The organism is Mesorhizobium sp. WSM4849, from assembly GCF_055811385.1.
The window spans coordinates 159,466-213,015 of record NZ_JBVVPW010000009.1; the positions used below are offsets into that span (position 1 = coordinate 159,466).

Here is a 53,550-nt window from a genome sequence, read left to right on the forward strand (position 1 = left end):
ATTTCAGGTTCCGGAAAGCGCGTGGTTAGCGAAGTCCATCGCTGTCTTCAGACCCATTGTCCCTCCGGCCCGCCCGTGAACTTCTCGCCATGGATGTAGCTGTTGCGCACCCGGCACACGCCATTGATCACCAGTTGCGCGACGTTGGCCAATGGTGCCGGGTTTGGCGGCGACCGTTGCATATTGGCCAAAAGCCGCCGGGGTGGGTGGCCGATCAGAGTCTTCGCAATCTCTGTCGCCACAACATGCTCGAAAAATGCGCCACCCAGATCCTTGGCGAACAGATCCCAGTCCGCCTCCGCGACCTGTCTTTACGCAGGTAGCTCAATCGGCATTGTGGGTTTACATCGGCAGCCAAGCCCCTAGTTTTAGAGTTTCGCGCCGCGCACCTTAGTGCGTGGATGATCGAAAACGGGACCGTGAACTCTGGCCGGTCCCTCAAAAACTCCCAAAGGATGACTGCCATGACACAGGCCAAGAATGGCGACACCGTGCGCATCAATTATACTGGACGTCTAGCCGACGGCACTCAATTCGATTCTTCCGGCGGCGAGCCGTTGCAATTCAAGCTCGGTGAAGGGCAAGTGATCCCCGGCCTTGAAACCCATGTCGAGGGCATGGAGGTCGGCGCGAAAAGCACCGTCACCGTTCCCGCCGACGCCGCCTATGGCCCCCACCGCCCCGAAGCGATCATCACCGTCGACCGCGCCAGGGTGCCGGACAACATCAACGTCGATATCGGTACTCGATTGCAGGCCAGAACCCGCGAGGGGCGCCCCATGCAAGTGACGGTCGTCGGCGTCGACGACGCCAGCGTCAAGCTCGACGGCAATCATCCGTTGGCCGGAAAGGATCTGGTGTTCGACGTTGAACTGGTTGAGATCGTTCAGGCGGCGTAGGGTATCCATGTGGCCAAGGCCGTGGTGGCTATGATTTCGGGTGACGGACTTCCGCCGGAGGGTTTCGGCGGTGTGTCACCTGCCGCCCTGCTTTCCGCGCTTAGGCGATCGCCAAATCGTGCCGACATTCGTAAGGTTCGACACTGCATCTAATGCGACTTTCCGGCCACGAGTCGCTCAGTGGATGTCAGTGGCCAGCCTTCGAATTTCTCGTGCCCGGAATGCACAGGTAGCGCCAATTACTGACCTTCCGGCGCTTCTCCAGAGCCGCCCTTCGCGCTACAGCTTGAATCGGCCCTTTGCTGTCGTTCAGTTGCGAGCCTCGCATTACGCGATCTTATCTTTAGCGGCATTGCCGCCGCGCAGCGGCAATGCCCGGTCGGGTGTCTGCCAACTACTGGGCGCCGGGCGTCCATTCGGGCAGCGGCGCCAGGCTGCGGTTGAACTGCTTCCACCACATGGACTCATCTATCTCGCAGCAGGCGCGAAGCATGGCGTGCGCCTTCTCGAAAGCCTGGGTAGCGAGATCGTTGAACGTCATCTGCGCGTCGTACGGCACCGACACCACCAGTTCCTGACCGGTCTGTGTGCCGCCTTCGTCGACCTGAAGATAAAGCCAAACGACGAAATGCGCGCCGTGGCCGCTCGCGTCCGCATTGCCGATCTTGATGCGGTCGATACCTGCTGCGGTGACTTTCATGCGGGGACCCCTTCATTTCGAATTCACAGTGAATCCCGGAAGTCCGCAGCAATCAGAAAGGTTCCGTAACCGTCGTCCCTATGGTGAAGTATTGATAAAGAGCTGGTTGGGAACCCTCGACTTTCTTATGAACCTCGCATGGGTTGGTGAACCATCCAGAAACTAAACCAGGTCGCAAAGAGGTCTCCTTCGCGCCCAACAGCGGACGTTGTGTCGGCGGCCAAGTGAGGTATCGTCCAAATCCAACGTCCCGCAACACTGGAAATCGATACTTAGATCAATGCTTTCATTACGTCGCGTTTGCCGGTTTCTCATCTCTGTCGCGCTGACAATCGTGACCCAGATCGGTGGCCTTGCCTATCTTCTGGCTTTGCTCGCAACCCATGCTTTGGGCACGCGGCGCCTCGCGGCAAAATTTGGGATGTTCATCCGTTTCTACGCCGCTACAGCATTTGCAGCGAGTTTTGTTGCACCGATATTCGGGCGGGTTCCTCTGTCCTGCTTTCCGAACGAGAAGGTCCGTCTTGTCGTGAAGTCGCCGATCTATTGCTTGCTCAACCGTAACTACGTGGCGCCGCCCATGCATGATCTCGTCACGGCGCTTGCGGAAGATGTGGACCGCGAATTCCCTGGCACTGCCACAGTCGCACTGGATGGAAACTTTCCCTTTTGGGACGGTTTTCCGCTGCTTCCGCATCTTTCCCATGCCGATGGCAAGAAACTCGATCTCGCATTCTACTATAAGACCCCGCAAGGCAACTTCCTGAATGGCGCAGCGAGGTCCCCGATCGGGTATTTTGCCTTCGAGGAACCGGCGGCGGGCGACGAACAGCCCTGTGAAGGAAGGAACGACGTCATCACTGCGCGGTAGGATCTCGAGTGGCTGCAGCCATTCTTTCCCGCCTATCAAATCGAAAAGCGGCGCACGGCCTTCTCCCTCCATTGGCTTTCCACGAAAGGCGTCGAAAGGTTCGGCCTGGATAAGATCTTCCTGGAACCGCATATTAAGAATGCGCTGGGCACCACCGATAGCCAGATCCGGTTTCAGGGATGCCGCGCCGCCCGCCACGACGACCATATTCATATACAGATCAGGTAACCCCACAAGGTCATGCTGTGACGCAGAATCCATTCTGCGTCACGAGCAGACTTCGTCCGCTTCGGGCCGCAAGCGGCCTGACAGCTCACAGGACGAGGTCATTCAAAGCGGCCATTCCGCTTTCAATCTTTTGGAGGCCGTCCAACGCGGACCAACTGATCGACTGAGCCGGAACTCGTAGGCGAAGGCCTACGAGCTTGCGACGCCGATGAACCAGACCCCCAAGGCCGTCTCCTCACGACGGGGGCCGGCGATCCTGGGGAACGGGAACACCACGCCGGCGTTCGACGAGGCCCGCGCTCGTCATCCTTTTCCCGCTAGCCGTGGTGGAGTTTGTCTCGGAGACGCACACAAATGCCAGTGATGGTGTCAACCACCGAGCTGCGGCCATTGGCGGCAAGATAGTTGTCCGAACAGATAACCATGGTGAATTGGCTGAACGGCTCTGTAAGAAGGCGGTGTCCCTGTCCAGCGCCCACAAATGTGTCGGCACTCAAACCCGACCAGTGGAATAGCCGAGCCAGGTTTTCGACATCTGGCTTTTGTCCCTGCGCCATGAGGGTCAGTGTTGAAGCGCTGACTCCCGAAAGTTCAGCGACTTGCTTCCAGTTCAGTTTTCTATCCGACTTCTTTCGATCCAGCGCCTTCAAAAACGCCTGTGTGTTGAACTCAGATCGCGTCATCCAGTCCACTCTTTCAAACAAGGTATGAATTTATAACGACTTTCGAACTCGACGCACGAAGACGAGCCGTTTTGGAGAAAAGCACGCTCATACCGACCTAGGTCTCCCGTTCGGCTGTTCAACGTCGAGTAGCGGACCGCACTACATCTTCGTCCGTTCCGCCTTCGGATCATACATCGGCTTCAGCGATGCCTCGGCGGCAAAGCGCTCGCCGGCGATCTCGATCTCGTAGGATGAAGCCAGCACATCGGCCTCGCTCTCGCCCTGACAGGGCACATAGCCCAGCCCGATCGCGCCGCCGAGATAATGGCCGTAATTGCCTGAGGTGATCGGGCCGACGATCCTGCCGTCACGCAGGATCGCCTCATTGTGGAAGAGCAGGGGCTCGGGGTCCTTCAGGCGGAACTGGACCAGCCGGCGTGACAGGCCGGCTTCCTTTTTCTTGAAGACCGCGTCGCGGCCGATGAAGTCGCCCTTGGCTGTCTTCACTGCAAAACCGAGGCCGGCCTCCAGCACATTGTCCTCGTCGGTGATGTCGTGGCCGAAATGGCGAAAGGCTTTTTCGATGCGGCAGGAATCCTGCGTGTGCAGGCCACAGAGTTTGAGGCCGACATCGGCGCCGGCCTCGTCGATCGCCTCGAAGACATGGGCCGCCTGGTCGGTCGAGACATAGAGTTCCCAGCCGAGTTCGCCGACATAGGTGACGCGGTGGGCGCGGGCCAGCCCCATGCCGATCTCGATCTCCTGGAACGTGCCGAACGGGTTGGCTTCGTTGGAGAAATCGTTCGGGCTCAGCTTTTGAATCAGTTTCCGCGCGTCCGGCCCCATCAGGCAGAGCACGGCTTCGGCTGCCGTCACGTCGGTGACGACCACGAATTCATCGGTCAGATGCTTGCGCAGCCAGGCGAGGTCACGCTGCAACGTCGCGCCGGGCACGACGAGGAAGTAAGCCGTTTCGGACAAGCGCGACACCGTCAGGTCGCTTTCGATGCCGCCGCGCTGGTTGAGCATCTGGGCGTAGACGATCTTGCCCGGCCCCACGTCCATGTCGTTGGCGCAGAGCTTTTGCAGGAGGGCACAGGCGTCGCGGCCCTCGACACGGATCTTGCCGAACGAGGTCATGTCGAACAGGCCGACACCGTTCCGGACCGCCAGATGTTCGTCGCGCTGGTTGTCGAACCAGTTCTGCCGTTTCCAGGAATAGCGGTACTCGCGCTCCTGGCCGGGCCTAGCATACCAGTTGGCGCGCTCCCAGCCGGCGACTTCGCCGAACACCGCGCCGCGCGCCTTCAGATGTTCGTGGAGAGGGGAGCGCCTGATGTTCCGCGAGGTCGCCATCTGGCGGTACGGGAAATGGTCGGCGTAGAGCAGGCCGAGCGTCTCGGAGACACGCTCCTTCAAATAGCGGCGGTTCTTCTGGAACGGCTGAGCGCGGCGGATATCGACCTCCCACAGGTCGAACGGCGCCTCGCCATCATTGATCCATTGCGCCAGGGCCATGCCGGCGCCACCAGAGGAGACGATGCCGATCGAATTGTAGCCGGTCGCCATCCAGTAGCCGGAAAGCTCCGGCGCCTCGCCGAGATAGTAGCGATCGTCGGGCGTAAAACTCTCGGGACCGTTGAAGAAGGTGTGGATGCCGGCGCTGGCCAGCATCGGCATGCGGTTGACGCCCATTTCGAGGATCGGCTCGAAATGCTCGAAATCCTCCGGCAACTGGTCGAAGCAGAAATCCTCACGGATACCGTCCATGCCCCAGGGCTTGGCCACCGGCTCGAAGGCACCGAGCATCATCTTGCCGGCATCTTCCTTGTAGTAGGCGCATTCATCCGGCACGCGCAGCACCGGCAGGCGGCTCAAACCGGGGATCGGCTCGGTGACGAGATAGAAATGCTCGCAGGCGTGCAGCGGAATGGTGACGCCACTCTGGCGCCCGAGCTCGCGCGCCCACATGCCAGCGCAGTTCACGACGACGTCGGCCTCGACCATGCCTTGATCGTCGCCTTGCGCCCATGAAACGCCGGTGACGCGGCCATCCCTGGTATGGACCTTGGTGACCTTCACGTTCTCGACGACCGTCGCACCGCGCTGGCGCGCACCCTTGGCCAGCGCCATTGCGATGTTGGCCGGGTCGCATTGGCCGTCAAGCGGCAGATGCACGGCGCCGACCACATCGGAAATATTGAGATGCGGGTACATCTCCTTGACTTCGTTCGGTGAAATCTCGCGCACGTCGACATCGAAGGCGCGGGCGAGAGACGCCTGCCGGTAGATCTCGTGCTTGCGCTCCTCGGTCAGCGCCACGGTGATCGAGCCGACCTGGCGCATGCCGGTGCCGACATCGGTCTCGGCTTCCAGCTTGACGTAGAGATCGGCCGAATATTTCGCCAGCCGCGTCATGTTCTGCGAGCCGCGCAACTGGCCGATCAGGCCGGCGGCGTGCCATGTCGTGCCCGATGTCAGCTGCTTGCGCTCCAGCAGCACGATGTCGGTCCAGCCGAGCTTGGCCAAGTGATAGGCGACCGAACAGCCGGAGACGCCGCCACCAATGACCACGGCGCGAGCTTTGGACGGAATAATCAAGCGGTCTTACTCCCGTTACCAGACCAATCTATGTCGGATAAGCCGACGCCAGTACGAGCAACTACACCGGCCGCCGATGCACACTTCGGCCCACACGTCAGCCCGTTGTGCGACATTCGGGTCAGCGATCTCGTGACCATCCAATCCTGTAGACGCATCCTGTTTGCCTGCCTTCGACACTTTTGACGTAACCAAGCACCACGTCGTTCGTCGCGACGGCCTTCGAACCCCGGAAGTAAGGACCGTAGAGCGGAGAGGACTCCTCGAGCATAGTCGGACTTACCAGATTGATCCGACGATCTTCGCGAAGCTCAATTGCAGCACTTCGGACAAATCCCTCGAGCGCGCCATTGACCATCGCGGATGATGTTCCGAGCGATATCGGATCGTCGTTCGTTGGACCGGAGGTCAACGTGAACGATCCTTCCTCACGAAGGAATCTAAGCCCAAGTCTCACAAGGTTCACCTGCCCCATGAGTTTGCTTTGCAAGCCGATTGCGTATTGCTCGATGGTGAACTCCGCGAGCGGCGCGAAATGAACTTCGCCCGCTGTGCATATCAGAGCATCGAACTCGCCGATCTGGCTGAACATTCGACTTATGGACGAGGGATTGTCGATATCGACCTGGAAATCGCCGGTGCTTCGGCCGACAGCGATGACATCATGCCGCCTGCCGAGTTCGGCCGACACGGCTTTGCCGATCACGCCACTCGCACCAACATGAACGATTCTCACGAAGCCCTCGCCTTTCTTCGCCTTAGACGCCCAACGGTTCAAGCGAACGGCGAAGCTGCGCTTCCCGATCTGCCGATAGTTTTCTCAATGGGCTGCGAACATTTCCTGTTCCGTAGCCGCGCAGTTGCGCCGCTCGAAGTACTGACGGCGTATAGGGCGACCTCCAGATAAAGAGCAACGAGGGCAACATGCGCTGCCAGAGGGTTAGCGCCTGTTCGTATTCCTTGCGGTCCACCAATCTATATAGCTCGACCGCTTCAGAAGGCATGTAATTCGCACCACCCCATATGACGCCGCGTGCCCCGGCCATCAGTGCGTAAAGTGTGGTGGTGTCGCAGCCATTGAGGACCGTTCCGCTTGTCTGCAGGTATTCCTGATGGACAGTAAAGTCCCCTGCGCTGTCCTTGATGTAGTTAAAATTCTTCAACTGGCTCAGGCGCTCAAACAGCTGTGGTGAAACCGAAATGCCGGTGGCCTGTGGGATGTTGTAGCCGACCAGGTCGATACCTAATTCAGCATCGATTGCTTTGTAGAAGTCGAAGATTCCCTGCTCATCACTCGGACCCTCCAGGTAGGGTGGCAGTACCATCAATGCGTCGGCGCCGACGGACTCCGCGTGACGCGACCTTCTGATGACTTCGTCCATATTCAAAGCGGAGGTCTGGCAAATGACGTTGCAGCGACCAGCTATTCGCTTTGCGCCTACTTCGTAGAGGCGGTTGCACTCGGCCTCGGTAAGATAGGGGTGTTGCCCGGTCCCTGCGCCAAGCACCAGCCCTTGAACACCTGCCGCGACGTACTTCTCGATCAGATCCTCGAAAATCGAATAGTTGATCGCACCATTCTCATCGAACGGTGTTTGCATTGCCAGATTTATACCCTTCAGGTCCGCCATGATCTCTCTCGTTGTATCTAGACTTCAGCGCCGGCCTGTCGGAAACGGACCGCGGTTACGATGCGAACGCCCATCGCTGTGACAGGCCTGGGATAGGGCTTGCTGGGACTTGCTCGCGTCTTCAGGATGTCGACTACCGGCGATGATCGCCCTGACGCCAGATCCGCTACGGCCTTGCCGAAGGCAGCTCCTCGCGCCACGCCTGTTCCATTGCAGAAAGCGGCGCCGTAGACCTTCTCCGCCAACTCGCCGAAGACCATTCCGCCATTTTGCGCGAGGGTAAGAAGGCCACCCCAGCTGGCCTCGAAGCCGATCGAGGAGATCTCCGGCCACCGCCGATCGAACGCGATCTGCTGCTGCACCCGAGCCCTCATCACATCCTGCGTGGTGGTCTTGAAGTCCGTCGCATAGGAATAGACGTTGCGAAGGAAAAGCCGGTTGTCGATCGTGCGACGAACCGTCGTGCCGAAGCTGTTGGCTGGTATGAGTCCGTAGGCTCTCTTGTTCCCCACCCGCGAAAGCTCGCTCTCGGTGAGCTGTCGTGTCATGCTCGCAAACGTGTACAGCGGTATGGCGCGGTTGTCGAAGAAACCGAACCTCGTCAGATAGCCTGACGCGCAGATGATGACCTTCGAAGCTCTGATTGTTCCGGCGGGCGTCTCGCAGATGTGCTTCGGCGCCCCGAACTGCACCGCCACGATGGGGGTGTTTTCGTGAACGGTGACGTTCGCGGGCAGGCTTCTTGTCGCATTCTTGAGATACTTCGCAGGCTGGACCAAGACGGTGCCGGGATGATGCAAGGCTTTGATGTAGTGCTTGCTGCCGGTGATCGCCTGGATTTCGGGGGTCTCGACCCAGCTGTAGTTCTGCCCAAGCTTATCCAGCGCCTCCGAAAAGCGGTGCAGATCCTCCACACCGTGAACGGTGGCCGCGCTGTGGTATTTTCCCTGCGCGTCCCAGTCGCAATCGACCCCATGCTCTTCGACAGCGCTTCGGATGTAGGCGATGCCGTCCAGGTTAACGAACAGCTCTTCCTTGTTCCCCTTGATGTCTTCGACGAAATCGCGCTTCCGAGGATTGTGCGCGAGATCGATGACGAAACCCATGCACCGTCCGGATGCATTGTTCCCAATGCGGCCGGCGTCTACGAGGACAACCGAGGACTGCGGGTTGAGTTCGGCAAATCGACGGGCCGCGTGCAGCCCCATCCAGCCGCCGCCAATCACCAGGCAGTCACACGCAACGTCGCCTTCTTGCGGCACCAGCGCCAACTCCGGCCCTGCCGTAGTGTACCAGCCGGACATAGTCGGTTCGGGGTGGGGCGGCTGAACGACTTTGCGCGCTTTGGTCATTGTTTGGTTGAACGAATTCACTGCCAACTCGCTGAGTTAAGGCGGCCGGTGACGATGCTTGGCTACGATCCGCGGTCGCGTTGGTTTCCTGTTTGAATAGACCACTTGGCGGGTGTCTCGTAGACGGAAAAGATAGCGTCTGATATAGATCTGCTTCATGTCAAAGCTTCGCAGCCTGGTGCCCTCGACGCATTCGCTTTTTGTCTTCGAAGCGGCTGCCCGAACCCAAAGTTTCAAAAGCGCAGCCAGCGAGCTCAGTGTGACGCAACCGAGCGTCTCGCACTCGATCAAGATGTTCGAGAAGCATTGCAGGACCGCGCTCTTTGCCCGTGACAATCGAGGAGTGCAGCTAACGGAGGCAGGCAGGCAGCTCTACGATGAGGTGCGCACTTGCTTCCGCCGTCTGGAACAGCGGCTTGAGACCATTTCCGATCGCGGAACGAAGTACGTCACTTTTGCTGCGTCGACATCTCTCGCGGCACATTGGCTTGCGCCTCAGCTCTATCATTTCCAGGAAGAGCATCCGGACGTTAAGATCAAGGTTGTCGCCACCGATCGGGATATCGAGCCTGATCACGAAGTAGACGTCACCGTATGGGTGCGGCCACGGGATTTTGACCGGACCAACAGCTGGTTCGTATGCGACGAGATCATTTTCCCCGTCTGCTCCCCCGCATATCTTCTGGCGCACCCCGCTCCAAAGAGCGTCGATGAGTTGGTTCGACACCAGCTCATTCATTCGTCCGATGCCTTTCGCAAGCGAATGAGCTGGCCCGAATGGGTCGAGCTTGCAGGGGGAGATGCCAGCGAGACCAAACCGAACATTGTATTCAATGACTATCAACTGGCGCTCCAGGCAGCTCTTGCAGGCGAAGGAATCTCGCTGGGATGGTCCTTGACCGCCCAACACCTGCTTAACAACCGCCTGCTGGTTCGGCCCATCGCGACTGAGATCAAGACCGACCGCGCCTTCTTCCTCTTGTCCAATGATGACGCAGGCAAAAACAAGAGGTGCAAGGTTCTGGTGGACTGGTTCCTCGCTCAGTCGAAGGAATTACGCCCTTAGACTAGACGGCTACCGGTCAACGCTCCCTCGGTTCTCATACCCACCTCCGCGTCGCTTTTCGGGCTGTCTTTCCAGGTAACGAGTGCCTGCGCTGTCAACCCAGGCATAAACTGAGTTTAACACCAGCGAAACCTTTTGCGAATTCTCAGGATGATCGTGGGCCCCTATTATCACGTCAATGAGCAGGGCCGCGTTCCGTACGCGGACCGAAGAAAGTTCTGTTGACGGGGACCTTAGCGCCCCTCTGGGAAAACGCGATGATGGACTCTGATGCTCCCGTAATCCGGCGCCGCGGAGGACGCGCGTCGGTCGTAGCTGCCCGGGAATCCGAGAAGAGGCCTCGCGTCTCGACCATCAAGTACGGCATTCGGCCTGTGGAGGCCGTCACCGCTGAGCAGCTTGAGCGCATTCACCAGGCTTCGTTGGCGATCCTGCGCGAGATCGGAATCGAATTCCGTGATGAGACGGCGATCCGGCAATGGAAGGAGGCTGGCGCCGATGTCCAAGGCCAACGTGTGCGCCTCGATGGCGAGATGCTGATGCATCTCATCTCCAAGGCCCCATCCCGTTTTGAGATGACGTCTCGCGATCCGTCACAGCGTTTCGAAATCGCGCCAGACACAATGACCTTCGGCGCCATGCAAGGCGCGCCAAACGTCCGGGACCTTGAGGGTGTGCGACGCGCATCCACGATCGAGGATCTACGGAACATGAACCGGCTGACCCAGATGCTGCCGGGGTTCCATATCGCCGGCGGGTTCACCTGTGAGCCGACCGACATCGCTGTTCCATGGCGCCATCTGCACATCAACCATTCGAGCCTGGTGGAAACGAACATGCCCTTCTTCGGTCTGACGACCGGGAAGCAGCGAGCCGAGGACTCGATCGCCATGGGGCAGATCGTCCACGGCAAGGCCTTTATGGATCAGAACGCAGTGATGCTCGGTCACGTATCGGGAAACTCACCTCTGGTCTGGGATTCGACCATGCTGGAAGGGCTCCGCGCTTTCGTCGAGGCGAACCAGGTCGTCCTGCTGTCGCCTTTTGTGCTCGGCGCGGCAAACACTCCCGCCGACATCCCGGCCACAATCGCGCAGTTGAATGCCGAGGCACTCGCAGCGCTCGCCTACACCCAGTTGGTCAGGCCCGGCGCCAAAATGATCTATGGGCAATATTCAGTCTCGGTGTCGATGCGCAGCGGCGCCCCGATGTCCGGCATGCCCGAAGTCACTCTGATCAACGCCGTCATCGGCCAGATGGCAAGGCGGTATGGTTTGCCGTGGCGAACGACGGCATCCCAGTCGTCCGCAAAGACCTTCGATGCTCAGTCCGGATACGAATCGGCGATCGCCTACATGTCGGGAGCGAGTGCAGGCGCGAACCTGATGATGCATGCGGGCGGCTGGGATGAGGCCGGCCTCGTATGCTGCATGGCGAAGTTTGTCGCCGATGCCGAACAGAACCTGCTGATCGAAAAATACGCGCAGGGGATTTCGTTCGAGCATTTCGACGACGCTCTCGAAGCAGTGCGGCGCATCGGCCCCGGCGGCCACTATCTCGGAGATTCCTTCACGCTCAAGCGCTTCAAGGACGCATTCTTCGCGCCGGAGATCCTCGATTACCTCAGCTATGAGCAGTGGAAGGTCAAAGGCTCCAAGGACATGGCGCAGCGCTGCCGTGAGAAGGCGAAATCGATCATCGCGAGTTACGAGCAGCCGCCAATGGATCCAGCCGTGCGCGAGGAACTCGATGCATTCGTGGCGCAACGCCAGGAGGAAATCTCGCCAAGCCTTGCCTAGGCATCCGCCCAAGAGCCCATGCAATCAATATCCGGGAAACACTAACAAGGGAGAAGAAAATGGGACTGTTCAGAAGCAATGGGAATCACGTTCCGGCTGCCATCGAAAAGATGGCGAGCGACGTCAAAGCCGGACAAATGGACCGGCGCGAGTTTCTCGCGCTTGCGAGCACGTTCGGCGCCTCGGCGGCAATGGCCTACGGCTTGATTGGCGTAGCATTGCCCCAGCCCGCACGCGCCGCCGAGCCAAAGAAGGGCGGAACCCTGCGTGTGTCCATGCCCGTCAAGGCGCAAAAAGACCCACGTACCTATGACTGGGTTGAGCTTGCCAACATTTCTCGCTGCTGGCTTGAGCCGCTGGTTCGCTACACACACGAATTCACATTTGAACCTGTCCTGCTGGAAAGCTGGGAGGTCAATGACGATGCCACCGAATATGTCTTCCATGTCCGAAAGGGTGTTACCTGGAACAATGGCGACGCTTTCGATGCCGATGACGTAGTCCTCAACATCACCCGCTGGTGCGAGAAGGGCGTCTCCGGCAATTCGATGGCCGCGCGCGTCGGGGGACTGATTGACGCCAAGACCGGCAAGGCGAGAGATGGAGCTATCGTCAAGGTCGATGACCATACCGTCAAGCTCAAGCTTAGCGACCCGGACATCGCCATCATCGCGAATTTCACCGACTACCCCGGACTGATCGTCCATCGCAGTTTCGATGCCGGCGGCGCCGACCCGGTCGCAAAGCCGATCGGAACGGGGGCATTCGAACTGGTATCCTACGCGGTCGGCAGCAAGGCTGAAGTCAAACGCCGCGAGAATGGCAAATGGTGGGGCGGCGAAGCTCTGCTGGATGGCGTGCAATTCGTCGACTATGGAACCGACTTCCAGGCAACGGTGGCTGCCTTCGACTCCGGTGAGATCGACGTCAATATGGAGACGCCGGCTGACTTCATCGACATCCTGGACAAGATGGACGTGGTCAAATCGGAAGTCGCCACCGCAACGACGCTGGTGTGCCGCACCAACACGACCAACAAACCATATGACAACAAGAAGGTCCGTAACGCGCTGCAGATGGCGGTCGACAACAACACTGTCCTTCAACTCGGCTATGCAGGACGGGGAACGGTCGGCGAAAACCATCACGTCAGCCCGATCCACCCGGAATATTTTGCCCTGCCTAAGAAAAGCCGGGACGTCGAGGGCGCGAAGAAACTCATTGCTGAATCCGGAAATGCCGACTTCGAGCATGAGCTGATTTCGATCGACGAAGACTGGCAGAAGAACACCGGTGACGCCATTGCGGCGCAGCTTCGAGAGGCCGGCATCAAGGTCAAGCGCACGGTGCTTCCGGGTTCGACTTTCTGGAACGACTGGGCGAAGTATCCCTATTCGCTGACCGTTTGGTACATGCGACCGCTCGGGGTTCAGGTCCTAGCGCTGGCTTATCGCACTGGCGAGGCTTGGAATGAGACTGCTTACGCAAATCCCGACTTCGACGCCAAGCTCAAGAAGGCGTTCTCGGTCAGCGATGCCGCCAAGCGGAAGGAACTGATGCAGGACATCGAAGATGTGCTGCAGGATTCTGGGGTCATCATCCAGCCGTTCTGGCAAAGCCTCTTTGGTCACATGAACAAAAAAGTTCAGGACTATGCAATCCACCAGACTTTCCAGATGGATTTGCAGAAAGTCTGGCTGGCAGCCTAGCAGACTCCCAAGGCTCCAACCGGAAGCCTGGTCGGTGCCCCATCGAGCATGGGGTACCGACCGCCTTTGAACTATGCGTGAGGCGACCCGACATGTCCGACGACGAGATCATCCTTTCCGACCTTTCCGACGACGAGTTGGTGCAGCAGATGCACGACGATCTTTATGACGGGCTGAAGGACGAGATCGAGGAAGGCACACAGATCCTCCTCGAGCGCGGTTGGGCGCCCTACAAGGTGCTGACCGAGGCGCTGGTCGAAGGCATGCGCATCGTCGGCGAGGATTTCCGCGACGGCATCCTGTTCGTGCCGGAAGTGCTTTTGTCCGCCAACGCGATGAAGGCCGGCATGTTCATCCTGCGCCCGCTGCTCGCCGCCACCGGCGCGCCCAAGCAGGGCAAGATGGTCATCGGCACCGTCAAAGGCGACATCCACGACATCGGCAAGAATCTCGTCGGCATGATGATGGAAGGCGCCGGCTTCGACGTCATCGATCTCGGCATCAACAATGCCGTCGAAAAATACATGGCAGCGATTGAAGAGCATCAGCCCGACATCATCGGCATGTCGGCGCTTTTGACCACGACCATGCCCTACATGAAGGTCGTCATCGATACGATGAAGGAAAAAGGCATCCGCGACGACTATGTCGTGCTGGTCGGCGGCGCGCCGCTCAATGAGGAGTTCGGCAAGGCCGTCGGCGCCGATGCCTATTGCCGCGACGCCGCGGTGGCGGTCGAGACCGCCAAGGACTTCATGAAGCGCAAGCACAACGTCCGCGGCTGATGGCGGCGGTGTCCATCCTGCAAGACGCTGGTGCCAACGCCCCGCTCGATGTTGATGACCGTCAACGAGGATGTATGACCTTATGAATGCGCCATTTTCAGCGGGAGACCGTTCGCGGATTGTGGGATGGAATCCCAGCCGGCAGGTGATCGACATCCAAGACGTGTACCGACTGGTTATTCTTGCACTACCGGGATTTTCCCAGCTAGGCCTTTCATCCTTCGTGGATCCCCTTCGCCTTGCGAATTCCATCTCCGGCAGATCCTCCTTCGAGTGGACGATTGCGAGCCCGGATGGCCAGCCGGTTGAATGCGCCAGCGGGTTCATCCTTTCGGTCGGCAGCAATTTTTTAGGCACTGGAGAATGCATTCAGTCCGGCAAGGGACCAAGCATGGTCATCGTCTGCGCGGGCGAATGGGTCCAAAAACAGATGTCGACTTCCCTCACGAAAATTCTTCGGCTTTGCAAGCGGCACGGGGTTCCAATCGCGGCGTTGGGAACCGCGACATGGCTGCTGGCGGAAAGCGGGTTGCTCGACGATACGGCATGCACAATCCATTGGGACAAGCGCGCCGCCCTCTCTGAAAAGTTTGGCCGCCTCCAGGTTACCGACCAACTGTTCGTTCGCGATCCTCACCTTCTGACTTGCGCAGGAGAATTCGCGTCCTTCGACCTCGTTATGGAGCTGATCAGTGAGCGCCTTGGCAGAGACATCGCCTTAGCTGTCTGCCGACATACGACTGCCGGGCATTGGCGCCCTGCTTCGGACAGACAATGGACTGTCAATGCTGGTGAAACCGGCATCTGCAAGGCGCTAGCAGACGTCATTCGAATCATGGAGGAGCATATTGAGGACCCACTGCCGCTCCGCTACATCGCAAAATGCGTCGGCCGCTCACAGCGTCAGATCGAACGGCTTTTCCAGCGGCCGATCGCGTCGTCTCCCATGCGATTCTACCTGCATTTGAGACTTAGCCGCGCCAAGCGTCTCATTGAACAGACAGAATTGCCCGTGGTCGAGATCGCAATCGCATGCGGTTTCGCATCGGCATCGCATTTCTCGAAGTGCTTCCGGCAAGCGTTCGGCGCGAATCCGAGCGCTTGTCGATCCTGATCTTCGGCCGTGACAGTCAATTCGGCGGGACCACAGACACGCATATTCAGCAATTAGGAATCATCAATGTCTTCGTTTTCGATCGTGAATCATAAGATTGATCCTACGCGAGGCGCGACGGCACTGAAGGCGGACGGGACCATCGACAACAACGATCGCGTGGAAATCGGTCCTTCTGATGTAGCTTTTGCTGAATGGCAGCAGCTAGGACTCACTGCCCCTAATGTGGAACGGATGAGGAAAACCCGGCTAGACCGCATCGTGCAACAGCTGCGCCGACGGGATTACGCCGGCGTACTTTGTTTCGATCCGCTGAACATTCGATATGCGACCGACTCCTCGAACATGCATATCTGGACCATGCACAACCCGTCGCGAGCCGTGTTCGTGTCAGTGGATGGTTATGTCGTTCTTTGGGACTTTCACCGCTGCAGTCATCTTTCGACTTACCTACCGCTCATTAACGAGATCCGAGACGGTGGGGCGGGCTTCTACTATTTCGTTGCCGGCGATGCAGAGGAAGCAATCGCCAAACAATTCGCGGCGCAGGTCGATGAATTAATGCGACGCTGTGCCGGCAAAAACCGACGTCTTGCCGTCGACAAGATCGAAATTCCCGGCCTGCGCGCGATGGAAGCAGTCGGTATAGAGGTCTGCAACGGCATGCAACTCATGGAGCACGCGAGGGCCATCAAGGATGTCGACGAAATCAACGCAATGCGCTGCTCGCTAGCCACTTGCGAAATCGCTGTTGGAAAAATGCGCGATCGTTTGCGACCAGGCATAGCGGAAACTGAATTGTGGTCGGTTCTTCATGCCGAAAACATCGCCCGCGGCGGCGAGTGGATCGAAACGCGCATTTTGACTTCCGGCCCACGCACGAACCCGTGGATGCAAGAAGCCGGTCCTCGACGCATAATGCCAGGGGATCTGGTCGCCTTCGACACTGACATGGTCGGGCCCTATGGCATGTGTGCGGATTTTTCGCGCACTTGGTATTGCGGCGACGGTAGGCCAACCGACGAACAGCGAAGGCTACACGCCATCGCGTACGAGCACGTGATGACCAACATGACGATGCTCAAAGCTGGAGTATCATTCAACGAACTAACCGAGCGCGGCCACACGCTCCCTGCGGAGTTCGTCGATCAGCGATATGGCGTCATGATGCATGGCATCGGTCTATGCGACGAATATCCCGCCATCCTCTATCCTCAAGATTCTATCCCGGGAGCATTCGACTATGTCCTCGAGCCGGGGATGACGTTGTGCGTTGAGGCCTATATCGGTGCCGTTGGCGGCCGTGAAGGCGTGAAGCTTGAAGAACAGGTTTTGATCACGGACAGCGGTTGTGAAAACCTGACAAAATGCCCATTCGATCCGGCTTTGATGATCTAGGATTGTCCAGCTGTGCAACTGTTCGTCGATTAGCCGTGTCCGCTTTTGAGGCAATTGCGACCGTCTCTCGAGAATTTCCGCTCTTGGGCTTTGGCGTCAGTCGACAATAGGTCCGAAATTAGGCGCATTGCTGCCATTCGCAACGCGGACAATGAAGGTCACCGATGGGTCATGGGCGTGAATTCGGCCGTGGCGAACGAACTTCCGCCAAGGGGTCATCTTCCGCCATTCCGCACCGGTACTAAGTGTTAGATTTTTTCCACTAGGTCTTGCTCAGGAGAATTGGTGCGGGTCGGCACAGAAATAGGCGATGATCTGGCCAAGGTCCGGCTCGTTAACCATGCGCACCGCCTCGGCGGGGCTGACCCATTTGCGGGTGCGCGATCGCTTTTCCTTCCACCGCTCGGCGATCTTCTCGACCTGCAGTGGGAACACCAAAACTTCGCAAGGCACTTCCTCGCCGGAAGCCAATGCCTTGGCATAGAAGTAGCGGCCGGCCTCGTGGTGGGAGATCGTGCCGCGCAGTCCGGCTTCCTCGCCGGCCTCGCGCGCCGCCGCCTCGCAAAGCAGTTCTTTGGCCTCAGGCCAGCCCTTGGGAAGCACCCAGCGGCCGGTATCGCGGCTGGTGATCAGCATGATCTCGACGCCATGCCCGGTATCGCGCCACGGCAATGCTGCAACCTGCAGGCGGCACGGCGCTGTGCCGAAGAGCCGCTGGACCCTTTCGGCCAAATGGTTGTGCGTTGCTGGCGTCGTCAACATCGGAGAAGCTTGCCCCAGCCTCCAGAATCACTTGCCGTCTCGCGAATCTTACGGCTAATCATAAGCAATAAAAGTAAAAAACCTCATACGAACGGGTTAACCACACGACCAGGTGCCGATTCAGGAAATATCGTGCGCCGCGGCACTCTTTCAAGAAGTGCTCGCCGGCAAGAAGGGCGCGCCGGCATGTTCCGGGAGGAAAAGCAGTTGCCGCGAATCAGCCGGCGTGGTCGTCGGCGATCGGCTTCTGGTAGGTGAAGCCCATATCCCACGGAAAATAGATCCAGGTGTCCTGGCTGACTTCGGTGACGAAGGTGTCGACCAGCGGCCTGCCTTTCGGCTTGGCGTAGACGGTGGCGAAATGCGCCTTGGGCATCATGGCGCGCACGATGCCCGCGGTCTTGCCGGTGTCGGTGAGGTCGTCGATGATCAGCACGCCGGCGCCGTCATCGGCAAGCAGTGCCGGCGTGACCTCCTTCAGCACCTGCAGTTGCCCCTGGCTGGCGTAGTCGTGATAGGAGGCGACGCAGACCGTCTCGATGACCCGGATGCCGAGTTCACGCGAGATGATGGCGGCCGGAACCAGGCCGCCGCGCGTGATGCAGACGATCGCTTTCCATTGCCCTTTGTTGGCGCCGGCAAGCCGCCAGGCGAGCGCACGCGCGTCGCGGTGGAACTGATCCCAGGAGACGGGAAAGGCCTTTTCGGGAAGGGACATTTTTCTGCGCACTCCGCAGCGCGCGAAAAACCGCGCGCAGACACTTGAAGGAATGCGCGCGGAATTAACTGGAAAGCCTTGGCCTTGGCAAGGGCGGCGGCAAGGGATCCTTGTGGACTTAGCCCCTGTGGCTTACCCCTTTTGTGGACTTACCGCGACAGGAAAGCTGCCACGGGCAACGTGCGCAGCACCGTGCGCGTGACCCCGCCGAACAGCAGCTGGCGCAGCCAGGAATGGCTGTAGGCGCCAAGTACGAGCAGGTCGGCGCCGGTTTCGGCGACCCTGGTCTGGATCACCTCGTCGACCGAGTGGCCGCCCGATTGCAGCACCGAGACGCTGACCGTAGCGCCATGCCTGGACAGGGCGGCGGCGATTTCGGCGCCGGCCGCCTCCGGGGCCTCGTCGAGCGTATCCGGCGGGTCGATGACGACAATATCAGTCTTCTCGGCCTCGATGATGAAGGGCAGGGCGTCGAAGGCGGCGCGTGCGGCTTCCTTGCTGCCGTTCCAGGCGAGCAGCACGTGCTTGAAGCTGGTCACGAGCGGGCCCGAATGCGGCACGACCAGCACCGGCCGGCCGGCGTCGTAGACCAGCGTGTCGACATCGGCGCTCGGATCGCCGCCCGACTCGCGCTGCGCGGCGATGATCAGGTCCGCAGTGCGGACGGTTGGGATGCCGGTCAGCGCGCTGTCTCCGGAAAAGCTCTCGAGGCTGCGCCACTCGAAGGACAGGCCGGAATCCGCGACATGCCTGAGGAAAACCGCCCGCAATTTTTCAGCACGCTCCTTGTTCATGTCGGCCGAAACCTGCAGGAATTCGGTGTCGGGAAAGCCGGTCGCCGAGGTGTAGGGGACAGGAAGCGCTTCGGCATGAATGCCGATGAGATGGCTCTCGAACCTGTCGGCAAGCGGAATGGCGCATTCGAGCACGCGCTCCGCGTCCTGTTCGTTCTGCAGTATGGCGACGATGGTCTTGAATCGCATGGTAACCCCTCATTTTACGGCGATCGAAACTCGCCCGCGAGAAACGTTACAGCACACCGCTTGGTTCCGGCTAATGCATGTCGCCAAAGGCATGCCCTCGGGCTTGAACCGAGGGTGCGCAGCGGTTTTGGGATAACGACATGCATAAAAAAGAACCTAAAGCGCGTCGCATGAATCCTCTCAGACGCGACGCGCTTTAGATCAGCTGGCCGCGCTTGTGAGGCCTGCGACCATCGCCTCGACATCGGCGCGGGCGGCGTCCAGCGCTTCCTGGCTGCGGGCACGGACGACCAACTCGGTCCAGAACTTGCCGTCGCCATATTTCGGGTAGGAGCCGATGATCGTATCCGGATGCGCCTTCTGGATGTCGCCCAGCGGTCCGCCAACCAGGCCTTCGCCGAACGGACAGTGCACCGTGGCCGACAGCATTTTGGTGCCGGCCTTCAGCGTCGGCACAACATTGTCGAGCATCGCCTGGAAAATCGCCGGCACGCCGGCCATGACATGGACGTTGCCGATGCGGAAGCCCGGCGCGATGGACACCGGATTATCGATATGGTCGGCACCGCGCGGCATCCGCGCCATGCGCTTGCGCGCCTCGGTATATTCGATGCCGCGCGCGGCGTAGCTCGCTTCCAGCATGGCATGGGCCTTGGCGTCGTATTCGCAAGGCACGCCGAAGGCCTTGGCAATGGCATCCGCGGTGATGTCGTCATGCGTCGGACCGATGCCGCCGGTCGTGAAGACGTAGGTATAGCGGGCACGCAGGGCATTTACTGCGGCGACGATCTCGTCTTCCTCGTCGGGAACGATGCGCACCTCCTTCAGGTCGATGCCGATCACCGTCATGATATCGGCGAGGTGGCCGATATTCTTGTCCTTGGTGCGGCCGGACAGAATCTCGTCGCCGATGACCAGCATGGCGGCGGTGACGATTTCAGGCATGGGAGGCTCCGGCAAAAAGTCAGTTGAGGCAGACAAGGTCGCCCGAGATAACGCGGCGGATGGTTGGCGGCAATGCCCGTATTGATAACGCTGCTGCAGCAGAGCAATCGCATCAGGTCGGCTTCGCCCCTCATTGCCCTGCCGGGCATTTCTCCCCGTATAGTGACGGGGAGAAAGACGCCTTCGCAAAGGATTTCGCCAATCTCCAGGGTTGCAGTAGGGGGTGCCGAGATTGCGGCCAGCACCTTCTCCCCGTCACTATACGGGGAGAAGGTGCCGGCAGGCGGATGAGGGGCGGCGCCGACTTCGACAATTGGCCGAGCACCTGCTTTTGTCTGAAGAGATTGCGCTGGCTGCCGCAGCCTAGCAGGAACGCGTCAATGCCTTCAGGCGCATCGCCGACCGCGAGACTGTCACAGGCGCTATTCCTTCACCGCACCGGTCATCGAGGAAACGTAGTGCTCGACAAAGAACGAATAAAGCACGACCACCGGCAGCGAGCCGATCAGGGCTCCGGCCATCAGCGCTCCCCATTCATAGACGTCGGAGCGGACAAGCTCCGTGAGCACCCCGACCGGCACAGTCTTGTTTTCGGACGACTGGATGAACGTCAGGGCATAGATGAATTCGTTCCATGACAGGGTGAATGCGAATATGCCGGCGGAAATCAGGCCGGGCACCGACAGCGGCAGCACGATCTTGGTGAGGATCTGCCACCGGCTCGCCCCGTCAATGAGCGCGCATTCTTCCAGTTCGAACGGGATGGAGCGGAAGTAACCCATCAGCAGCCACGTGCAGAAGGGTACCAGGAAAGTCGGGTAAGTAAGAATGAGCGCGAAGGGTGTGTCGTAGAGCCCAAGGTTGAACACCATCACCGACAGCGGGATGAACAGGATCGACGGCGGCACGAGATAGGCGAGGAAGATCGCGAGCCCGACCTGCCGCGCCCCCGAAAACCTCAGCCGTTCGATCGCATAGGCCGCGAACACCGCAGCCAGCAGCGACAGGAAAGTGGCGGCAGTTGAGATGATGATCGTGTTGAGCAGCCAGCCCGGATAGGACGTGTCGAACAAGAGATAGCGGATGTGCTCGAATGTCGGATGCACGACCCATAACGGATTGAAATTGGCGTAGTCGGTCATCTCGAGATTGGGCTTAATCGCCGTGATCGTCATCCAGTAGAACGGGAACAACAGCACGATGACGAACACCAGTAACGGCAGATAGACCGTCACCACGCGCCGCGGCAGGCTCTGAAGGTAGCCCATGCCGCCTTCGTCGAGTTCCGGACGTTTCGTTTTTTTTATCGTGGCCATGTCAGTCTCCGCCGCCTTGCTGCCATTTGCGGCGTTGCAGGCCGAAATAGCTGAACAGGATCGCCGCAAGCAGGAACGGGATCATGGCGACCGCGATGGCGGCGCCCTCGCCAAGCTGGCCTCCCGAAATGCCGCGCTGAAACGACAATGTCGCCATCAAATGGGTGGCATTGACCGGTCCGCCGCGGGTCAGCACATAGATCAGCTGGAAATCGGTGAAGGTGAACAGCACCGAGAACGTCATGGTGATGGCGATGATCGGCGTCAGCAGCGGCAGCGTCACAAAACGGAACAGTTGCCAGCGGCTGGCGCCGTCGAGCGTGGCGGCCTCATAAAGCGACTGCGGAATCGTCTGCAAGCCGGCCAGCAGCGTGATCGCCACGAACGGGATGCCGCGCCAGATATTGGCGGCGATGACCGAAGCGCGCGCGTTCACCGGATCGCCGAGGAAATTGATCCGATGGTCGATCAGGCCCATTTCCATAAGCGCCCAGGACAGGATGGAGAACTGCGAATCGTATATCCACCAGAAGGCGATGGCCGACAGCACCGTCGGCACCACCCACGGCAGAAGGACGATCGCGCGGAAGAACGATTTGAAGGGAAGGTTCTGATTGAGGATAAGCGCCAGCCAGAGGCCGAGCGCGAACTTCAGGATCGAGGCGCTTATCGTGTAGAGCAAGGTGTTGAAGACGGAGAGCCAGAAGACCGCGTCATCCGACAAATATTGGTAGTTTTCGATGCCTATGAAGATACCGGGGCGGCCGATTCGGGCATCCGTGAAGCCGAGCCAGATGCCGAGCCCCAGCGGATAGGTGAGGAAGACCAGCAGCAGCGCTGCCGCCGGCAGCATGAAGCCGAAGCCAAGCGCGTTCCGGCTGTCGGCCAGGAGCGACAGGCTCCGCGACAGGATCGACGGACGCGGCTGAACGGCAGCGGACGACACGGCCATAGGACGGCTCCTCATAAGTCTGCTGGCATGGTGGCCTGAGTGGCCGCCACACGATTTCAGGAACCAGACCGGGCAGCGCGGTCGCGGCTGCCCGGCTCGGCTGTGATCAAACGCGATAGTACCGGTTGGCGCGTTTCTCCGCCTCTTCCATCGCCTCCTGCGCCGTCGCCTGGCCGGTCACCGCCTTGGCGAACATGTCGACCAGGACATAGTCGGCCATGGTCGCCGCCGAAGCGTAGCCGAGCGGCCCGGCATAACCGTTGGGACGCAGCGTCGCCGAGGCTTTGGCGTAAGCGGCGTTGTTCGGGTCGGCCGTCCACACAGGATTGTTCTCGAAGGCTTTGAGTGTCTGGCAGCAATAGCCGGCCGAGGAGGTGATCCACTCTGCCATTTGCTGTTCCTCGAACATGAACTGCAGATAGGCCTTGGCCGCGTTGGGGTAGGGCGTGTAGTCGAAGATCACGGCCGTGGTCACCTGGAACAGCTCGACGGATTTTCCGACAGGACCGATCGGCAGGCTGGTCGTGCGCATGTCCTTGGCGATTTCAGCCAGTTTCGGATCATTGTCCTTGTTGGTCTTGGCCGTGTTATACACGGAAATGCCGTTGGCGATGACGCTGAGTTCGCCGGCCAGGAAGGCGCGGTTGTTGTTCACGTCGAGCCAGCTTTCGGTGCCGGGGATAAAGGTCTTGTAGAGTTCCTGCGCGTATTCGATCGCCTTGAGCGTCTCGGGGCTGTTGATCGTCACCTTTCCGCTCTCGTCGACCATCTGGCCGCCATGGCTCCACAGCAGCCAGTGAGCATAGTTGTTGCCGTCGCCGACGCCATGGCCGTGCGTGAAACCGGCCGGATGGCCCTTCGCCTGCAACGCCTTGCAAAGCTCGAGGAAGCTCGCCGTGTCCTTCGGAAACTCCGAGAAGCCAGCCTCCTTCACCCAGCTTTCCCGATAGACGATGGCATTGCCGATGGTGGCCAGGGGCAGGCCGAGGAATTTCCCCTCCCGCGTCGCATATTGCTTTGGTCCGTCGTGCCAGCCGCCGTATTTCGTGCCGAGATACTCACCCAGTTCCGTCACGTCGTGCAGCTTGTCGGGGTACTGATGCGGGTCGTCGAACCAGACCAACATGAGATCTGGGCCGGAGCCGACATTGGCGGCGACCGCCGCCTTGGGGCGGATGTCCTCCCAGCTTTCCTTGTCGACGCGGACCTCGACGCCTGTCGCCTCGGTGAACCGCTTGGTGTTGGCCAGCCATTGATCCTCATCGCCCTGTACGAAGGGCGACCAGCGCAGCATCCGCAGCTTTGCGCCGTCCTCGGGCTTGTATGTCAACCCCTCCTGGGCAAAGGCGGAAGAGCCGACGAACCGGCTTCCCAAGGCTCCCGCCGCCACGCCGGCGGTCGTGCGGATCACGTCACGTCTGGTGAATTTCATGCTCGTCTCCTCCTGTTTATGTCCTTGCCGTGGTTCTTACTGCCGGGTGCGCATGTCGAAGCGCTGCCCGGTTTCGCCATGAAAGAGATGAATGAGGCCCGGCTCGGCCGTAAGCCAGACGGTTTCGCCCGGCGTGAAGGAATGGCGCTCGCGGAAATTGGCGACGATCTCTTCGCCGCCGGCCGTCCGGCCGATGAGCTGCACTTCCGATCCGGTCGGCTCGACCACCGCGACGGTGACTGGAATACCCTGGTCGTCGGACAGCTGCAGATGCTCGGGCCGTATCCCCAGCACCACCTGTTCGCCGCTGCCGATCGAAGGTACTGCGGCCAGCGGCAGGGAAATTCCGCCGGAGCCGCGAAAAGACGGTGAGCCGCCATCAGTTGCGATTTCGCCCCTCAGCATGTTCATGGCGGGCGAGCCGATAAAGCTGGCGACGAAGAGATTGTTCGGCCGGTCGTAGAGTTCCAATGGCGGCCCGATCTGCTCGACGAGGCCGTCATGCATGACCACGATCTTGTCGGCCATGGTCATCGCCTCGATCTGGTCGTGGGTGACATAGACCGTCGTGGTCTTCAGCCGCTGGTGCAGTTCCTTGATCTCGGCGCGCATCTGCACCCTGAGCTTGGCGTCGAGATTGGACAGCGGCTCGTCGAACAGGAAGACCGCCGGATCGCGCACGATCGCCCGGCCCATGGCGACGCGCTGGCGCTGGCCGCCGGAAAGCTGCCGGGGATAGCGCTCCAGCAATGGCACCAGCCCCAGGATTTCGGCGGCGCGCTTAACGCTGGCAGCGCTTTCGGCTTTCGACACACCCTTGAGCATGAGCGAGAACGCCATGTTCTCGGCGACGGTCATGTGCGGGTAGAGCGCGTAGTTCTGGAAGACCATGGCGACGTCGCGTTCTTTTGGCGCAACGTTGTTGACGACACGCTCGCCAATCGCGATCTGGCCGCGCGAAATCTTTTCCAGGCCGGCGATCATCCTGAGAAGGGTCGATTTTCCGCAGCCCGACGGCCCGACCAGCGTGACGAACTCGCCGTCGTCTATATCGACGCTGACACCGTGGAGAATCTCGACGGTCCCGAATGATTTGTAGACATCGCCAATCGCGACAGACGCCATCGATTTCCTCCCGAATGCTTCCTGCGACGTCTTCGAAGGAAACCGCTTTCCTAACTGGCCGCGGCAGCTCCCAAGCTCCTCCCTGGTCACGCGCGATGATGAAACGGTAGCGCTACCAAGGCTGCCTGTAAAGCGGCTGCGCCGCAAGCACTCTTCTTTGTTGCTCTTGATCGTGAGCGTTCCCAGCGGGACTGAAATTCGCCATGTCCGGGATCATAGCAGGCGGATGACTTGTCAAGCCCCAGCTCTTAAAACCAGAGATGCGAGAAGCCATCAGCAACGACACCTGCCTAGTCGGAAACTTCGGTTTGCGGCCGGTCCCGGCCGTCCGCGAGCTCGTCGTGCCATTTGCCGTCGGCGTCCTCGTACTGGATGCCGTCCGTGGTGCCGGCGACCTGCTGTTCGGCCGAAGCGATCCCGGCGGCGCGCAACGCGTCCTCGTGAGTGGGGAACGTCTCCGAAAATGTCTCGCCGACCTTGTAGGCCCAGCCCCCGTCATGCTCGACGATCTTGTAGGTCAGCTTCGCCATGAAATCCTCCAGTGGAAAAAGCTCCGTCTGCTCAATGCAGTTTGCCTTGGGGCAGTTTGCCTTGGGGCAATCTCTCGTCGGGAACCAGCACGTCCGATTCTTTCGCGGCCTCGACCAATGCCCGGCGCGCATCCGCTGTCGAACGATAACCTTCCAGCACTTTTAGGCAAGTGTCGAGAGCATCGCGATGCCGGGGACCACGATTGAGTGGCCAGACCGTCATCAGGCACTCCGCTGCTTCCTGGGTGCTGCGGATCTCACGGTATTTGCCGACATGGCCAAGTTCGACCACGACCGGCTTTTCAAAGGGCTTGTTGTCCATCATCGCCGCCAACGCGGAGCGGCCGATTTGGTTGCACGCCCCTTCGCGTAAAGGTCTCAAGGGTCGCGGGGTCGCGGTCATCGGCGCTGCAGCCATTGGAAATGGCCGCTCAGCCCGCCGCCTTCATCCAGTGCTGCATCGTCGTCACCGAGCGGGCAAGCTGCGGCGCCGGGTGGATCGTCTCGCCGAAGGTGGCCGCGGCGCGCCACGCCCAGCGCGGGTCAGCGAGGAAGGCGCGGGCCAGAGCCACCATGTCGGCACGGCCCTCGGCAACGATCGCCTCGGCCTGCTTCGGGTCGTCGATCAGGCCGACGGCCCGCGTCGGGATGCCGGCGCCGTTGCGCACGGCTTCCGCCAGATGCACCTGGTAGCCCCGGCCCGTCGGCAGCTTCTGCAGGGGCGAATTGCCGCCGCTCGAGCAGCAGAGATAGGCGACGCCCGCTGCCTTCAGCGCCTTGGCCACTTCGATCGCGTCCTCGACATCGAAGCCGTCATCGACCCATTCCTTGACCGACAGGCGCGCCCCAAGCATCAGCTTGGGCACTGCCTTCCTCACCGCCTTGGCGATCTCGATGACAAAACGCATGCGGTTTTCCAGCGAGCCGCCCCAGCGGTCGGTGCGCTGGTTGGAAAGCGGCGACAGGAACTGGAAGATCAGATAGCCGTGTGCCGCGTGCAATTCGATGAAATCGAAGCCGGCCCGCTCGGCCCGCCTTGCCGCCTCGGCGAAGCGTTCGATGATCTGCAGGATCTCCTCATCCTCCAGCGCCCGCGGCACCTGCCAGCCGGTGTCGTAGGCGATGGCCGAGGCAGACACGATCGGCCACGGGTCCTGATCGGCCTTCAGCGGCCCGCCGCCTTCCCAAGGTTTCTGGTTGGAGGCCTTGCGGCCGGCATGGGCAAGCTGCGTGCCGAACCTGGTGCCGGGCGCGGCGACGCGCTTGGCGGCATCCAGCGCACGCCGGGCGGCTGCCTCGTTGTCGTCGGAATAAAGGCCAAGGCAGCCATGCGAGATGCGGCCGCGCCGCTCGACGTCGGTCATCTCGACGGTGACCATGCTGGCGCCGGACATCGCCAGGTTCATCCAGTGGTACAGGTGCCAGTCGCTGGCTGAACCGTCATCGGCGGAATATTGGCACATCGGCGCCACCGCGATGCGGTTGGGAAAGGTGAGGCCGTCAAGCGTGATCGGCTGGAAAAGGGATGTGGTCATAAAAAAAACTCCGGGGGAGGGGTTGTCGCTATTTAGGCAATGGATTGCGCCCGCGCCATACACGAGGCGGTGAAGTGCTCTGGACCAGTTGCTCAGCAAATGATGCCGCCCAATCCGGAGCAGGCGCCGTCGGCGAAGCTGCCGATCTCCCCCCTCGAGGGGGGAAATCGAACGGCACGCCGGCCTTCGCCAATCTCAAGTCCTGCAACCTGAAGCGGTTGCCCCGGTCACCTCCCGGCTGCCGTTGCTATCGGGATTGCGCGAAGTCCGATTCGCGACTACCCCTCGCGCGGCAGCACGGAGTTCATCATGGAAGACCGCATTCGCATCCGTTCGGAAGAAGTCCTTTCCGACGACTGGGCCGTCCTGAAAAAGACCGTCCTCGATTATCGCCGGCGTGACGGGCAATGGGAGACGCAGATCCGCCAGACCTACGATCGCGGCGACGGCGCGGTGATCCTGCCTTACGACCCCGAGCGCTCGACGGTTCTGCTCGTGCGGCAGTTCCGCTACCCAGCTTACGTCACCGGCCACCGCGAGCCGCTGATCGAGGCATGCGCCGGCCTGCTCGATGAACACGACCCCGAAACCTGCATCCGCAAGGAGGCGGAAGAGGAACTCGGCTACCACCTGAAGGACGTCGAACGGCTGTATTCGCCTTATATGAGCCCTGGCAGCGTGACCGAGCGGCTCTGGTTCTTCGTCGCGCGCTATTCGCCGACCGACCGCATCTCCGACGGCGGCGGCGCGCCGGACGAAGGCGAAGACATCGAGGTCCTGGAAATGCCGCTGGACGAAGCACTGGCCGGCATTTACGACGGCCGCATCATCGACGCCAAGACGATCATCCTGATCCAGCATCTGAAGCTGAACCCGATCCGGGTGTGAGGGCTTTAATTCCTTTCAGTAACGGGCTGAGATGCAACTGGAGGGGAGCAGATCCATGATTGTCAAAAACTTGTCGAAGTTGTTCGGCGCGACCTCGATGGCTGTCTTTCTCCTGGCATCGACTACCCCATCACACGCTGAATCCTAGACGGATCCGAGCTCGTCGGGATCGAGCACTGGGGTTACAGAACGGCTCAATGGTGTATGAGGAAGGCGCCGGCGGATTGGGAACCTATGCCAGCGGGCCACAGGCAAGCGGCAGAGCGCGCCTGGCAGGAATGGCGAGCAAAGCAGCAGCCGGCAGAGTCGCGCGCTGGCGAACGCTCCTACCTAAGCTGCTAGGCCAAGGTCTTAGATGCTGAGGCAAAGGTCTGATCGGCCCTGTTTGGTCCATCCGAAGCCGCGTGAGAGGACGATTAGAACTCCAGATCGCTACTGGCAATGACGAGCGTGGGAGCAAGCGCGCCGGCACCACAACCACGCCCTCGAATACCCCTCCGACGCGGGACGAGGCACGGAATTTGCGACTGCATCATCATATCAGGAAGAGGAGTCAAAATGATGCGTCAAGATGGAACAACAGCGCGAAAAGCAGCAACACGGTGCGTGCCAGAATGGCGCCTCAACAAGAGAACGTTTGAGGTTCCGTACCTCATGAAGCTCGGCAACATTGGCCGCCAGGAAGCGCTGGCTTTGATCGCCAAGCATAATGGGGACAGGGACGAAATCACTGCCGAGCTGTTTTCGCAGAGAGGTCGATCACAATAGCTTACACAATAGGGTTGGACCCATGACCCACCGGGCGTTCGCCGAGAGACTCGAGGATGCTGCCGCGCATATTTCGGAGGTCTCGCGCGCGGACCTGCAAGTCATGTTGATGAACGCAGCCTTGCGGCTGAGGAACACCTCGGGCTTTGCCTTGGAAGCCGAGGTTGACGAGGCGATCGACTTGTTGGCAGCGCAGTTGAAGCTGTCGCGGCCTGAAGTGTTGCAAACGATCGTGCGAGATTGGTTGGTCATTGCCGGCCGGCTGGGTGCCGATACCTTTGATGAGGAGAGCGAGACTGAGGGAATGGCCTAGGCTCGGAACGCGTCGCTGACTCTATCGCCACTCTTCGAGCCCCGGCAACTTCGCGCGCTTCGATCAGCCGGCGGGACCGGCAAAACGCGCCGCGGTCACAGGCGGGCGCCAGGACGCCAAGCGCTTCGCCGGTGTAGGGAGAAATCTGCCAGCCGAAACACACGCTCAGCGCGCGCTCACGCGCCGCGCGGAGGCCGGCCCCGGGCCGCGCATATAGTAGAGCTCTGGCCGGTAACGCGGTGCAACGAATTCGCGAAAGGCTGATGCCAACCGCGTGATCAAAGCCCAATGTTCCATGACCCAAACTTTCCCTTTCAGGAATGCTATGCGCGACCACATCCAGGGGCTCGCGTCCATCGAGGCGCTCCCTATGACCTTGTGTCGGCCGGCGGACATGATGGCAAAGTCCGCGACGCCGACGCCGATACGGTCTCGGGTGATGGACCGCTTGAACAAAACACCGAGTCGGATTGGGCCGCAGTCAGAAATCCCCATGAGGTCTCGGACGACAAGAGAGCCAGCCCTAGGGCCGCGGCCAAGAACACTGCGGGAAGGCCGAACAGAAGCTTGCGCGACATCATTGTCCCAACCTCACACGCCGGTGTTGATATGGAACAGGTCTTTGCGCCCGGCATGCCTGACGCTACGGGAGCAAGAACCGTGCCACGCTTGCCCCGCGCACGATTTCCCGCCGGACTAATCTTAGCCGATGCCGCCTAAGCCGGGGCACGTAGGCGTCCTGTAATGGGTCAATACGCCTTGGCACCGCGATTGCATGGTCAGCTACGCCGGGTGTTGGGACCGGCATTGGGGCGATGGGGGCCTCGCCGCTTCGCGAATGGAGCGGCGAGGTTTTTCATTCAGCCATCAGCCTCTAAGGCGGCTCGACAGCCGATCCGGAGTGACGAGAGGCCGCGAAGATAATCCTGCACATCGATCCTAAGAAAAGACCCCGAGCGGGGGCGGGCTGTCTTCCCCGAGTTCTCCCGCTACCGGTTGACCAGCCACAGAATAATCGAGAGCACGATGCTGATCAGGATCCCGGTGGCGATCGGAAAATAGAACGTGAAGTTCTCACGCTCGATCACGATGTCACCAGGCAGTCGGCCAAGGCCGATCCGTAACAACCACGGCCACAATAGGCCCACCGCAACTATGATGAGACCAACGACAATCAGGGTTCGCGACATGGGGCTGCGTCATGCCAGAAACAATTAGCGCGGGGACAGAGCACTAGCAGAATCCCGTTATGTTCACTGAAACAAAAGCCAAGGATCGGGCCGTTTGCAATCTGACGTCCCACACCCTGGCGACTCCAGTAGACCCTCCCGCTGCCGGCGGGCTTTTTGTTCCGCCTGAGGGACATTTCTGCCGCCGCGCTGTGGCCAGCGCGGCGGCAGAGTGAAGGTCTTCGAAAAGAGCACGGGCGAGCCGCCCTTCAGTGGTGATGGGCGGAAACCTTCTTGACGTATTCGGACACCAGTTCCGTCGGTGCCAACTGACTGACGTCGCCGACGCTAAGGATGCCGACCATCCGCATATTCTTGTTGATCACCGGCAACCTGCGGATTTTCAGTTCTTCCATGTGCCGTACGGCCTTGGCCAGATCGTCGTCTTCGCGGCAGCAGTGAATGCCGGCCGTCATGACATCGCGTGCTGTTGCGGTGCGGCTGTCGAAACCATCCTCCGCCAGTCCTTTGCAGACAATATCGCGGTCGGTCACCATTCCGATCAGTCGGTCGTTCTCTCCGATGGGAATCGACCCGATATCCTGGGCTCGCATCATTTTCGCCAGTTCGGTTACAGCGATTTCGGGGCTGACCCAGTCGACACCCTTATGCATTGCGTCTTTGACTTTCATGGCGGACCTCCCTTGCTGGGGTTGGAGAATGTCCCTCTGTCCCATGTTACCGCGGACGGGGCTTGGCTGCCAGAGTTCGTTCCTCCTGCCGACAGAATAGCGAGTACGAACGAATGTTCCGCTTGGCATTTCAGCAAGAGCTAACGGAACGGAAACGGCTCTCCGCTATTAAATCAAATTCGAGTTTTGCGTGGGGCGTTCCGATGAGTAAGCGCGCCGGGGACCGGCTGGAGTTTATCGAGCCGTTACTGCCGACCCTGGTCGAGAAGCCGCCCGAGGGAGGCGACTGGATCCACGAGGTCAAATGAGGCCTTCCTCTCGATCGCTGCCGATGTAAGGCGCCTTGCCGCGGCGGAGGCGACGTCATGAGCGAGCAACGCCGATGTCGGACGCGCCTGTGATGTATGCGCGATAATCCGCGTCTGCGAACTGGCGGTCGAACAAGCCCGCTGCCTCACGGCGGCGGGCTTTTTCATTGCCTTCCGGCTACCCCTACGGCTATCCAGAGTCGACTTTTCCAGGGTATCCGCGAGATCCTAAAAAAGCAGATTATCATTTGATTTCAATATGGTGCGGACGACGGGAGTCGAACCCGTACGATCAGAGATCGAGGGATTTTAAGTCCCTTGCGTCTACCAATTCCGCCACGTCCGCAGGCCGCGATTACAAGCACTTAAGCGAACACAGGTCTAGCCATTTGCCTGCACTTGGCACCGGATTGGCACCCGAAGGGCGGTTTATTGTTCTGCGCCCGTTCTCATCGCAGCTTCTATCGCCGCTGCCGCGCCGTCGTCCGACCTCTTGAACAAGTGGGCGTATACCGACAGCGTGACCACGGGTGACGCATGCCCTAGACGGCGGCTAATTGCAACCACGTCGAGCCCGCCAGCGATGAGGGCGGAAGCGTGGGTGTGTCTGAGGTCATGAAACCGGACCTTTGGATGCTCGACCAAAGGCGGCGCGCCATTGTTGTTCCGCTTCCTCAACCGGGCGATTGCATCGCGCCAAGCTCCTGAGACGCGAGAGGGGGCTATAGGGTCGCCATCCGGCCCGCAGAAGACAAGCGCATCCTTGCCGGGCTTCCCGAGCCCCAGGGCGAGTCGCAGCTCAAGCTGCCGCTTCCTGTGCGCCTTGAGAGCGTCAACCACGCTTGCGGGCAACGAAATGGTGCGTGTCCCAGCCTTCGATTTCGGCGCCTTAAATCGAAGCCCTGTGGCCTTGGTCTCCTCAAGGCTCCGCTCGACCCGGAGCGACCCCTTATCCAGATCAATATCGGCCCAGCGGAGTCCCATGATCTCGCCCTGGCGCATGCCTGTGCCGACAGCAACGCTGGCGATAGGTGATAGCCAATGGCCCTGCAAAGCTTCCAGCAGAGGTGCGATCTGCCCATGCTGCAGGATCTGAATATCCGCGCTCTCGGCCTTCGGCAGTTTCCTGCCGGACGCGACGTTGCGCGCTATCTTCTCGTCTTCGAACGCACTTGCCAGCGCCATGTGCAGCACCCGGTGCGCCTGCCTAACCGTGGCCGGCGACAGCGGCCCGCCTTCCTTGCCGCCCTCTTTGCGCAGGATGTTGTGCCATGCTGTGACCTGGACAGGCCGTAATTGCTGAAGGATCAGCGAGCCGATTTTCGGAACGATCTGGTTCTCGACTAGCTTCTCGAAGCGCTCCCTTGTGGTCGCTGCGAGGTCGGCTTTGGCGCCGAGCCAGTTCCGGACATGCTCGGCAACCGTTTCCTTTGAGTTGGCCACATAGTTGCCGCCGTCGACCTGATGTAGCCGCTTGGAAAGCTCGGCCTCGGCCTCCTTTTTCGTGCCGCGCACGGTCGCAAATTGCGTCAGGCGCTTGCCGGTGACGGGATCGGTGCCAAGGTCAAACTTGAGGCGCCAAGACGCTTTGCCGCGCCGGGTGATGTTACCGCGCATTTGAGTCTCCTCCGAGCTTACCTGCGTCGTGTAGCCACTGCATGACTTGTACTTTTAGACCTTCGACCTCGCTGTATGCTCTGTCAGAGTCCCAATCTGCGTTTGGCTGCGCCACCAAGAGCGCCCTAAGCACGCCCCACACGGCGGCGCGATAGCACTGCGGGTCGTTCATCCATTCGGTCGGCGTCCAGTCATCGTGATCCAAGGTGTGCGCCATCAAAGTGCCGTTGTGATTGAAGGCCGCGATCATCACCTCAACCTTGCGCATTATCGCTGGGCCGCCAAGCATTTCGACAATCTGCGATCGCTGGGAAAAGGACTGCTCAAGCCGAAATTCGGCTTCCTGGCTGATTGATCGACCGCTTGCTTCAGCCGCGGCTTCGACCTTGGCCTTCATCTCGGGAGTGACACGGAAGCCGAGATGGACCCGTTCCCCTGGTTCCGGCTCTCGCTTGGGCCTGCCGCCAAATTTCCCCGACTTCGCCATCCGTTTTGCTCCCTTGCTGTCCTACGGCTTTTAACAGGTATAAAACGTGCTTGTCAACGACGGCAAATCACATTAGGCTTTTTATCGGTACAAAACCGCACCGCGTTTCTGCATCCCGCCGAGATGGACTACCGATGGAGACCAACTTCCAATGATTGAACAAAACGAAAACACTGGCCGAGCGACGATGACGATCGTTGAAGCCGCGAGGCGACTTGGTATCGGAAGGAACCAAGCTTACGAGGCGGCGCGCACCGGCCAGCTTCCGGCGATCCGCATTGGCAAGCGTCTGCTTGTGTCGCGTGTCGCCTTGGAAAGGATGCTGAGCGGGGAGGCCGCGTAAATGAACAGCGGCATCGATCACGAAGGCACCGAGCTTATCGGCCAGGCCGCGCACTGGCTTGCCACCACGCCCAAGCATAGCCGCCCTCATTCCGCCGTCGTGGAAATCAGGAAGCGCTTCGGTCTTACGAGCCTGGAGGCGATTTCGGCCATCCGTGAAGCTGACCTCATCAAAGCGAGGGCCGGCTAAAATGGAGCACGCGAATGCAAAAGAGCCGGCCGCGGTGGAAACGCGAACCGGCTCCGAAATCTCAAGCTTGGCAGCATCTGAGACCTTCAAGAATACCCCAGCTAAGTCTACCCCGCAAGCGCGGTGGAGAGAGGCGCACCCATTGGAGCGCTGGTCGCACGTCGCTGTTGCCAGTGCTATCCGACGCGGCATCTTGGTGAAGCCCACGTGCTGCGAAAAGTGCGGTGAAGCGAAGCCGCTCGATGCTCACCACGCCGATCACCGCCATGCCCTGGACGTGAAATTCTTGTGCAGGGCCTGTCACGCCCGACATCACGCGCGCCTGCGCAAAGGCGGTGGCTGATGGGAGAGGACAAAGGCCGCGCGCGCCGCGGCAAGCGCACTACGATCGGCGGCCAATTCTCCTGGCGGCTGATCGAGATGCAGGAGTCTCCGGCTTATCGGGTGCTCTCCCTGTCGGGGCACCGAGTACTGTCCCGACTGGAAATCGAGATTGGACGCCACGGCGGCAACGACAATGGCAAGCTGCCGACGACCTTCGATCAGTTCGAAGCCTATGGGATCCACAGACACGCTATCGCGCCAGCGGTGCGTGAGGTGGTTGCGCTCGGTTTTGTCGAGATCACACAGGAAGGCAGGGCCGGAAATGCTGAATGGCGCCGGCCCAACTTCTTCCGGCTGACCTACCGCCACACTGAGTTGACACAACCGACAGATGACTGGCGGAAGATCGAGACCATAGAGGCTGCGGAACTCATTGCGCGGGCAGCTCGGTCTGCATCTCAGAAACAAAAGTCCAGTGGTGGAAAACGCCAGATTTCAGTGCGGATTGTGCACCACAAACGACAAATCCTTAGTGCGGATTCCGCCACTACAGAGCTTAGTGCGGATTCCACCACTACATCTATATCTCGGGGTGAAGTCCGTGGGTGAGGTGATCCAGTTCCCGCCCCGTAGCCAGCGCTCCAATGGTGTCCGCATGGTGCCGTCGCATCGCATTGCCGAGATGTACGAGCTCCAAGTGTTCGAAAACGGCCGTTGGCGGGCAAAGTCCATTCACTATTCCATCGAAGACGCAAAAGAGGCTGCTGCAAATATCATCGTGGCCCGTCTGGATTGGGGAGACGCCCAATGAGCGCGGCATCATGGACCGCCGCTGGCACCATCATTGCTGGCCGGATCGATCTGCACCAAGCGGTATGCGGCCTCGACCAGACACCGTCGCGCGCGTATCCTGCTGCGCAGCGCGATATTCTCGGCGATCATTTTTTCTGTGCGTGCAAGCGCGAGCTCAGCCCGTTTGATGCGCTGCTCGGCAGTATCGGCCGCCGTCCCGCGTCCGTGGGGTTCCATGGTGTCCATGAGTTTCTAACACATGGCGGGCAATATCGTTCCCTGATGTCGGGCGAAACGGGTGCCGCATGACCGCGGCCCTACTGATGCGCCCGTTGGTCTCCAAGCGTGTTTGCTTCGGCCAACCTAGCCAGCGCCTGTTCGACTTTTTGAGCCGACGCGTCCGTGCGCTTGATGTGCAGCAAAATTTGTTGCCTCAGCAGCACGAGCCTTGCGGCGCGATATTCGTCGCCGTATCTCGCAGTTTCGAGGTGGAGTGTCGCGAGCCTCATGGGCCACGATTCCAATTATCAAGCAGTAGAATTCGCCAATCCGAATTTCGTTCCGATGTCCGACCTTACGCCAAAGTAGCCGAGGCAATTTCAGGTGAGGCAAAGCACTCACATATGATTGCTGGCGGGGCTGTTGGCATCGATCTTCGTCATGCGTTCCCTGGCCTCGCTCACGCGCCTTTGCTCGGACCGTATGCGGTCGCACAACGCAAGATTGACGGCGACGCAGCCATCGTCCGCCAACTTCGCACGCTTCAGCGAGCGCTCGGCTCGTTTTACGCGCAGCCTGGCATTGGCCAATTCGAAGCTAAAAATATCAATCATCATCATACCGCTTCGTTTGCGGTCCCTTCGATTGTTAACCGGCGTCGATCCCATTTGTTCCGACCGCGGGCGGAGCAGCGCCGGCACGGAGCGATCTGACTGTGTCGGGGAACTCGCCACCGGATGAGATCGCGTCTTATCGACGTCGCGGGCGTCGACCGATCGGCACGCCAGAAGAGCGCATCGAGCGCAAGCGGCGTTTGGGCCAACGGCGCCAGCAGCGTCGGAAAGAACGCGAAGCCAGGGGAGGTATCATTCTGCCGCTCGAAGTCGACCATGTGCTGGTCGGCCTGATGCTGGAAGCTGGCGCAGTAGATGAGCAAGGCAGCCGCAATCGAAAGCGGCTCGCTGCCGCGATCCTTCGAGCAGCCAATAACGCGTTATCCGACGCTGTCGCAGCAGGGCGTAAATTCGAACTTGAGAAGGAGGAGCAGCATGCTCGCACGCACACCGAGGGCAACGGAAATGGACTTCGCCAACGTTCTAACGATCCCGCCAAAACCGGCGGCGATCGCTGAAGCTGAGAGGGTGTGGCGAGAGGCTGTCGCAGAACGCGAGGCGGCCCAGGCCAAGCATCGCGAGCTTCATCGTCTCTACTTCGGCCAAGTTCCGGGCCAGCCGCCGAGCGTGACCGGCGCAGAGGTCGACAAGGCCGGTCAGGAAATTGCTCGCTGCCAGGAGAAAGAACGAGAGGCGATGAAGGCGCTCGAAGCACATCGCGCGGCCTTTGAGGCCGAACTGGCGTCCTTGCAGCCCAAGATCGCCGCATACCGCGATGCCATCGGAACGAAGCTCGACGAACTCGAGGATCTGCTCGGGATCGGCGTGTTGTTCTACGCGGCTGCGGTGCAGGCGAACGTCAAGCTTCAGAGCAAGTTGCCAGGACGATGCCAGGGCATGCTGACGCACGGCGTCGCAATGACTCGGAAAATCCTCAACGGCGCCGAGTGAGCAAAAGGAGAAGGCGAAGATGCAATATTTGACGAGAGATATGTCAAGCCAGGCGAAGATGCAGCGACCCGCAGCCCCGAAGGCGGCGCCGCTGCGGCCGGTGAAGCTCACCGCACCGCTGAAGCAGGTGAAACTAACCAGCGTCCGGCCGCAACCGAAGCCCGTCCAGGTCGTCCGGCTCTATGACCCGAAGAAAAAGGCGGATGACCTCTACTGGATCCGGAAGATGGAGAGCGCGGGCCTGACCGAGCACAATTCCAAGACGGTCGCGCTCATGAAGGCGAACTTCCTCAGGCGCTATGGCCGGCGCGTCTGAACGATGGACGTGGTGACTTTCATGGCGGACCTGGACACACACATTTCCGGCGAGCTTGCAGTCATGCAGGCTCGCGGGGCTGATCGCAACGCCATCGAGGTTCGGCACAAAGAACTGTGCGACTGGGCAATCGACCAATGCGTCAAGGCAGACACTGCGAACCACCCTGCCATTATTGATCTACAGCAGCGGGCCGCACCGTCGGACGAACTCACAACGCTGCGCTACATGTGGGTGCGCGTCTTGCCGGACGTTAACAGTGCGCTGCGCGACGGCATGACGGTCGACTGGGTGTCAGTGGTGCGTTGCGAGGACGGGATCAGCATCCACATGAATGTGGAGATCGCCGAAGACCCCGACATCTGCATCTATGTCGGGAGCGACTATTACGGCCACTTTGAGCCGTCCAAGTGGGAAGATGCTCTCGCCAGTATCGCCGTCGACTACGACGCTCCTCTGTATGTCGAGGACCTGTTCCCACAAGCAGCAATGGATGCGGCAGAACCTCCTGGCCCATGGAGGCGAATGCTTTGAGGGAGTCGTGCAATGCAGCCCCCGGGGGGGACGATCGCTTCTCCGGCCGCTTCATTCCCGCGACCGGTTCCGCCCCACAACACGCAATTTCGTCCAGAATTTTCGTTGAAGGTTGAACTATTCTGATGGGCGTTAGAGGCAGAAAATCCGCGGCCGAAATGTCGATCTCATCCAAGGTCGATGGCAAGCTTATGCTCCCGCCTGGGGGCATGAGCCAGGCCGAGACCGACGTTTGGCTGGATGTTGTTCGGTGCCTCCCCCTTGATTTCATAGCTAGAGAATCGGCCGAGTTGCTGGCTGCTTACTGCCGGCATGCTGTCTCGACGCGCGAAATCTCGACAATGATAGCCAGCTTTAATCCGAAGTGGCTGAAGGTCGATGGTGGGATTGATCGCTACGAAAAGCTCCTCCGGATGCGCGCTGTTGAAAGCCGGGCGATGCTCGCCTGCGCTCGAAGCCTTCGGCTAACCTCGCAGAGCAGGGTTGACCCGAAAACTGCGGGCCGCGCTCGCCGCAACGGGCTTTTGCCAAGCTATTACGATCTCGACCAAAAAGATGAGTTCTTCGATGACTGATGGGCTTGAAAGACTGGGGTTCCAGCGCACGCCGAATCTTCCCCCAGGGGGGTTTCTGAAACCCGGTGAGAAGGCGGACGGTTCGCACCTTGATGCTGTTGATCGTGACGCGCTGGAAAGGTCTATCGAAATAGCGTGCCAGGATGAGCGCGCCGGCCGAGCCGAGCAGATCCAGTGGAAAATCGCCAATGACGCGGGCGGCTGGTTAGAGGCCGCAATATTTGCGAGCTTCTGCTGCCAAGTGAAATCAATGCGTTTGAAGCCGTGGGAATCCCCGCCGGTCCATGGTCGCGAAGAAGACCCGAAATCGTGGCGGCTTTTGCAGCGGATGTTGAAGGCAGGCATTTCGCAATTCGAGCCCGACCCGGCAGCAGCGCTGGTGAGGGCCAAGCGACTACGGGCTCCCTGATGGCGCTGGCGAGATCGTCAAAGGCCGTGTCCATCGCCCAAACATAGATCGAAACACCGAATCTGTGAATCCCCTTGCGGAAACATGAATAAGCCAAGGCCATCGACATCAGACAGTTCTGCCCGCTATGAAGTGTCCAGCGGAGAGGGGAACGCGTGCCGATACCTTCATTTACAATCGACGGGGTGTTGCCGCCCTACGTCGGTCCACACGGACCAGGGGGCGCGCCCGAAGACCTCAGCCCCTACGAGGTTTCATCCGTCGAGGTGGCCACCACGTTTGGAACCACAGACAACCGGCGTGATATCTTGCGGAAGTGGCTGGCTCACCGAGGACATCTTCGAGCCGCAGGAATCGTTCAGGGTTTCCAGTGGCTGGACGGTAGCTTCCTGGAGGCGAAAGACCCTAACGATCTTGACACGGTGTCGTTCATTTACCGACCTTTGCATGCCTTGCAGTTGGCAGACTGGGCTGCTTTCCTGGCCGCTCATCAGCACCTCATTCACCGCGGCCAGGTTAAGATGAATTTCCGGTTGGATGTCCTATTTGTTGAACTCAACGGGCATCCTGAAACGATTGTCGAAGCGACCCGATACTACATGGGTTTGTTTTCTCATCGGAGAGGGGACGACATATGGAAAGGCATGTTAAAGGTTAGGTTGGAAAATGCGGCGGACGACACAGATGCAGTTGCGATCCTGGGGCCAGCCCCAGCTGTCGGAGGACCGTAGTCTATGAGCGCAATTAGAAAGTTAGAACGAGACCACGCAAAGGCCGATCGAGCGGCCGTGGTGGGCTTGTTAGATCGCATTACAGAAGCCGATTTGCTGACCCGGCTTAGCCTCGAATCGCGACTTGAAGAACTGGACGCACAGATAGCTGCGGAAGGCGAACAACCGGCAGAAACATACGCGTCGGCTGCACTGTTTTTTGGCGGTCGCCCGGTTGTTGGCTCCAAAGGCGTTGAGGCAGAGTTCGGCGCAGGGGCTGTTGCGACTTTTCAAGACCTTGTTGCTAAAGTCTTCGCAAAAAACACCTCGGGTCTAGGGCTGAAAGGCCCTGTTGCAAACAAATCCGCAGCAGCGATGCATATTACAAACATTGTCAGGGGATCTTTCGGATTTCTCTTGGAAGAGGTTCGGGACCAAGCTCAGTTGATGGACACCAATCTCAAGGAAGCCGTTGAGGACGCTTCCAAGCTGCTCGATGATTTCGGTGAAGCGGATGAGGAGCGGTTCCAAGCGACGGTTGCGGAGGCGGATCAACGCATCATAGCGACTGCGCGGGACTTCTTCGAGCTAATGCGTCAGCACGGAGCGACGTTGCGTATGGTTGCTGGAGAGAACGAGTTTCATTTCGGAACCGATGCTGTCGGACGCGGCGCAGAGCGAGCGAGCGGCACCTCTATTGAGGAGGAAGTGGTAAATTTGAATGGTCAACTATCAGGTGTTCTTCCAGGTGCTCACCAATTTGAGTTCCGAGCAGTTGGAGGCGAAGCTCTGAAAGGAAGGGTCGACCCGGCTTGGACTGCGGCTGATCTTGAGCGATGGAACAGAGAGCTCGTCGGGGTCGATGCGACGATGAGGGCGTCGGTCAAGAGGGTGTTGCGTCACGGCCAGATCGCACGCGAAAACTATGTTCTGAAAGGCCTGACACCTAGAGGCGATCATAGGGTTGGTGATACTCCGGCACAGCCATGACTCTGGCGCTGCCAGTTTGCGCGCCTGACGATGTTGATCGGTGCCGGTAGGCGGCGCACGCTGCCTTCCGCGCGCGGGCTAGTCAACCATATCGCGCAGCGGCTTCCTGCGCTTCGGCGGCCTGTACTTGACCTCGCCGGTAAGCTCGATCTGCTGCCCCTTCTTCACCTTGGTATGATCAATGATCGAATGAGGGAAGTTGTAAGAGGGGATTGAGACGCTGACGCGGTGCTCAGTGACCCGTCTCCGGACGGTGGCCGTGATCGCCACGCCCCTACCTTCGCGCCTTCCGCCAGCCGGCAACTCGCGCTTCAGCTTCCGAGCAGAACCAGCGCTCGCCCTTCGCCTCGGCAATCCTCGTATCGGCAAAGAACTTCTGTCCAGGCATGTGGTAGATGCGCTCGCCGCCGGCTGAGATGTTGCCCTTGATGTTGCAGCCACCAAGAAAGCCGAAGCCGGTCGATTGCTCGCTGACGGTCTCGACCTTGTCGGCGTTCGCATCTCGCCAGTCCCATGGCTGATCGAAGCGGCCCTGCCAAACTCCGCGATGCGCGGCCTTGGCGACCCCTTGTTCGGCGGCAAATGCGCCGCTCGAGTAGCGCGGCCAATCTAGAGCGAGGCCTTGTTCAACGAGCCATTTCTGAACGCTTCGGCCGTCGGCGCGATTGCAGTCCCCAACGAGTCGCCCGTACCGATCACGGTCGACAAAACTGCAATGCAGCGGTCGCGATGCTGCCAGGAACTCGTCTAAGGTTTGGGCCGCGCGGCGCCCGCATGGGTAGTCAAAGCCCTTGGCATCGTCGCAGTGCTGACGGCTCTCGGGCGCGTCGATGCCACTGAAACGAATCCTTTGGCCTGCAATCTCTACTGTGTCGCCATCGATCACGGAGGCGCGGCCTTCCATGGGGCCAGGCAATGGTTCTGTCCAGTTTGTTATCGTGCTTTGGAGGCCGGCGGTGCTCTGGATCGCGAATTGGGTGGCCGCTGCCGCAAGCAAGCCAACGCCGAGGAAGATCAGCCCCAAGAGGGGTCGCGGCAGCCGCCGTGACGGCATTCTTCTGCCGGCGCGCCTTCGCCAGCGGTCAGCCTGATTGGCGCCTTGATAACGGTGGCCTTTGCCCACGCCCTTCTCCCCGAAGAGAGAATGCTTCGTTATTAGGCAAGAGTCCAGATATCCGTCAGGAGCCGCAAATAATCGTTCGGAACGGTTGGCCCGGTCGGGGGTTACCTCAGACCAAATGAGAGGAGACCCCACAATGGACCACACCAATCACGTACGGCTTACGAATGCGGAACTGCGCGCTGACTTGATTGAAGGAGCGACCATCTACGGTCGCGATGATGAGGAAATCAGTTCGGTAGACCACATCCATGGGACCGGGGACGATGCCCAGGTCGTTTTCGATGTTGGCGGTTTCCTCGGCATCGGCTCAAAGCGCGTGGCGCTTTATGCCAGTCAGCTCGATTTTATGCGGGACGAAGACGGCGATGTGCATGCCATCACGCAAATGACCACCGACCAGTTGAAGGACTTGCCCGAGCACTTTGACTGACGTGGGCCCAGGGTGTCTGTGACCAGCGGGCACCTGCGTTGCCCGGTGCAGATCGGGCCCACCCCGATCGGGGCCCGCGCGCTCCGCCAGAGGCGCGGGCTTCTCTCGCTTTTCTCCGTGAAGAGCGGGGCAGAGACGTCGCGCGAACAGACATTGGATCAAAAGCCGGCTCACGGGAAATCGAAATGCTGCCATTCCACGCATCGATGGACCCGACATTGACCCTCAAGCGTCTGGACATAGGAGGCGACGGGCACGGCGGGCCGGTCGCACTCATTGCCAAATTGGCGGACATATCGATCATAGGTGTTGCGGCCGGTGGTCAGGACGACCGCGCGCCGGCTCTGGATCAGCTGCTGCGTCTGTTCGCAAGTCATGGTGCGCGCATCCGGCCGGGCGTAAGCCATGCTTGTGGCGGCGAACAGGATCGCCGCGGCTGTCGATACGATTGGGCGAGCTGGCATGGCACATCCTCACAAGGGTCGTACTAACGCGCACCGTCGCCCGTGGTTCCGTACCTTCACCCGAAGCCGCATCTCAAGCAAGGGGCTGTTACTGCGGCGGCAAAGTGGTTGAAGCGTTCCAGAGGAGCGGCGTGTGCTTTTGGGAGCGCCGCCGCGTCCGCAACCCGTCACGTGCACATCGAACATCGTGCTAGGTGCGTTGAGAACAACATGCCGGTGACATTGCAGTGCAACAGGGGCCGAGGTCCTTTGGGGTCAGCCCGGTCAGTGGGCCTCAGTTGCTGCCACTCTCATTTTTCGGAGATCGGGTCAGCCGCTCGACAGTCTCAATGACTGCCTTAGCAAGGGCTTCCCCCTCATGGACTGGCTCGGGGCCGTAAAGCAACAAAACGGCTTCCTCGCTTGGCAGCACGCCAGCCGGGCAGGTCTGTTCAATAGCCATGCGAACCAGCTTGAGGGCGGCCCATGCGTTGCGGATGTTATCTTGGCCGTCCATGCTTTCTCGCTGAGATGGGGCGGCCCAGCGGTCAGTTGGAGTTTGGGGGTAGTGGCCGCTGGGCCTAACCGGCGGGGCTTGGGCCGCGTCCGCCGGCTGGGACGAATAATAAGCCGTTTTATGCAGAATTGCTAATTTAGTGAATGGTCACGTTCCGTTCCTCTGGCTATCAAATCGGATGAGCCTAGAGTCAATTTGGTGCCTAAACGAGTGAGTGCCGGCGGCCGGCTAGAATTTATTCCTCCGATGATGCCTACCTTGGTAGCCAAGCCGCCCCAAGGCGATGACTGGATGCATGAAGCCAAATTCGACGGCTACCGCTCCCAGATCATCATCGACGCCGACGGTGTGCGGATCTTCACTCGCCGCGGACTAGACTGGACATCGAAGTACCACGATTTGGCCGAGGCAGCCAAAGGTCTCTGCGTACAGAACGCCATCATCGACGGCGAAGTCGTCGTTCTGAATGAGGCTGGCCTTTCGGACTTTGCCGCGCTGCGCAAGGCAATCACCAGGCGCCAGCACGACCTCTATTTCGTCGCATTCGATCTGCTGCATCTCAACGGCCACGACTTGCGCGACATTGTACTTGAGGATCGGCGGGAAATCCTGGCCGGCCTTATAGGGTCCGACAGTCGCATCCAGTTCAGCGAAACGATGCCGGGCGAGGCTAATGCGATCTATCATCTGATCGACGCGGCCGGCCTGGAAGGGATGGTATCGAAGCGTCGAGAGAGCAAATATCGCAGCGGACCAACCACCAATTGGCTGAAGACCAAGTCATTCACCGAGAGCGAGTTCGAGCTTCTTGGCGTCGAACGCGAGCGGGGTAAGCCGGCCTTCGCCCTGATGGCCGAGCCGGAAACCCGCAAATATGTCGGGAGTGCATTCGTCAGCGTCAACCGCGAGATGCGGGAACGACTTTGGAAAACGATCCAGGAACATGCCGGGCCACCGCCCAAGGACATGCCAAAGCGGCCGGCAACGCAGTGGGTCAAGCCGGGGATCAAAGCCCGCGTAAAGCATCTAAGGGGCGAGGAAGACCTTCGGCACGCCTCGCTGCAGGATTTTTGGGACGAAGGAACTTAATGCGCTCCGCCAGCTTGTGACGGAATGAGCACCCGCGGTACGGACTTCTTGCACAAATGGCTGAGCAGCAACCTCGATGGCCTTATGAGCGCGGAAGTAATTTCAGTCAGGGAAGCGGTCCAGAAGCTGCTCGCGGATGCAAAAGCTCTAGGCATTGGCGAAGTCGAGATCGAGGAAGACATAGGGAGCGTCTACGAAGTGGTCCTAGATGCGATCGTTCACCATGACGAAGGCTTGGCGAGCTGAGCGCCCGATGGAGGCCCTATGAAACGCAAGCCCAGTAGATCCGGATTCAACAAACTTCTCGACGTCGACACCACACTCCTATCGGCCGAGCCCTTGATCGGACTCCTCGAACTGGAGACCGACACCGGCACGATCGAACTGGCGATGAACAGGACCTTGGCCGAACAACTTCTTTTTGCCGTCGTTGAATTTCTCCAGGCCGGCAAGGGGGATGACGCGCCAACCTTTGCGGTCGAGCGTTCGCAATAGAGGCTCGCAGCATCATCGCAGCGCTGGCACAAGCGCTCGCCAGGACGCGCTGAGCGCCAGACGTCGGCTAGCCGAAACGCGCGCTGGCGGGGCTTGCCGTGGCGCGGCCGCGCTTATGTCGCGGGCTGTTTCGTTCCGAGCTGCGACCAACCCGCTTGCCCTTGTCATCGAAATCAGGATTATATTCCTCCCGTTGCGGCGAGCCCCTTCAACGGAGATCGCCATGCCTCGAAAGACCCTCGCCGACACTCTGGCCGCCCGCGAAACCATCTATGTCAATTGCGGACACCCAATGTGCTGCAAATCAACGAAGCTCGACATCCAGGCGCTGATTGACAGGCTCGGCCGTGACCACGGCTCGATGCATGACGACCTGATCGGGCTCTTTGTCTGCTCAAATTGCAAGGCTGCCGGCCGAGACCGCCGGCAGGTGTTCTTCACATGCGTTCCTGACTACGAAGGCCAGCAGCGGGCGCGCAATCGCGACTGGAAGCCAACTTTCGAACGAAGGGGCTGAAGGTGGCCGGCACCGCTTGGGGGGGCGTTGGGGTAAGGACCCTTGACGGCGCCAGCCAGGCGGATTGGGGTCCGCCGCCGTTGGATAATACCGGACTTGGCAAATCAAGTAATTCCGTTATCGCGGAAGTCCCTAGGCGCTGCCGCCGGTTTCGCTTTCCTCGTCGATCGTTCGAACTGGCAAATAGGCGTTGGTTTCCAGCCATTCGCGCAGCACGATCTGAATGAGGTCGGACCGACCAATTTTCATTTCAGCCGCGATGGAATTGAGCGCGTCCTCCGTTGCGGGCTCAAGCGGCACGCCTGAGACGTTCCTGAGCATCAATGCGGCGCGACGCAGGATGATCTGCAGATCCGCGCGCGACATGTCCGCGATGCGATCGGCAGCGGTTTCAAGCTCTTCCGCAACAGATAGGCGGGTCATTCAGAGATCCGCATAATCAGTGGCAGTGGTAGTCGCCTGTCTTGTGGTTCTTGTGGCAACCATTGCTGTCGGTGCCGCCGCTGTGTGCATAGGCGCTGGTCGCAAAAGCCAAGGTCAAAGCCGCCAATACGGCCAGAATTGCAGATTTCATTGAGCCCTCCCCGAGTGAGTAGACAGCAGAGCACTATCGCAGCGCTGGCACAAGGGGCCGCCAGGACGCGCGAGGTGCTTCGGCGGTGTAGGACAGCGGCCAGCGGGAACGCACGCTGGCGAGGCTCTGTACGGCACGGAAAAACCACGGCGCCCGTGGGCCTGTCCCACAGTGGGTCATTTGCTGCTGGCACCGCAAGAACGGCCCGACAGCCACTTGGGGGTGACCAACAGCCGGCCGCCGGGCCTAACCAGCAAACGGGGTAGGTTCGCCGGCTGGGAAGACTGTAGGCCGCTCAAGCATCGCTGCTAACTTAGCAAAACGGCTGTGTTCGGTTCCTCTAGCCCTCAAATCGGATGAGCCTAGACTCGGTTCCATGAGTGGGTGTCGGGCAGGCTTGTTCAACGCTTTAGTCAGAACGCGCATTTCTTGTATTTAAAGGCACCAACCATCGCATCAAAGCGCTCAAAGTGGGTTGCGTCGATGATGCGGAATGACCATGAAAACTTCCGGGATACAACAGCGTCCGCACAGGTTAATAGGGCGGAGAAGCGGTCGTTCTCCTCGTTGACTTGCGAGATCGTGCAGGTGCCCCCAACCGGGCCCTTTCCCTTGTTGCCGGTAATGATGAAACCGTCCTCGGACGCATAGGTACGGTCCTTGAAGCGGACTTTCCCCTGGATCTTCTCGAACACCCTCGTGCAGTCGGTGCGTTCCCTGACCCAGACGCCTTGCAAAACCTCAAGAGCATCGGCCCATGCTACGGATGCGCTAGCGGCGAAAAGTGCCGATCCCAGGAGCAGTGCTGCCTTCGAACGATTGGACCGCCATCTCAGTGCTGCTATGACGAGGTGCATCAGGAATCTCCAAAGCGGTTTCAGTTGATGCCCCTCCAACCGCAAAAGCGGAAGTCACTAGAAAGCTTTTACCGGCAGAATGTTGAACGACTAGGCCACTAGCTTTGGTTCGATGCAAGCTTCCTCCGAATTGCGCTAATGGCGTTGACGATCGCCTCCGCTGCCTGGCGGTCGAGCGCAACATCCAGGCGGCCTTCTGTCGTCTGGATTGAGAGGATTCCGAGATTGCCGATCTTGTCCGTGACCGTTCCGACATGAATCTCTGTCGGCACATAAGGCGGCTTTTCCATAGGACCCATCGCTTACCTCCTGGTAGCGGTGTGCTGCTGGAGATCTCTCCTTTGACAACTCCCAAGGGCAGCATCGCGCCGATCTGGCGCAAAGGCAAGCCAGAGCAATCCGCATAAAGGGTTATCGCATAAAAGTGTAGTTTCAAGTGCAAGGGCGCGCTGACGATTTCCGCGTTATTTCTTCCTCAACCTCACCCCGGCGCCACCGCCATTCTCCGGGATGAACTCGACACCGGCCGCGACGGCCGACCCTATGACCCATACCTGACGGCGCATTGCGGCATTTGCCCCGCTGCCCGATCCGCAAGTGCCTTCTTGGTCTCGGCTTCGGAGGCACAGGTTCGGCCATCCATCTTGACGGTGAAGCCCTTGGACTGGAGGCAGCGGACCACATATCGATCACGCAGCTCACCGTTAACGTCATAAGTCGTCGACGAAGCTGGGATGTTCACCGCACCAATCCGGTTGCAGGTCACCATGGTTCCATAGGTGTTGCATTGCAGGGTGCCTGGGTTGTTGTATCCAGGATTAACATCCGTCGCGAGCGACTGCGGAATTTCCTTGAAGGAATCGATCTTGCATTGGTCGACGGCCGCGACGGTCGAATTCAGGTCTACTCCCGGCTTGAAGATGATCGGTGCCGGTGTCTGGCAGCCGGCTACGGCTACGACCGCAGCGGCGGCAAGAAAGAAACTTTTGCGCATGGTGTCCCCCCTCCGCGCACTGGACGTCAAAAGCTTCGCCCCTGCAAGGCGCTTGACGACCTGCCAACTACATTTCGTTGTTTTCGATGATGCCGGCTTCGCCGTCGGGCAGGTTATGGCCGGGCGCCGCCGGCTTCCGCAGCCTCGCGCCGGTGCCTTCCCCATTCGTTATATCGACATTGTGCAAAGCGTAGGCCGCGACAATCTTTGCCTTGGTCGTTTCCGTCGCGGTGCCAGTCTGCTCGAAGCGGTGGACGGTGGTGAACGATATGCCAGCTATCCCAGCAAGGTCGCGCACGGACCATCGGAGGATCGCACGTGCGGCCCGGTTCGCTTCTGGCGTTAGAGGAGCATTTTGCATACGCTTGTAAACAATCCTGATTGACATTGCTAACGCCTGTATGTTTTACATACACCTGTAACTAAAGCAACTGGAGTATTACCGATGCCGAACACCCTTGTTCGGGCTGCCGCCGAAGGCATGCCCGATGTCAACCGCCGCCGCCTGCTTATCTGACAGGGGCAGGCCTCGCTCTCGCCGCCACCGCTGCCAGCGTTCGCAATGCTTCAGCCACGGCGGCCGCCGCGCCTGCCGACGACGAGCTGTTCCGGCTCGACAAAGAACTGGAAGAAGTGCACGCCCGCATGGAAACGGCGTCGGAAGCTAACAGCACACTCAGCGACAAGATCGAGGCCCTGTTGCCGCCAAGGCCTCCGAAGTGCTGTGCAATAGAGCGCGTTATCGTCCGATTATTGGCTCCAGTTCAGCCCACATTTCTGCGCCTGTTAGACCGATGCTTCTCTCAGCGTTTATCTCCTCCAGGGGGCAGTCTGTTGCCCTAGCTGCGACCGGCACATATCGAACGCGAAGTTCCCCCTCGGTCCTATCGATGGCCGGAAACGTCTTGCTAAACTCTCGCAGACGAGGTTCTAGGCGGTAATGGAGGTTGGGATCAAAGCCCCCGTCCTTTCTTGCATAGCGGGCTCTCACAGAGGCGCTTACGACGTCGCTAACGTCGGGCTTAACCGTTCGGAATCCCTGATCGATAACGACATAGTTTGGCACCCACTCGCCCATGGCATCGTTGTGCCAGTGCTGTAGGTTTACGGCGGCATCGACAATCACGTATGGCGGAGCGACCGCCCACGCGTGGCCGGGTATGGCACCCGGGAAATCTAAGTCATCCCTGGTAGCCATCCCTCGCCATAGGTTCTTGGACGCTACTTCGAGTGTGAGACATCCGATGACGCTGTAGCTCCATATGCCGAGGCGATCGAGCATACGAGACATCATACCAGCGCACGTCACGCAGCCGCCCTGCAGATCTTCTCTGAGCAGAATTTTAGCGAGGTTTTCCGTGAGCTGCGGCACGATGGACCGCACATGCGCGTCATAGTTGGCGGGCCTCGGCCGGAGCGCAACCCAACGCGCGTATTGTTCTATGAAGTCGGGACGATTGCGTTCGACCTCCAAGAACGGTTGGGAATCATAGAAGCCAAACTCGCTGGTGTTGATGCCTAAGCTCCTGAGCTTTGCATCTAAACTGTCAAAATCGGCGTTACCACCCTTCTTCTTGAGTTTTGCTTCGCCCATTTTTGCGTTCCATCCTCATTGGTGATGCTTTGGTTTGGATAGTCGCAGGAAAGAATTGGCACCGCAATTGGCACCGGACGGCTAAGCACAGATGGTGACGAGGGGGGATGACAATGCAAACGGGTACCAGGAAAAGCCAGAAAACCGGGCTATACAGTACCCGGCGGGACATGTCGGCATGGCCTAGCGCGGATTTTAAGTCCCTTGCGTCTACCAATTCCGCCACGTCCGCAGGCCAGTCCTTTTCAGACGCCAGCCAAAGGCCGTCAAGCCATCTTCTGCCATCGAAAAATCTGATCCTGGAAGCACGCCTTTGTCGCTGCGCTGCAAACACCCCTCCACTTCGTCATCCCAGGGCGGAGCAAGGAGCGAAGCGACGGGGCGCAGACCCTGGGATCCTCGCCGTTACCCGCCGGCAGTGCTCCGGCGGACCAGAACCGAACGCTACCACCCGGTTCCGCGAAAAAGCTCGAATCACTCCCGATTGGTCGTCTCGATCAGGTCGATGTTCCATTGGCGCGGCCAGCGCTTGAGCGACTTCTCGCGCTGGATGGCGTGGCGAATGCCGAAATGTTCTTCGTACCAGACCAGACCGCTGCACGCCGTAGCGGCTGGTGAAGCGGGAGCCTTCGCCGGATTTGTGCTCCGGCATGCGGCCGAGATCATGGCGAGCCGATGTAGATCGTGCCGCGCTTCCGGCTCGCGGTCATGGTGGCATAGCCGGTCATGGTGGAAAGGTAGCTGGCGCCGTTGCGGATACAAGCGTCGTTCTGAGCCGTTGCATTCTTCGGCTGAGGTAACGGAATGGATCCCAGGGTCTGCGCCGCGTCGCTTCGCTCCTTGCTCCGCCCTGGGATGACGAAGTCGCAGGGGCCGGCTAATCGCAGACCTTGGAGATTGGTGGTTGCAGGCCGGTCGTCAGCGACGGTCAGTCGAAGAACCAAATCCTCTGTGCAGAGGAACTGGTACAAAACCGCCTTGGCGGCAGGTCCGTGGCGCAAATCAGCGCCGTGCCGAAATCCACAGCCTAGCTGCACCGCGACCCGGCCAGCGGCAACCCGTCCAGCGCGGGGCCAATCACCCGCTGAGATTCAAACAAGATCGCTGGAACCATTTCGGCGCGGCTGAGTTTCGGACTGAAGCTACTGGAACCCCTGACATGGCAGAGTTTGACACAGGACAAGGGAAGTTTGTTTCCAACGCCGTACGGCAATTGCTCCGTTCCGAAGATAATCGCCGGCATTTGCACGACGTGCTAAATCTTGCCGTCGACCCACGACTGCCCAGCACCCTTGCCTCATTGCTTGAGGTGCTTGATCAGGCTAGGCGGGAACCATTTCGGCAATCCCGAAACGAGCGATGACCGGGTAAAACGCGCTAATCTTCTCCTCCACCCCATGGCTCAACGCTACGATATTGAGAAGACACCTGAAGGCACCTGGGACATCATCGATATGTTCACGGGCTGCCGGTTGTCGAGGTGGGCGTCCCCTTGATCGACATGGCGATCGAAGAGGCCGACGATCTGGTCGAGCTTCTCAACAGCCGCGACAGGGAACAGCGGGACGATACTTAACGGCCGCTTCCCAGGCCACCGCGAAAGCGCGTCCCCCGTTCGGAGGATGCGTTCGGGCTTGCTGACTTGGTAGGCTCCAATTGGTAAGTGGTTCAGCGTCTATTTTGACGCTGTCCCCTACGAACCAAATGGAGAGATTGTCATGCTCAAGCTCGCCTCTGCTCTGGCGCTGCTGCTTGTTGGGACAGCGCCTCTGTTTGCCGACGACATGCCGATGAACGCGGACAGCATCAAATGGGGGCCTGCTCCTGCTGTCCTTCCGGCTGGCGCGGAACTGGCCGTTATGGCTGGAGATCCCTCAAAGGACGGCGCTTATGTGCTGCGGTTGAAGACGCCTGCCGGCTACAAAATTGCCGCACACAATCACCCCACCTCGGAATATGTAACGGTGCTTTCCGGTAACTTCCATATTGGAATGGGCGATAAGCTCGACGAGACGAAAGGCACCGAACTGACTGCCGGCGGCTTCGGGATTGCGCCGGCCGGAATGAATCACTTCGCGTGGACGACAAGCGATACGATTATCCAGGTTCATGGCGACGGGCCGTTCGCGATCACCTACGTCAATCCGGCGGACGATCCGAGCAAAAAGTGACAATTTCTGGGAGTGCAAAGACCCTCTGAACGGCCGGATCAGGCAATTCGAGTTTCTGATCGAAGGTTTCCCCGAACGTCGATTCAGAAAGATCCGCTAACGAGGGGCAACCTGGTCTGCCCAAACTGATTCGTATTCCGGTTGGGGGAGCTTGCCGTGCATGGCGCCTGAAACAGAAACCCGCCATGGCGGCGGGTCGTTGGCGCAAATCAGCACCGTGCCGAAATCAACAGCATAAATGCCGTCACGAAGCAACGAATCGCGGGCTCGCGACGAGACCCGAAAATCGCGGTCGATGTTAAGGCCGAGGAGCGCTCAAGCATCCGCTGATCTTGCTGGTCAAAATCCGCGCGGCTTGGCACAGTCGGGAAAACAGGAGTCTCTCCATGGCGAAGACCGCGCGTGCGACGAAACCAAAACCCTGGGCCGAGGCGGCGACGCATCTGGTCGACGTCGCGATGGGCAGGAGGCCCGCCGATCTCGTCATCCGCAACGGGCGCTGGGTGAATGTTCACTCCGGCGAGATCATCGCCGGCACCGACATTGCCATTGCCGGCGGCCGCTTCGCCTATTGCGGGCCGAATGCCGGTCACGCCATCGGGCAGGGCACCAAAGTGGTCGATGCCGGTGGGCGCTATCTGGCGCCAGGCCTTTGCGACGCGCACATGCATGTCGAGAGCGGCATGGTGACGGTGACGGAGTTCTGTCGCGCGGTCATCCCGCACGGCACCACCTCGATGTTCATCGACCCGCACGAGATCGCCAACGTGCTCGGCCTGCCGGGTGTGCGGCTGATGCATGACGAGGCCGTCGCCATGCCGATCAACGTGCTTGTGCAGATACCGTCCTGCGTGCCTTCGGCGCCGGGGCTGGAGCATGCCGGCGCCGAGCTGACGGTCGCCGATGTCACCGAGGCGATGGCGTGGCAAAACATCATCGGGCTTGGCGAGGTTATGAACTTTCCCGGTGTCGCGGCCAACGATCCGGTGATGGCGGGCGAGATCGCCGCGACGGTAAGGGCGGGCAAGACAGTCGGCGGCCATTACGCCTCGCGCGATCTCGGCCTGCCGTTCCACGGCTACGTCGCCGGCGGCCCCGAGGACGACCACGAGGGCACGCGCGCTGAGGACGCCATCGCCCGCGTCCGCCAGGGCATGAAGGCGATGCTCAGGCTGGGCTCGGCCTGGTACGATGTCGCCTCGCAGATCAAGGCGGTAACAGAGAGCGGGCTCGACCCGCGCAACTTCATCCTGTGCACCGACGACAGCCATTCCGGCACGCTCGTCCATGAGGGCCATATGGACCGGGTGGTCCGCCACGCCATCAGCCAGGGACTGAAGCCGGTGACAGCGATCCAGATGGCGACGCTCAACACCGCCCAGCATTTCAGGCTGGAGCGCGAGTTGGGTTCGATCGCGCCGGGGCGGCTCGCCGATCTGCTGATCGTCTCCGATCTGGCCGCAATGACCATCGACGAGGTCTATGGCCGCGGCGTCAGGCTGGCCAAGGGCGGCAAGCTCGACATCGACATTCCGGCCTATGACTATCCGAAGACGGCAAAGAACACCGTCAAGCTCGGCAAGAAGCTCAAACCAGGGGATTTCGACATCATGGCGCCCATCGGCGCCAACGAGGTTCGGGTGCGGGTCATCGGCGTGATCGAGAACCAGGCGCCGACGCGCGCGCTCGAGGCCGATCTTCCGGTGGAGGACGGGCTGGTCGCCATGGACCGCCGCAACGATGTCTGCCAGATCGCGCTGGTCGAGCGCCACCGCGGCACGGGCGGCGTCACCAATGCCTTCGTCTCCGGCTTCGGCTATATGAGCGACTGCGCCATGGCCTCCAGCGTGGCGCATGATGCGCACCACATCATCGTCGTCGGCACCAGCAAGCAGGACATGGCATTGGCGGTCAACCGGCTGGGCGAGGTCGGCGGCGGCGTCGTGCTGTTCTCCAAGGGCAAGGAACTGGCGCTGGTCGAAATGCCGATCGCCGGGCTGATGTCGGACGAGCGCGCCGAAATCGTCGCGGCCAAGGCCGACAAGCTGACCGAGGCGATGCGCCAGATGGGCTGTTCGCTGAACAACGCCTACATGCAGCACTCGCTGCTGGCGCTGGTCGTCATCCCGGAACTGAGGATTTCCGATGTCGGCCTGATCGACGTGACGACGTTCCAGAAAGTCGACCTGTTCGTCTGACAACGACCAAGGGCGTGTCCGCTCCTCATCCGCCAGTGGCGATGGTCAGCACCTTGAACGGCGTGGTGATGACGATCTCGGCGACAGAGCCGACGGCCTTGCCGATGCCTTGGCCGAGATTGTCGATCGGCTGCGCCGGATTGACCTCGTCTGACGCCAGGCCGGCCGGCGCGCGCAGCCGGTCGCCGAGCAACTGCACCAGGAACGGGTTGTCGGCGAATTTG

Annotated in this window: 66 protein-coding genes, 1 tRNA gene and 2 pseudogenes (1 of these 69 only partly in view); 31 read left to right on the forward strand and 38 right to left on the reverse strand. The window is 60.0% G+C overall.

Annotated features, from left to right (window positions below; genetic code table 11):
- Window positions 1–47: 47 nt before the first annotated feature.
- On the reverse strand, window positions 48–242 hold the full coding sequence (locus AC0L3L_RS12365) for a hypothetical protein (RefSeq protein ID WP_473637744.1): 195 nt from the start codon (window positions 240–242) through the stop codon (window positions 48–50).
- A 222-nt stretch (window positions 243–464) separates the two neighbouring features.
- On the opposite strand from AC0L3L_RS12365, the gene AC0L3L_RS12370 reads away from it, so the two are divergent.
- On the forward strand, window positions 465–899 hold the full coding sequence (locus AC0L3L_RS12370) for an FKBP-type peptidyl-prolyl cis-trans isomerase (RefSeq protein WP_473637745.1): 435 nt from the start codon (window positions 465–467) through the stop codon (window positions 897–899).
- A gap of 394 nt (window positions 900–1,293) precedes the next feature.
- Here the strand turns inward: AC0L3L_RS12370 and AC0L3L_RS12375 are convergent, their stop codons facing one another.
- A complete protein-coding gene (locus tag AC0L3L_RS12375) occupies window positions 1,294–1,599 on the reverse strand; it encodes a hypothetical protein (RefSeq protein WP_473637746.1) in 306 nt (101 codons plus the stop codon).
- A gap of 280 nt (window positions 1,600–1,879) precedes the next feature.
- Here AC0L3L_RS12375 and AC0L3L_RS12380 point away from each other — a divergent pair.
- Window positions 1,880–2,698 (forward strand): annotated as a pseudogene (locus AC0L3L_RS12380) (hypothetical protein).
- 317 nt (window positions 2,699–3,015) lie between these two features.
- Here the strand turns inward: AC0L3L_RS12380 and AC0L3L_RS12385 are convergent.
- The 5 genes from AC0L3L_RS12385 to AC0L3L_RS12405 form a co-directional block, all read right to left on the reverse strand.
- A complete protein-coding gene (locus AC0L3L_RS12385; protein ID WP_473637747.1) occupies window positions 3,016–3,381 on the reverse strand; it encodes a helix-turn-helix domain-containing protein in 366 nt (121 codons plus the stop codon).
- Window positions 3,382–3,522: 141 nt separating this feature from the next.
- Window positions 3,523–5,964: a GcvT family protein gene (locus AC0L3L_RS12390; RefSeq protein ID WP_473637748.1), complete on the reverse strand. Its 2,442-nt coding sequence runs from the start codon at window positions 5,962–5,964 to the stop codon at window positions 3,523–3,525.
- Window positions 5,965–6,085: 121 nt separating this feature from the next.
- The gene (locus AC0L3L_RS12395; protein WP_473637749.1) at window positions 6,086–6,742 is read right to left on the reverse strand and encodes a short chain dehydrogenase; all 657 of its coding nucleotides are present in this window, start codon (window positions 6,740–6,742) and stop codon (window positions 6,086–6,088) included.
- Window positions 6,723–7,595 (reverse strand): dihydrodipicolinate synthase family protein, encoded by an 873-nt coding sequence (locus AC0L3L_RS12400; RefSeq protein ID WP_473637750.1) that lies wholly within the window; start codon window positions 7,593–7,595, stop codon window positions 6,723–6,725. The genes AC0L3L_RS12395 and AC0L3L_RS12400 overlap by 20 nt, the downstream gene beginning before the upstream one ends.
- A gap of 17 nt (window positions 7,596–7,612) precedes the next feature.
- Entirely contained in the window at window positions 7,613–8,947 is a 1,335-nt protein-coding gene (locus tag AC0L3L_RS12405; RefSeq protein WP_473637751.1) for an NAD(P)/FAD-dependent oxidoreductase, read from the reverse strand.
- Window positions 8,948–9,104: 157 nt separating this feature from the next.
- Here AC0L3L_RS12405 and AC0L3L_RS12410 point away from each other — a divergent pair, with 157 nt between their 5' ends.
- The 6 genes from AC0L3L_RS12410 to dddP all read left to right on the forward strand — a co-directional run bounded on the left by AC0L3L_RS12410 (window position 9,105) and on the right by dddP (window position 16,818).
- Window positions 9,105–10,013 (forward strand): LysR substrate-binding domain-containing protein, encoded by a 909-nt coding sequence (locus AC0L3L_RS12410; RefSeq protein ID WP_473637752.1) that lies wholly within the window; start codon window positions 9,105–9,107, stop codon window positions 10,011–10,013.
- 257 nt (window positions 10,014–10,270) lie between these two features.
- Window positions 10,271–11,812, forward strand: a complete 1,542-nt coding sequence (locus AC0L3L_RS12415) for a trimethylamine methyltransferase family protein (RefSeq protein WP_473637753.1) — start codon at window positions 10,271–10,273, stop codon at window positions 11,810–11,812.
- 59 nt (window positions 11,813–11,871) lie between these two features.
- Complete coding sequence (locus AC0L3L_RS12420; RefSeq protein ID WP_473637754.1) at window positions 11,872–13,521, forward strand: ABC transporter substrate-binding protein; 1,650 nt, start codon at window positions 11,872–11,874, stop codon at window positions 13,519–13,521.
- A gap of 92 nt (window positions 13,522–13,613) precedes the next feature.
- The gene (locus tag AC0L3L_RS12425) at window positions 13,614–14,306 is read left to right on the forward strand and encodes a corrinoid protein (protein WP_473637755.1); all 693 of its coding nucleotides are present in this window, start codon (window positions 13,614–13,616) and stop codon (window positions 14,304–14,306) included.
- 82 nt (window positions 14,307–14,388) lie between these two features.
- Window positions 14,389–15,420 carry a GlxA family transcriptional regulator gene (locus tag AC0L3L_RS12430; protein ID WP_473637756.1) on the forward strand — a complete coding sequence of 344 codons (1,032 nt, stop codon included), beginning with the start codon at window positions 14,389–14,391 and terminating at the stop codon, window positions 15,418–15,420.
- Between the two features lie 66 nt (window positions 15,421–15,486).
- Window positions 15,487–16,818, forward strand: coding sequence for a dimethylsulfonioproprionate lyase DddP (gene dddP / locus AC0L3L_RS12435; RefSeq protein WP_473637757.1), 1,332 nt, complete (start codon window positions 15,487–15,489; stop codon window positions 16,816–16,818).
- 273 nt (window positions 16,819–17,091) lie between these two features.
- On the opposite strand, the gene AC0L3L_RS12440 is transcribed toward dddP, so the two are convergent.
- From AC0L3L_RS12440 to AC0L3L_RS12490, 11 genes are all read right to left on the reverse strand, one after another.
- Entirely contained in the window at window positions 17,092–17,580 is a 489-nt protein-coding gene (locus tag AC0L3L_RS12440; protein ID WP_473637758.1) for an NUDIX hydrolase, read from the reverse strand.
- A 217-nt stretch (window positions 17,581–17,797) separates the two neighbouring features.
- Window positions 17,798–18,298 (reverse strand): xanthine phosphoribosyltransferase, encoded by a 501-nt coding sequence (gene gpt / locus AC0L3L_RS12445; RefSeq protein ID WP_023798205.1) that lies wholly within the window; start codon window positions 18,296–18,298, stop codon window positions 17,798–17,800.
- Window positions 18,299–18,447: 149 nt separating this feature from the next.
- Complete coding sequence (locus AC0L3L_RS12450) at window positions 18,448–19,281, reverse strand: universal stress protein (protein ID WP_473637759.1); 834 nt, start codon at window positions 19,279–19,281, stop codon at window positions 18,448–18,450.
- 201 nt (window positions 19,282–19,482) lie between these two features.
- Entirely contained in the window at window positions 19,483–20,226 is a 744-nt protein-coding gene (locus AC0L3L_RS12455) for a competence/damage-inducible protein A (RefSeq protein WP_473637760.1), read from the reverse strand.
- Window positions 20,227–20,648: 422 nt separating this feature from the next.
- Entirely contained in the window at window positions 20,649–21,542 is an 894-nt protein-coding gene (locus tag AC0L3L_RS12460; protein WP_095491989.1) for a carbohydrate ABC transporter permease, read from the reverse strand.
- A 1-nt stretch (window position 21,543) separates the two neighbouring features.
- Entirely contained in the window at window positions 21,544–22,395 is an 852-nt protein-coding gene (locus AC0L3L_RS12465) for a carbohydrate ABC transporter permease (protein ID WP_374120408.1), read from the reverse strand.
- Window positions 22,396–22,600: 205 nt separating this feature from the next.
- Window positions 22,601–23,926 carry an ABC transporter substrate-binding protein gene (locus AC0L3L_RS12470; protein ID WP_123149946.1) on the reverse strand — a complete coding sequence of 442 codons (1,326 nt, stop codon included), beginning with the start codon at window positions 23,924–23,926 and terminating at the stop codon, window positions 22,601–22,603.
- Between the two features lie 36 nt (window positions 23,927–23,962).
- Window positions 23,963–25,051: an ABC transporter ATP-binding protein gene (locus AC0L3L_RS12475; protein WP_473637761.1), complete on the reverse strand. Its 1,089-nt coding sequence runs from the start codon at window positions 25,049–25,051 to the stop codon at window positions 23,963–23,965.
- A 290-nt stretch (window positions 25,052–25,341) separates the two neighbouring features.
- Window positions 25,342–25,581 carry a DUF2188 domain-containing protein gene (locus AC0L3L_RS12480; protein ID WP_473637762.1) on the reverse strand — a complete coding sequence of 80 codons (240 nt, stop codon included), beginning with the start codon at window positions 25,579–25,581 and terminating at the stop codon, window positions 25,342–25,344.
- 31 nt (window positions 25,582–25,612) lie between these two features.
- Entirely contained in the window at window positions 25,613–25,906 is a 294-nt protein-coding gene (locus AC0L3L_RS12485) for a DUF982 domain-containing protein (RefSeq protein ID WP_123149945.1), read from the reverse strand.
- 106 nt (window positions 25,907–26,012) lie between these two features.
- Entirely contained in the window at window positions 26,013–27,116 is a 1,104-nt protein-coding gene (locus AC0L3L_RS12490; protein ID WP_473637763.1) for an NADH:flavin oxidoreductase/NADH oxidase, read from the reverse strand.
- A gap of 309 nt (window positions 27,117–27,425) precedes the next feature.
- Here AC0L3L_RS12490 and AC0L3L_RS12495 point away from each other — a divergent pair, with 309 nt between their 5' ends.
- The 3 genes from AC0L3L_RS12495 to AC0L3L_RS12505 all read left to right on the forward strand — a co-directional run bounded on the left by AC0L3L_RS12495 (window position 27,426) and on the right by AC0L3L_RS12505 (window position 29,085).
- Complete coding sequence (locus AC0L3L_RS12495) at window positions 27,426–28,004, forward strand: NUDIX domain-containing protein (RefSeq protein ID WP_473487953.1); 579 nt, start codon at window positions 27,426–27,428, stop codon at window positions 28,002–28,004.
- 558 nt (window positions 28,005–28,562) lie between these two features.
- On the forward strand, window positions 28,563–28,772 hold the full coding sequence (locus AC0L3L_RS12500) for a hypothetical protein (protein WP_473487954.1): 210 nt from the start codon (window positions 28,563–28,565) through the stop codon (window positions 28,770–28,772).
- A gap of 22 nt (window positions 28,773–28,794) precedes the next feature.
- On the forward strand, window positions 28,795–29,085 hold the full coding sequence (locus AC0L3L_RS12505; protein WP_473487955.1) for a hypothetical protein: 291 nt from the start codon (window positions 28,795–28,797) through the stop codon (window positions 29,083–29,085).
- Between the two features lie 989 nt (window positions 29,086–30,074).
- On the opposite strand, the gene AC0L3L_RS12510 is transcribed toward AC0L3L_RS12505, so the two are convergent.
- The 5 genes from AC0L3L_RS12510 to AC0L3L_RS12530 all read right to left on the reverse strand — a co-directional run bounded on the left by AC0L3L_RS12510 (window position 30,075) and on the right by AC0L3L_RS12530 (window position 33,358).
- Complete coding sequence (locus AC0L3L_RS12510; RefSeq protein WP_473487956.1) at window positions 30,075–30,275, reverse strand: DUF2905 domain-containing protein; 201 nt, start codon at window positions 30,273–30,275, stop codon at window positions 30,075–30,077.
- Window positions 30,276–30,523: 248 nt separating this feature from the next.
- Entirely contained in the window at window positions 30,524–30,946 is a 423-nt protein-coding gene (locus AC0L3L_RS12515; protein WP_473637764.1) for a CBS domain-containing protein, read from the reverse strand.
- Window positions 30,947–31,514: 568 nt separating this feature from the next.
- Window positions 31,515–31,600: transfer RNA gene (locus AC0L3L_RS12520), tRNA-Leu, on the reverse strand.
- Between the two features lie 83 nt (window positions 31,601–31,683).
- Complete coding sequence (locus tag AC0L3L_RS12525) at window positions 31,684–32,871, reverse strand: tyrosine-type recombinase/integrase (RefSeq protein ID WP_473637765.1); 1,188 nt, start codon at window positions 32,869–32,871, stop codon at window positions 31,684–31,686.
- A complete protein-coding gene (locus AC0L3L_RS12530) occupies window positions 32,861–33,358 on the reverse strand; it encodes an Arc family DNA-binding protein (protein ID WP_473637766.1) in 498 nt (165 codons plus the stop codon). Before AC0L3L_RS12530 ends, AC0L3L_RS12525 begins: the two co-directional genes overlap by 11 nt.
- 187 nt (window positions 33,359–33,545) lie before the next feature.
- Here AC0L3L_RS12530 and AC0L3L_RS12535 point away from each other — a divergent pair, with 187 nt between their 5' ends.
- The 5 genes from AC0L3L_RS12535 to AC0L3L_RS12555 all read left to right on the forward strand — a co-directional run bounded on the left by AC0L3L_RS12535 (window position 33,546) and on the right by AC0L3L_RS12555 (window position 35,315).
- Entirely contained in the window at window positions 33,546–33,701 is a 156-nt protein-coding gene (locus AC0L3L_RS12535; protein WP_473637818.1) for a helix-turn-helix domain-containing protein, read from the forward strand.
- A complete protein-coding gene (locus tag AC0L3L_RS12540) occupies window positions 33,702–33,890 on the forward strand; it encodes a hypothetical protein (RefSeq protein WP_473637767.1) in 189 nt (62 codons plus the stop codon).
- A 342-nt stretch (window positions 33,891–34,232) separates the two neighbouring features.
- Window positions 34,233–34,823: a hypothetical protein gene (locus AC0L3L_RS12545; protein ID WP_473637768.1), complete on the forward strand. Its 591-nt coding sequence runs from the start codon at window positions 34,233–34,235 to the stop codon at window positions 34,821–34,823.
- Complete coding sequence (locus AC0L3L_RS12550; protein WP_473637769.1) at window positions 34,816–35,025, forward strand: hypothetical protein; 210 nt, start codon at window positions 34,816–34,818, stop codon at window positions 35,023–35,025. Before AC0L3L_RS12545 ends, AC0L3L_RS12550 begins: the two co-directional genes overlap by 8 nt.
- A complete protein-coding gene (locus tag AC0L3L_RS12555) occupies window positions 35,022–35,315 on the forward strand; it encodes a hypothetical protein (RefSeq protein ID WP_473637770.1) in 294 nt (97 codons plus the stop codon). Before AC0L3L_RS12550 ends, AC0L3L_RS12555 begins: the two co-directional genes overlap by 4 nt.
- 8 nt (window positions 35,316–35,323) lie before the next feature.
- Here AC0L3L_RS12555 and AC0L3L_RS12560 read toward each other — a convergent pair whose 3' ends face one another.
- A complete protein-coding gene (locus tag AC0L3L_RS12560; RefSeq protein ID WP_473637771.1) occupies window positions 35,324–35,515 on the reverse strand; it encodes a hypothetical protein in 192 nt (63 codons plus the stop codon).
- 108 nt (window positions 35,516–35,623) lie between these two features.
- Window positions 35,624–35,845: a hypothetical protein gene (locus tag AC0L3L_RS12565; RefSeq protein WP_473637772.1), complete on the reverse strand. Its 222-nt coding sequence runs from the start codon at window positions 35,843–35,845 to the stop codon at window positions 35,624–35,626.
- Window positions 35,846–35,940: 95 nt separating this feature from the next.
- Here AC0L3L_RS12565 and AC0L3L_RS12570 point away from each other — a divergent pair, with 95 nt between their 5' ends.
- From AC0L3L_RS12570 to AC0L3L_RS12605, 8 genes are all read left to right on the forward strand, one after another.
- Entirely contained in the window at window positions 35,941–36,357 is a 417-nt protein-coding gene (locus AC0L3L_RS12570; protein ID WP_473637773.1) for a hypothetical protein, read from the forward strand.
- Window positions 36,358–36,466: 109 nt separating this feature from the next.
- Window positions 36,467–36,790, forward strand: coding sequence for a hypothetical protein (locus AC0L3L_RS12575; protein WP_473637774.1), 324 nt, complete (start codon window positions 36,467–36,469; stop codon window positions 36,788–36,790).
- 19 nt (window positions 36,791–36,809) lie between these two features.
- Window positions 36,810–37,106 carry a hypothetical protein gene (locus AC0L3L_RS12580; RefSeq protein ID WP_473637775.1) on the forward strand — a complete coding sequence of 99 codons (297 nt, stop codon included), beginning with the start codon at window positions 36,810–36,812 and terminating at the stop codon, window positions 37,104–37,106.
- A 21-nt stretch (window positions 37,107–37,127) separates the two neighbouring features.
- Window positions 37,128–37,640: a hypothetical protein gene (locus tag AC0L3L_RS12585; RefSeq protein ID WP_473637776.1), complete on the forward strand. Its 513-nt coding sequence runs from the start codon at window positions 37,128–37,130 to the stop codon at window positions 37,638–37,640.
- A gap of 158 nt (window positions 37,641–37,798) precedes the next feature.
- Window positions 37,799–38,215: a hypothetical protein gene (locus AC0L3L_RS12590; RefSeq protein ID WP_473637777.1), complete on the forward strand. Its 417-nt coding sequence runs from the start codon at window positions 37,799–37,801 to the stop codon at window positions 38,213–38,215.
- Window positions 38,208–38,624, forward strand: a complete 417-nt coding sequence (locus AC0L3L_RS12595) for a hypothetical protein (protein WP_473637778.1) — start codon at window positions 38,208–38,210, stop codon at window positions 38,622–38,624. Before AC0L3L_RS12590 ends, AC0L3L_RS12595 begins: the two co-directional genes overlap by 8 nt.
- 155 nt (window positions 38,625–38,779) lie before the next feature.
- A complete protein-coding gene (locus tag AC0L3L_RS12600) occupies window positions 38,780–39,355 on the forward strand; it encodes a DUF6932 family protein (RefSeq protein WP_473637779.1) in 576 nt (191 codons plus the stop codon).
- Between the two features lie 3 nt (window positions 39,356–39,358).
- Window positions 39,359–40,324 (forward strand): hypothetical protein, encoded by a 966-nt coding sequence (locus tag AC0L3L_RS12605; RefSeq protein ID WP_473637780.1) that lies wholly within the window; start codon window positions 39,359–39,361, stop codon window positions 40,322–40,324.
- A 78-nt stretch (window positions 40,325–40,402) separates the two neighbouring features.
- Here AC0L3L_RS12605 and AC0L3L_RS12610 read toward each other — a convergent pair whose 3' ends face one another.
- Entirely contained in the window at window positions 40,403–40,594 is a 192-nt protein-coding gene (locus tag AC0L3L_RS12610) for a hypothetical protein (RefSeq protein WP_473637781.1), read from the reverse strand.
- A 4-nt stretch (window positions 40,595–40,598) separates the two neighbouring features.
- Window positions 40,599–41,348: a thermonuclease family protein gene (locus AC0L3L_RS12615; RefSeq protein ID WP_473637782.1), complete on the reverse strand. Its 750-nt coding sequence runs from the start codon at window positions 41,346–41,348 to the stop codon at window positions 40,599–40,601.
- A 232-nt stretch (window positions 41,349–41,580) separates the two neighbouring features.
- Between AC0L3L_RS12615 and AC0L3L_RS12620 the strand changes: the two genes are divergently transcribed.
- The gene (locus tag AC0L3L_RS12620) at window positions 41,581–41,877 is read left to right on the forward strand and encodes a PRC-barrel domain-containing protein (protein WP_473637783.1); all 297 of its coding nucleotides are present in this window, start codon (window positions 41,581–41,583) and stop codon (window positions 41,875–41,877) included.
- A gap of 170 nt (window positions 41,878–42,047) precedes the next feature.
- Here AC0L3L_RS12620 and AC0L3L_RS12625 read toward each other — a convergent pair whose 3' ends face one another.
- Together AC0L3L_RS12625 and AC0L3L_RS12630 are read right to left on the reverse strand one after the other, a co-directional pair.
- Window positions 42,048–42,341, reverse strand: a complete 294-nt coding sequence (locus AC0L3L_RS12625) for a hypothetical protein (RefSeq protein ID WP_287363242.1) — start codon at window positions 42,339–42,341, stop codon at window positions 42,048–42,050.
- A gap of 274 nt (window positions 42,342–42,615) precedes the next feature.
- Window positions 42,616–42,837, reverse strand: a complete 222-nt coding sequence (locus AC0L3L_RS12630; RefSeq protein WP_473637784.1) for a hypothetical protein — start codon at window positions 42,835–42,837, stop codon at window positions 42,616–42,618.
- A gap of 246 nt (window positions 42,838–43,083) precedes the next feature.
- On the opposite strand from AC0L3L_RS12630, the gene AC0L3L_RS12635 reads away from it, so the two are divergent.
- The 4 genes from AC0L3L_RS12635 (at window position 43,084) to AC0L3L_RS12650 (ending at window position 44,938) form a co-directional block, all read left to right on the forward strand.
- On the forward strand, window positions 43,084–43,926 hold the full coding sequence (locus AC0L3L_RS12635; RefSeq protein WP_473637785.1) for an ATP-dependent DNA ligase: 843 nt from the start codon (window positions 43,084–43,086) through the stop codon (window positions 43,924–43,926).
- A 24-nt stretch (window positions 43,927–43,950) separates the two neighbouring features.
- A complete protein-coding gene (locus AC0L3L_RS12640) occupies window positions 43,951–44,172 on the forward strand; it encodes a DUF768 domain-containing protein (protein ID WP_473637786.1) in 222 nt (73 codons plus the stop codon).
- Window positions 44,173–44,190: 18 nt separating this feature from the next.
- Window positions 44,191–44,421, forward strand: coding sequence for a hypothetical protein (locus tag AC0L3L_RS12645; protein ID WP_473637787.1), 231 nt, complete (start codon window positions 44,191–44,193; stop codon window positions 44,419–44,421).
- A gap of 223 nt (window positions 44,422–44,644) precedes the next feature.
- Window positions 44,645–44,938 carry a hypothetical protein gene (locus AC0L3L_RS12650; protein ID WP_473637788.1) on the forward strand — a complete coding sequence of 98 codons (294 nt, stop codon included), beginning with the start codon at window positions 44,645–44,647 and terminating at the stop codon, window positions 44,936–44,938.
- Window positions 44,939–45,070: 132 nt separating this feature from the next.
- Here AC0L3L_RS12650 and AC0L3L_RS12655 read toward each other — a convergent pair whose 3' ends face one another.
- The 8 genes and pseudogenes from AC0L3L_RS12655 to AC0L3L_RS12690 form a co-directional block, all read right to left on the reverse strand.
- On the reverse strand, window positions 45,071–45,361 hold the full coding sequence (locus tag AC0L3L_RS12655; RefSeq protein ID WP_473637789.1) for a hypothetical protein: 291 nt from the start codon (window positions 45,359–45,361) through the stop codon (window positions 45,071–45,073).
- Between the two features lie 16 nt (window positions 45,362–45,377).
- On the reverse strand, window positions 45,378–45,512 hold the full coding sequence (locus AC0L3L_RS12660; protein ID WP_352525993.1) for a YHYH domain-containing protein: 135 nt from the start codon (window positions 45,510–45,512) through the stop codon (window positions 45,378–45,380).
- A gap of 413 nt (window positions 45,513–45,925) precedes the next feature.
- Window positions 45,926–46,369 carry a hypothetical protein gene (locus AC0L3L_RS12665; RefSeq protein ID WP_473637790.1) on the reverse strand — a complete coding sequence of 148 codons (444 nt, stop codon included), beginning with the start codon at window positions 46,367–46,369 and terminating at the stop codon, window positions 45,926–45,928.
- 98 nt (window positions 46,370–46,467) lie between these two features.
- Entirely contained in the window at window positions 46,468–46,668 is a 201-nt protein-coding gene (locus AC0L3L_RS12670; RefSeq protein ID WP_128170874.1) for a hypothetical protein, read from the reverse strand.
- Between the two features lie 242 nt (window positions 46,669–46,910).
- Entirely contained in the window at window positions 46,911–47,393 is a 483-nt protein-coding gene (locus tag AC0L3L_RS12675) for a hypothetical protein (RefSeq protein ID WP_473637791.1), read from the reverse strand.
- A gap of 37 nt (window positions 47,394–47,430) precedes the next feature.
- Window positions 47,431–47,661 (reverse strand): hypothetical protein, encoded by a 231-nt coding sequence (locus AC0L3L_RS12680; protein WP_473637792.1) that lies wholly within the window; start codon window positions 47,659–47,661, stop codon window positions 47,431–47,433.
- Between the two features lie 441 nt (window positions 47,662–48,102).
- Window positions 48,103–48,957: a hypothetical protein gene (locus AC0L3L_RS12685; protein ID WP_473637793.1), complete on the reverse strand. Its 855-nt coding sequence runs from the start codon at window positions 48,955–48,957 to the stop codon at window positions 48,103–48,105.
- A 474-nt stretch (window positions 48,958–49,431) separates the two neighbouring features.
- Window positions 49,432–49,685, reverse strand: a pseudogene (locus tag AC0L3L_RS12690) (GIY-YIG nuclease family protein).
- A gap of 990 nt (window positions 49,686–50,675) precedes the next feature.
- Between AC0L3L_RS12690 and AC0L3L_RS12695 the strand changes: the two are divergent.
- Window positions 50,676–51,128, forward strand: coding sequence for a cupin domain-containing protein (locus tag AC0L3L_RS12695; RefSeq protein ID WP_473487958.1), 453 nt, complete (start codon window positions 50,676–50,678; stop codon window positions 51,126–51,128).
- Between the two features lie 386 nt (window positions 51,129–51,514).
- Complete coding sequence (gene ade, locus AC0L3L_RS12700) at window positions 51,515–53,326, forward strand: adenine deaminase (RefSeq protein ID WP_473637794.1); 1,812 nt, start codon at window positions 51,515–51,517, stop codon at window positions 53,324–53,326.
- A 25-nt stretch (window positions 53,327–53,351) separates the two neighbouring features.
- Here the strand turns inward: ade and AC0L3L_RS12705 are convergent, their stop codons facing one another.
- On the reverse strand, window positions 53,352–53,550 hold the 3' end of the coding sequence (locus tag AC0L3L_RS12705) for an alpha/beta hydrolase (RefSeq protein WP_473637795.1). Its footprint extends 968 nt past the window's final position; only the last 199 of its 1,167 coding nucleotides appear in the window; the start codon falls outside the window, past its right edge; it ends in the stop codon at window positions 53,352–53,354.

What these genes read in the sequence shown, in the direction of transcription:
- AC0L3L_RS12370 (WP_473637745.1), top strand. Translation starts at nt 465, where the DNA reads ATGACACAGGCCAAGAATGGCGACACCGTGCGCATCAATTATACTGGA.
- AC0L3L_RS12375 (WP_473637746.1), bottom strand. Translation starts at nt 1,599, where the DNA reads ATGAAAGTCACCGCAGCAGGTATCGACCGCATCAAGATCGGCAATGCG.
- AC0L3L_RS12385 (WP_473637747.1), bottom strand. Translation starts at nt 3,381, where the DNA reads ATGACGCGATCTGAGTTCAACACACAGGCGTTTTTGAAGGCGCTGGAT.
- AC0L3L_RS12400 (WP_473637750.1), bottom strand. Translation starts at nt 7,595, where the DNA reads ATGGCGGACCTGAAGGGTATAAATCTGGCAATGCAAACACCGTTCGAT.
- AC0L3L_RS12405 (WP_473637751.1), bottom strand. Translation starts at nt 8,947, where the DNA reads ATGACCAAAGCGCGCAAAGTCGTTCAGCCGCCCCACCCCGAACCGACT.
- AC0L3L_RS12410 (WP_473637752.1), top strand. Translation starts at nt 9,105, where the DNA reads ATGTCAAAGCTTCGCAGCCTGGTGCCCTCGACGCATTCGCTTTTTGTC.
- AC0L3L_RS12415 (WP_473637753.1), top strand. Translation starts at nt 10,271, where the DNA reads ATGATGGACTCTGATGCTCCCGTAATCCGGCGCCGCGGAGGACGCGCG.
- AC0L3L_RS12420 (WP_473637754.1), top strand. Translation starts at nt 11,872, where the DNA reads ATGGGACTGTTCAGAAGCAATGGGAATCACGTTCCGGCTGCCATCGAA.
- AC0L3L_RS12425 (WP_473637755.1), top strand. Translation starts at nt 13,614, where the DNA reads ATGTCCGACGACGAGATCATCCTTTCCGACCTTTCCGACGACGAGTTG.
- AC0L3L_RS12430 (WP_473637756.1), top strand. Translation starts at nt 14,389, where the DNA reads ATGAATGCGCCATTTTCAGCGGGAGACCGTTCGCGGATTGTGGGATGG.
- dddP (WP_473637757.1), top strand. Translation starts at nt 15,487, where the DNA reads ATGTCTTCGTTTTCGATCGTGAATCATAAGATTGATCCTACGCGAGGC.
- AC0L3L_RS12440 (WP_473637758.1), bottom strand. Translation starts at nt 17,580, where the DNA reads ATGTTGACGACGCCAGCAACGCACAACCATTTGGCCGAAAGGGTCCAG.
- gpt (WP_023798205.1), bottom strand. Translation starts at nt 18,298, where the DNA reads ATGTCCCTTCCCGAAAAGGCCTTTCCCGTCTCCTGGGATCAGTTCCAC.
- AC0L3L_RS12450 (WP_473637759.1), bottom strand. Translation starts at nt 19,281, where the DNA reads ATGCGATTCAAGACCATCGTCGCCATACTGCAGAACGAACAGGACGCG.
- AC0L3L_RS12455 (WP_473637760.1), bottom strand. Translation starts at nt 20,226, where the DNA reads ATGCCTGAAATCGTCACCGCCGCCATGCTGGTCATCGGCGACGAGATT.
- AC0L3L_RS12460 (WP_095491989.1), bottom strand. Translation starts at nt 21,542, where the DNA reads ATGGCCACGATAAAAAAAACGAAACGTCCGGAACTCGACGAAGGCGGC.
- AC0L3L_RS12465 (WP_374120408.1), bottom strand. Translation starts at nt 22,395, where the DNA reads ATGCTGCCGGCGGCAGCGCTGCTGCTGGTCTTCCTCACCTATCCGCTG.
- AC0L3L_RS12470 (WP_123149946.1), bottom strand. Translation starts at nt 23,926, where the DNA reads ATGAAATTCACCAGACGTGACGTGATCCGCACGACCGCCGGCGTGGCG.
- AC0L3L_RS12475 (WP_473637761.1), bottom strand. Translation starts at nt 25,051, where the DNA reads ATGGCGTCTGTCGCGATTGGCGATGTCTACAAATCATTCGGGACCGTC.
- AC0L3L_RS12480 (WP_473637762.1), bottom strand. Translation starts at nt 25,581, where the DNA reads ATGGCGAAGCTGACCTACAAGATCGTCGAGCATGACGGGGGCTGGGCC.
- AC0L3L_RS12485 (WP_123149945.1), bottom strand. Translation starts at nt 25,906, where the DNA reads ATGATGGACAACAAGCCCTTTGAAAAGCCGGTCGTGGTCGAACTTGGC.
- AC0L3L_RS12490 (WP_473637763.1), bottom strand. Translation starts at nt 27,116, where the DNA reads ATGACCACATCCCTTTTCCAGCCGATCACGCTTGACGGCCTCACCTTT.
- AC0L3L_RS12495 (WP_473487953.1), top strand. Translation starts at nt 27,426, where the DNA reads ATGGAAGACCGCATTCGCATCCGTTCGGAAGAAGTCCTTTCCGACGAC.
- AC0L3L_RS12500 (WP_473487954.1), top strand. Translation starts at nt 28,563, where the DNA reads ATGATGCGTCAAGATGGAACAACAGCGCGAAAAGCAGCAACACGGTGC.
- AC0L3L_RS12505 (WP_473487955.1), top strand. Translation starts at nt 28,795, where the DNA reads ATGACCCACCGGGCGTTCGCCGAGAGACTCGAGGATGCTGCCGCGCAT.
- AC0L3L_RS12510 (WP_473487956.1), bottom strand. Translation starts at nt 30,275, where the DNA reads ATGTCGCGAACCCTGATTGTCGTTGGTCTCATCATAGTTGCGGTGGGC.
- AC0L3L_RS12515 (WP_473637764.1), bottom strand. Translation starts at nt 30,946, where the DNA reads ATGAAAGTCAAAGACGCAATGCATAAGGGTGTCGACTGGGTCAGCCCC.
- AC0L3L_RS12525 (WP_473637765.1), bottom strand. Translation starts at nt 32,871, where the DNA reads ATGCGCGGTAACATCACCCGGCGCGGCAAAGCGTCTTGGCGCCTCAAG.
- AC0L3L_RS12530 (WP_473637766.1), bottom strand. Translation starts at nt 33,358, where the DNA reads ATGGCGAAGTCGGGGAAATTTGGCGGCAGGCCCAAGCGAGAGCCGGAA.
- AC0L3L_RS12535 (WP_473637818.1), top strand. Translation starts at nt 33,546, where the DNA reads ATGACGATCGTTGAAGCCGCGAGGCGACTTGGTATCGGAAGGAACCAA.
- AC0L3L_RS12540 (WP_473637767.1), top strand. Translation starts at nt 33,702, where the DNA reads ATGAACAGCGGCATCGATCACGAAGGCACCGAGCTTATCGGCCAGGCC.
- AC0L3L_RS12545 (WP_473637768.1), top strand. Translation starts at nt 34,233, where the DNA reads ATGGGAGAGGACAAAGGCCGCGCGCGCCGCGGCAAGCGCACTACGATC.
- AC0L3L_RS12555 (WP_473637770.1), top strand. Translation starts at nt 35,022, where the DNA reads ATGAGCGCGGCATCATGGACCGCCGCTGGCACCATCATTGCTGGCCGG.
- AC0L3L_RS12560 (WP_473637771.1), bottom strand. Translation starts at nt 35,515, where the DNA reads ATGAGGCTCGCGACACTCCACCTCGAAACTGCGAGATACGGCGACGAA.
- AC0L3L_RS12565 (WP_473637772.1), bottom strand. Translation starts at nt 35,845, where the DNA reads ATGATGATGATTGATATTTTTAGCTTCGAATTGGCCAATGCCAGGCTG.
- AC0L3L_RS12580 (WP_473637775.1), top strand. Translation starts at nt 36,810, where the DNA reads ATGCAATATTTGACGAGAGATATGTCAAGCCAGGCGAAGATGCAGCGA.
- AC0L3L_RS12585 (WP_473637776.1), top strand. Translation starts at nt 37,128, where the DNA reads ATGGCGGACCTGGACACACACATTTCCGGCGAGCTTGCAGTCATGCAG.
- AC0L3L_RS12590 (WP_473637777.1), top strand. Translation starts at nt 37,799, where the DNA reads ATGTCGATCTCATCCAAGGTCGATGGCAAGCTTATGCTCCCGCCTGGG.
- AC0L3L_RS12595 (WP_473637778.1), top strand. Translation starts at nt 38,208, where the DNA reads ATGACTGATGGGCTTGAAAGACTGGGGTTCCAGCGCACGCCGAATCTT.
- AC0L3L_RS12605 (WP_473637780.1), top strand. Translation starts at nt 39,359, where the DNA reads ATGAGCGCAATTAGAAAGTTAGAACGAGACCACGCAAAGGCCGATCGA.
- AC0L3L_RS12620 (WP_473637783.1), top strand. Translation starts at nt 41,581, where the DNA reads ATGGACCACACCAATCACGTACGGCTTACGAATGCGGAACTGCGCGCT.
- AC0L3L_RS12625 (WP_287363242.1), bottom strand. Translation starts at nt 42,341, where the DNA reads ATGCCAGCTCGCCCAATCGTATCGACAGCCGCGGCGATCCTGTTCGCC.
- AC0L3L_RS12630 (WP_473637784.1), bottom strand. Translation starts at nt 42,837, where the DNA reads ATGGACGGCCAAGATAACATCCGCAACGCATGGGCCGCCCTCAAGCTG.
- AC0L3L_RS12635 (WP_473637785.1), top strand. Translation starts at nt 43,084, where the DNA reads ATGATGCCTACCTTGGTAGCCAAGCCGCCCCAAGGCGATGACTGGATG.
- AC0L3L_RS12640 (WP_473637786.1), top strand. Translation starts at nt 43,951, where the DNA reads ATGAGCACCCGCGGTACGGACTTCTTGCACAAATGGCTGAGCAGCAAC.
- AC0L3L_RS12645 (WP_473637787.1), top strand. Translation starts at nt 44,191, where the DNA reads ATGAAACGCAAGCCCAGTAGATCCGGATTCAACAAACTTCTCGACGTC.
- AC0L3L_RS12650 (WP_473637788.1), top strand. Translation starts at nt 44,645, where the DNA reads ATGCCTCGAAAGACCCTCGCCGACACTCTGGCCGCCCGCGAAACCATC.
- AC0L3L_RS12655 (WP_473637789.1), bottom strand. Translation starts at nt 45,361, where the DNA reads ATGACCCGCCTATCTGTTGCGGAAGAGCTTGAAACCGCTGCCGATCGC.
- AC0L3L_RS12660 (WP_352525993.1), bottom strand. Translation starts at nt 45,512, where the DNA reads ATGAAATCTGCAATTCTGGCCGTATTGGCGGCTTTGACCTTGGCTTTT.
- AC0L3L_RS12665 (WP_473637790.1), bottom strand. Translation starts at nt 46,369, where the DNA reads ATGCACCTCGTCATAGCAGCACTGAGATGGCGGTCCAATCGTTCGAAG.
- AC0L3L_RS12670 (WP_128170874.1), bottom strand. Translation starts at nt 46,668, where the DNA reads ATGGGTCCTATGGAAAAGCCGCCTTATGTGCCGACAGAGATTCATGTC.
- AC0L3L_RS12685 (WP_473637793.1), bottom strand. Translation starts at nt 48,957, where the DNA reads ATGGGCGAAGCAAAACTCAAGAAGAAGGGTGGTAACGCCGATTTTGAC.
- AC0L3L_RS12695 (WP_473487958.1), top strand. Translation starts at nt 50,676, where the DNA reads ATGCTCAAGCTCGCCTCTGCTCTGGCGCTGCTGCTTGTTGGGACAGCG.
- ade (WP_473637794.1), top strand. Translation starts at nt 51,515, where the DNA reads ATGGCGAAGACCGCGCGTGCGACGAAACCAAAACCCTGGGCCGAGGCG.